At 70.4% G+C, this 48,728-nt stretch carries 49 protein-coding genes and 1 pseudogene; 26 read left to right on the top strand and 24 right to left on the bottom strand.

Going from position 1 to position 48,728, the window contains the following annotated elements:
* Positions 1-260 precede the first annotated feature (260 nt).
* Together HUX53_RS19365 and HUX53_RS19370 are read right to left on the bottom strand one after the other, a co-directional pair.
* Positions 261-1,094, bottom strand: a complete 834-nt coding sequence (locus tag HUX53_RS19365) for an STAS domain-containing protein (protein WP_176404623.1) — start codon at positions 1,092-1,094, stop codon at positions 261-263.
* A 3-nt stretch (positions 1,095-1,097) separates the two neighbouring features.
* Positions 1,098-1,418, bottom strand: a complete 321-nt coding sequence (locus HUX53_RS19370) for a hypothetical protein (RefSeq protein WP_157438585.1) — start codon at positions 1,416-1,418, stop codon at positions 1,098-1,100.
* Positions 1,419-1,793: 375 nt separating this feature from the next.
* On the opposite strand from HUX53_RS19370, the gene treS reads away from it, so the two are divergent.
* Together treS and HUX53_RS19380 are read left to right on the top strand one after the other, a co-directional pair.
* On the top strand, positions 1,794-3,635 hold the full coding sequence (treS, locus tag HUX53_RS19375) for a maltose alpha-D-glucosyltransferase (RefSeq protein ID WP_255205413.1): 1,842 nt from the start codon (positions 1,794-1,796) through the stop codon (positions 3,633-3,635).
* 2 nt (positions 3,636-3,637) lie between these two features.
* Entirely contained in the window at positions 3,638-5,065 is a 1,428-nt protein-coding gene (locus HUX53_RS19380) for an aminoglycoside phosphotransferase (protein WP_176404624.1), read from the top strand.
* Positions 5,066-5,089: 24 nt separating this feature from the next.
* Here the strand turns inward: HUX53_RS19380 and HUX53_RS19385 are convergent, their stop codons facing one another.
* Complete coding sequence (locus HUX53_RS19385) at positions 5,090-5,848, bottom strand: GntR family transcriptional regulator (protein ID WP_176404625.1); 759 nt, start codon at positions 5,846-5,848, stop codon at positions 5,090-5,092.
* Between the two features lie 202 nt (positions 5,849-6,050).
* Between HUX53_RS19385 and HUX53_RS19390 the strand changes: the two genes are divergently transcribed.
* The 3 genes from HUX53_RS19390 (at position 6,051) to HUX53_RS19400 (ending at position 9,294) form a co-directional block, all read left to right on the top strand.
* A complete protein-coding gene (locus HUX53_RS19390; RefSeq protein ID WP_176404626.1) occupies positions 6,051-6,269 on the top strand; it encodes a hypothetical protein in 219 nt (72 codons plus the stop codon).
* Positions 6,270-6,699: 430 nt separating this feature from the next.
* Positions 6,700-8,931 (top strand): 1,4-alpha-glucan branching protein GlgB, encoded by a 2,232-nt coding sequence (gene glgB, locus HUX53_RS19395; RefSeq protein WP_176404627.1) that lies wholly within the window; start codon positions 6,700-6,702, stop codon positions 8,929-8,931.
* Positions 8,932-8,940: 9 nt separating this feature from the next.
* Positions 8,941-9,294 (top strand): ACT domain-containing protein, encoded by a 354-nt coding sequence (locus HUX53_RS19400; RefSeq protein ID WP_176404628.1) that lies wholly within the window; start codon positions 8,941-8,943, stop codon positions 9,292-9,294.
* Here the strand turns inward: HUX53_RS19400 and HUX53_RS19405 are convergent.
* On the bottom strand, positions 9,291-10,148 hold the full coding sequence (locus tag HUX53_RS19405) for an NUDIX domain-containing protein (RefSeq protein WP_176404629.1): 858 nt from the start codon (positions 10,146-10,148) through the stop codon (positions 9,291-9,293). The two genes, HUX53_RS19400 and HUX53_RS19405, sit on opposite strands and share 4 nt — an antisense overlap.
* An 83-nt stretch (positions 10,149-10,231) precedes the next feature.
* On the opposite strand from HUX53_RS19405, the gene HUX53_RS19410 reads away from it, so the two are divergent.
* From HUX53_RS19410 to HUX53_RS19425, 4 genes are read left to right on the top strand one after another with little or no spacing between them, the layout of a single operon-like run.
* On the top strand, positions 10,232-10,738 hold the full coding sequence (locus tag HUX53_RS19410; RefSeq protein WP_309237317.1) for a PaaI family thioesterase: 507 nt from the start codon (positions 10,232-10,234) through the stop codon (positions 10,736-10,738).
* A 42-nt stretch (positions 10,739-10,780) separates the two neighbouring features.
* The gene (sppA, locus tag HUX53_RS19415; RefSeq protein WP_176404630.1) at positions 10,781-12,484 is read left to right on the top strand and encodes a signal peptide peptidase SppA; all 1,704 of its coding nucleotides are present in this window, start codon (positions 10,781-10,783) and stop codon (positions 12,482-12,484) included.
* On the top strand, positions 12,481-12,981 hold the full coding sequence (locus tag HUX53_RS19420; RefSeq protein ID WP_255205420.1) for a flavin reductase family protein: 501 nt from the start codon (positions 12,481-12,483) through the stop codon (positions 12,979-12,981). Before sppA ends, HUX53_RS19420 begins: the two co-directional genes overlap by 4 nt.
* Before the next feature lie 7 nt (positions 12,982-12,988).
* The gene (locus HUX53_RS19425; protein ID WP_176404631.1) at positions 12,989-13,615 is read left to right on the top strand and encodes a Uma2 family endonuclease; all 627 of its coding nucleotides are present in this window, start codon (positions 12,989-12,991) and stop codon (positions 13,613-13,615) included.
* Here HUX53_RS19425 and hutI read toward each other — a convergent pair whose 3' ends face one another.
* Genes hutI through hutH form a run of 5 tightly spaced genes read right to left on the bottom strand, consistent with a single transcriptional unit; the run spans position 13,616 to position 20,541 of the window.
* On the bottom strand, positions 13,616-14,773 hold the full coding sequence (gene hutI / locus HUX53_RS19430) for an imidazolonepropionase (RefSeq protein WP_176404632.1): 1,158 nt from the start codon (positions 14,771-14,773) through the stop codon (positions 13,616-13,618).
* Positions 14,770-16,125 (bottom strand): formimidoylglutamate deiminase, encoded by a 1,356-nt coding sequence (locus tag HUX53_RS19435; protein WP_176404633.1) that lies wholly within the window; start codon positions 16,123-16,125, stop codon positions 14,770-14,772. The genes hutI and HUX53_RS19435 overlap by 4 nt, the downstream gene beginning before the upstream one ends.
* A 9-nt stretch (positions 16,126-16,134) precedes the next feature.
* Entirely contained in the window at positions 16,135-17,334 is a 1,200-nt protein-coding gene (locus HUX53_RS19440; protein ID WP_176404634.1) for an allantoate amidohydrolase, read from the bottom strand.
* On the bottom strand, positions 17,331-18,986 hold the full coding sequence (hutU, locus tag HUX53_RS19445; RefSeq protein ID WP_176404635.1) for a urocanate hydratase: 1,656 nt from the start codon (positions 18,984-18,986) through the stop codon (positions 17,331-17,333). Before hutU ends, HUX53_RS19440 begins: the two co-directional genes overlap by 4 nt.
* A gap of 10 nt (positions 18,987-18,996) precedes the next feature.
* Entirely contained in the window at positions 18,997-20,541 is a 1,545-nt protein-coding gene (gene hutH, locus HUX53_RS19450; RefSeq protein ID WP_176404636.1) for a histidine ammonia-lyase, read from the bottom strand.
* Positions 20,542-20,621: 80 nt separating this feature from the next.
* Here hutH and HUX53_RS19455 point away from each other — a divergent pair, with 80 nt between their 5' ends.
* The 3 genes from HUX53_RS19455 to HUX53_RS19465 all read left to right on the top strand — a co-directional run bounded on the left by HUX53_RS19455 (position 20,622) and on the right by HUX53_RS19465 (position 22,714).
* A complete protein-coding gene (locus HUX53_RS19455) occupies positions 20,622-21,383 on the top strand; it encodes an IclR family transcriptional regulator (RefSeq protein ID WP_176404637.1) in 762 nt (253 codons plus the stop codon).
* A gap of 84 nt (positions 21,384-21,467) precedes the next feature.
* A complete protein-coding gene (locus tag HUX53_RS19460; RefSeq protein WP_176404638.1) occupies positions 21,468-22,097 on the top strand; it encodes a ClpP family protease in 630 nt (209 codons plus the stop codon).
* On the top strand, positions 22,094-22,714 hold the full coding sequence (locus tag HUX53_RS19465) for a ClpP family protease (RefSeq protein WP_176404639.1): 621 nt from the start codon (positions 22,094-22,096) through the stop codon (positions 22,712-22,714). The genes HUX53_RS19460 and HUX53_RS19465 overlap by 4 nt, the downstream gene beginning before the upstream one ends.
* Here the strand turns inward: HUX53_RS19465 and HUX53_RS19470 are convergent.
* Positions 22,696-23,034, bottom strand: a complete 339-nt coding sequence (locus HUX53_RS19470) for a helix-turn-helix domain-containing protein (protein ID WP_176404640.1) — start codon at positions 23,032-23,034, stop codon at positions 22,696-22,698. The two genes, HUX53_RS19465 and HUX53_RS19470, sit on opposite strands and share 19 nt — an antisense overlap.
* A 183-nt stretch (positions 23,035-23,217) precedes the next feature.
* On the opposite strand from HUX53_RS19470, the gene HUX53_RS41340 reads away from it, so the two are divergent.
* The 5 genes from HUX53_RS41340 to HUX53_RS19495 all read left to right on the top strand — a co-directional run bounded on the left by HUX53_RS41340 (position 23,218) and on the right by HUX53_RS19495 (position 28,811).
* A complete protein-coding gene (locus tag HUX53_RS41340; protein ID WP_255205414.1) occupies positions 23,218-23,373 on the top strand; it encodes a hypothetical protein in 156 nt (51 codons plus the stop codon).
* Between the two features lie 72 nt (positions 23,374-23,445).
* Complete coding sequence (locus HUX53_RS19480) at positions 23,446-24,717, top strand: acetyl-CoA carboxylase biotin carboxylase subunit family protein (RefSeq protein ID WP_176404641.1); 1,272 nt, start codon at positions 23,446-23,448, stop codon at positions 24,715-24,717.
* Positions 24,718-24,725: 8 nt separating this feature from the next.
* Complete coding sequence (locus tag HUX53_RS19485) at positions 24,726-26,750, top strand: CocE/NonD family hydrolase (RefSeq protein ID WP_176404642.1); 2,025 nt, start codon at positions 24,726-24,728, stop codon at positions 26,748-26,750.
* A gap of 191 nt (positions 26,751-26,941) precedes the next feature.
* Complete coding sequence (locus HUX53_RS19490) at positions 26,942-28,108, top strand: hypothetical protein (protein WP_176404643.1); 1,167 nt, start codon at positions 26,942-26,944, stop codon at positions 28,106-28,108.
* 76 nt (positions 28,109-28,184) lie between these two features.
* On the top strand, positions 28,185-28,811 hold the full coding sequence (locus HUX53_RS19495) for a DUF4189 domain-containing protein (protein ID WP_176404644.1): 627 nt from the start codon (positions 28,185-28,187) through the stop codon (positions 28,809-28,811).
* Here the strand turns inward: HUX53_RS19495 and HUX53_RS19500 are convergent.
* On the bottom strand, positions 28,786-29,238 hold the full coding sequence (locus HUX53_RS19500) for an ATP-binding protein (protein ID WP_176404645.1): 453 nt from the start codon (positions 29,236-29,238) through the stop codon (positions 28,786-28,788). The genes HUX53_RS19495 and HUX53_RS19500 overlap by 26 nt on opposite strands.
* Before the next feature lie 297 nt (positions 29,239-29,535).
* Here HUX53_RS19500 and HUX53_RS19505 point away from each other — a divergent pair, with 297 nt between their 5' ends.
* The 5 genes from HUX53_RS19505 to HUX53_RS19525 all read left to right on the top strand — a co-directional run bounded on the left by HUX53_RS19505 (position 29,536) and on the right by HUX53_RS19525 (position 31,599).
* Entirely contained in the window at positions 29,536-30,420 is an 885-nt protein-coding gene (locus HUX53_RS19505; RefSeq protein ID WP_176404646.1) for a helix-turn-helix transcriptional regulator, read from the top strand.
* Positions 30,417-30,608: a DUF397 domain-containing protein gene (locus HUX53_RS19510; RefSeq protein ID WP_176404647.1), complete on the top strand. Its 192-nt coding sequence runs from the start codon at positions 30,417-30,419 to the stop codon at positions 30,606-30,608. The genes HUX53_RS19505 and HUX53_RS19510 overlap by 4 nt, the downstream gene beginning before the upstream one ends.
* A 78-nt stretch (positions 30,609-30,686) precedes the next feature.
* Positions 30,687-30,815: a DUF397 domain-containing protein gene (locus tag HUX53_RS43085; RefSeq protein WP_176404648.1), complete on the top strand. Its 129-nt coding sequence runs from the start codon at positions 30,687-30,689 to the stop codon at positions 30,813-30,815.
* A 10-nt stretch (positions 30,816-30,825) separates the two neighbouring features.
* Positions 30,826-31,473 (top strand): hypothetical protein, encoded by a 648-nt coding sequence (locus tag HUX53_RS19520; protein WP_176404649.1) that lies wholly within the window; start codon positions 30,826-30,828, stop codon positions 31,471-31,473.
* Positions 31,474-31,599: a DUF397 domain-containing protein gene (locus HUX53_RS19525; RefSeq protein WP_176404650.1), complete on the top strand. Its 126-nt coding sequence runs from the start codon at positions 31,474-31,476 to the stop codon at positions 31,597-31,599.
* A gap of 41 nt (positions 31,600-31,640) precedes the next feature.
* Here HUX53_RS19525 and HUX53_RS19530 read toward each other — a convergent pair whose 3' ends face one another.
* Together HUX53_RS19530 and HUX53_RS19535 are read right to left on the bottom strand one after the other, a co-directional pair.
* Positions 31,641-32,474 (bottom strand): hypothetical protein, encoded by an 834-nt coding sequence (locus HUX53_RS19530; RefSeq protein WP_176404651.1) that lies wholly within the window; start codon positions 32,472-32,474, stop codon positions 31,641-31,643.
* 26 nt (positions 32,475-32,500) lie between these two features.
* Positions 32,501-34,150: a PQQ-binding-like beta-propeller repeat protein gene (locus HUX53_RS19535; protein WP_176404652.1), complete on the bottom strand. Its 1,650-nt coding sequence runs from the start codon at positions 34,148-34,150 to the stop codon at positions 32,501-32,503.
* 553 nt (positions 34,151-34,703) lie between these two features.
* Here HUX53_RS19535 and HUX53_RS19540 point away from each other — a divergent pair.
* Entirely contained in the window at positions 34,704-35,597 is an 894-nt protein-coding gene (locus tag HUX53_RS19540) for an endonuclease/exonuclease/phosphatase family protein (protein WP_176404653.1), read from the top strand.
* A 54-nt stretch (positions 35,598-35,651) separates the two neighbouring features.
* On the opposite strand, the gene HUX53_RS19545 is transcribed toward HUX53_RS19540, so the two are convergent.
* The 4 genes from HUX53_RS19545 to HUX53_RS19560 are packed head-to-tail and all read right to left on the bottom strand — an operon-like array spanning position 35,652 to position 39,056.
* Positions 35,652-36,575: an ABC transporter substrate-binding protein gene (locus tag HUX53_RS19545; protein WP_176404654.1), complete on the bottom strand. Its 924-nt coding sequence runs from the start codon at positions 36,573-36,575 to the stop codon at positions 35,652-35,654.
* 17 nt (positions 36,576-36,592) lie between these two features.
* Positions 36,593-37,279, bottom strand: a complete 687-nt coding sequence (locus HUX53_RS19550; RefSeq protein WP_309237319.1) for an ABC transporter permease — start codon at positions 37,277-37,279, stop codon at positions 36,593-36,595.
* Complete coding sequence (locus HUX53_RS19555; RefSeq protein WP_176404655.1) at positions 37,276-37,926, bottom strand: ABC transporter permease; 651 nt, start codon at positions 37,924-37,926, stop codon at positions 37,276-37,278. Before HUX53_RS19555 ends, HUX53_RS19550 begins: the two co-directional genes overlap by 4 nt.
* Positions 37,926-39,056, bottom strand: coding sequence for an ABC transporter ATP-binding protein (locus HUX53_RS19560; protein ID WP_176404656.1), 1,131 nt, complete (start codon positions 39,054-39,056; stop codon positions 37,926-37,928). The genes HUX53_RS19555 and HUX53_RS19560 overlap by 1 nt, the downstream gene beginning before the upstream one ends.
* A 159-nt stretch (positions 39,057-39,215) precedes the next feature.
* On the opposite strand from HUX53_RS19560, the gene HUX53_RS19565 reads away from it, so the two are divergent.
* Positions 39,216-40,679, top strand: coding sequence for an aromatic amino acid ammonia-lyase (locus HUX53_RS19565; RefSeq protein WP_176404657.1), 1,464 nt, complete (start codon positions 39,216-39,218; stop codon positions 40,677-40,679).
* A 6-nt stretch (positions 40,680-40,685) separates the two neighbouring features.
* Here the strand turns inward: HUX53_RS19565 and HUX53_RS19570 are convergent, their stop codons facing one another.
* A complete protein-coding gene (locus HUX53_RS19570) occupies positions 40,686-41,693 on the bottom strand; it encodes a LacI family DNA-binding transcriptional regulator (protein ID WP_176404658.1) in 1,008 nt (335 codons plus the stop codon).
* Between the two features lie 156 nt (positions 41,694-41,849).
* Here HUX53_RS19570 and HUX53_RS19575 point away from each other — a divergent pair, with 156 nt between their 5' ends.
* Positions 41,850-42,374 (top strand): cysteine dioxygenase family protein, encoded by a 525-nt coding sequence (locus tag HUX53_RS19575; protein ID WP_309237320.1) that lies wholly within the window; start codon positions 41,850-41,852, stop codon positions 42,372-42,374.
* Between the two features lie 110 nt (positions 42,375-42,484).
* Here the strand turns inward: HUX53_RS19575 and HUX53_RS19580 are convergent, their stop codons facing one another.
* A complete protein-coding gene (locus tag HUX53_RS19580) occupies positions 42,485-42,856 on the bottom strand; it encodes a hypothetical protein (RefSeq protein ID WP_176404660.1) in 372 nt (123 codons plus the stop codon).
* 501 nt (positions 42,857-43,357) lie between these two features.
* Entirely contained in the window at positions 43,358-44,500 is a 1,143-nt protein-coding gene (locus HUX53_RS19585; protein ID WP_176404661.1) for an acyltransferase, read from the bottom strand.
* Between the two features lie 151 nt (positions 44,501-44,651).
* On the opposite strand from HUX53_RS19585, the gene HUX53_RS19590 reads away from it, so the two are divergent.
* Complete coding sequence (locus HUX53_RS19590) at positions 44,652-45,431, top strand: SGNH/GDSL hydrolase family protein (protein WP_176404662.1); 780 nt, start codon at positions 44,652-44,654, stop codon at positions 45,429-45,431.
* Between the two features lie 3 nt (positions 45,432-45,434).
* Here HUX53_RS19590 and egtD read toward each other — a convergent pair whose 3' ends face one another.
* The 4 genes and pseudogenes from egtD to HUX53_RS19610 form a co-directional block, all read right to left on the bottom strand.
* Complete coding sequence (gene egtD / locus HUX53_RS19595; protein ID WP_176404663.1) at positions 45,435-46,388, bottom strand: L-histidine N(alpha)-methyltransferase; 954 nt, start codon at positions 46,386-46,388, stop codon at positions 45,435-45,437.
* Positions 46,389-46,399: 11 nt separating this feature from the next.
* Complete coding sequence (gene egtC, locus HUX53_RS19600) at positions 46,400-47,134, bottom strand: ergothioneine biosynthesis protein EgtC (RefSeq protein WP_176404664.1); 735 nt, start codon at positions 47,132-47,134, stop codon at positions 46,400-46,402.
* Positions 47,135-48,490 (bottom strand): ergothioneine biosynthesis protein EgtB, encoded by a 1,356-nt coding sequence (gene egtB, locus HUX53_RS19605; protein WP_255205417.1) that lies wholly within the window; start codon positions 48,488-48,490, stop codon positions 47,135-47,137.
* Positions 48,481-48,648, bottom strand: a pseudogene (locus HUX53_RS19610) (ergothioneine biosynthesis glutamate--cysteine ligase EgtA); the annotation flags it as partial. The gene egtB and the pseudogene HUX53_RS19610, both read right to left, overlap by 10 nt.
* Between the last annotated feature and the right edge of the window lie 80 nt (positions 48,649-48,728).

Below are 48,728 nucleotides of genomic sequence, written 5' to 3' on the forward strand. Positions count from 1 at the left end.
AGATATGCTCTCTTCCAGTGTGGCAGGGGATGTGCATACGTGTCCGGTCGTGCGTGGTGTCGGCACGTCGGCCCCCGCTCCCACCGGCCCGCACCCATCCTCACGTTCCAGCGGAACGGCCGACGTGTGGCCGTGCGGGTGGGAGGGGGTGCCGCCGGGCGGACGGGAGCATGGCCGGGGCGAACGGGACGACGGCGAGGTCGCGGCGGAGTTCGCCCCGGCCCGTCCGGAACCGGCGCCGGGCGGGCGGGAGCTGAGCGTCAGACGGGTTCGGCGCCGCTGAGCAGGCGGTCCTCGATGGACCGGCAGCCGGTGAACACCGAGCCGAGGCCCTCCCGGTCGATGATCTCGCGGAGCCGGGCCGGCAGCGCGGGCAGCGCCAGGCAGCCGCCCTCGGCGGCCACTCGCCAGCGGATGCCGAGCAGGATCGGCAGCGGGTCGCAGCGGATCCCGAGCCGCTCGTGCATCCGCACCATGAGGTGCCGCAGGTTGCCCTCGACCAGCGTGGTCAGCGTCTCCCCCAGCCGCGGCACCGTCACCTCGTCCAGCACCCCGGACAGGTGGACGACGGTGTGGTCGCCGTCGCCGGCCTCCGTCGTGGTGATCATCAGCTCGGACCGGGCGGGCGGCGTCGGGGTGAGCCCGGCGTCCCCCGGGTGCAGGGCGCGGATGGCGTCGAGCACGTGCGTGGTGTCGACGTCGCCCGCCGTCCCGGCCGGGACGGGCGTGCCCGTCGCCGCCGCGACGTCCGGGAAGACCGGGACGAGCTGCGCCAGGCCGGTGAGGTGCAGCGCCCGCCGCACATGCGCGGACAGCGCGGGCACCACGGCGCGCAGCGGGCAGCCGAGCAGCTGCGCCCGCGTCTCGGCGCGGGCCAGCAGGACCAGCCCGGCGGCGTCCAGCAGCACCGCGTCACCGAAGTCGACGACCACGCAAGTCCGGCGCCGCCCGCCACCGGTGGCCATGGACAGGGCCCTGCTCACCCCCTCGCGGATGCCCGCGTAGTTCTGCCAGCTGATCTGCGCGGGCAGGCTCAGCACGATGAACCCTCGCCGGGTCTCGATGCTCAGGCCGGGCACGGTCGTGTCCTTCATACGTCACATCCCGATCGGGGTTCTGGCGGCCGCGCGCGCGGGCCGGGGCGGGGCGGTCAGGGTGGAGCCTGGCGGTCTGGACACCGTCGGGCCGTCCGGATAGGGCGGCCGGCCGCCCCGCACGACGCCCGTGAGCCGGGACGCGGCGAGACGCTCGATGGTCCGTTCCTCGGGCCGCACCCCGAGATGGGTGCAGCAGCACCACAGGTCGTCGACGCAGCGGCGCACGTTCTCAGCCGGAATGTCGGCGAAGCGAACGCGCAGCCGCGCCACGAGCTCATCGCGCGTCGGTACGACCGATGGCGACTTCTCCCAGCGCTCCACTGTCCCTCCGATCGCTTTGGACGGACGCTTTCCGTCCGAACGGATCAGAACCCGCCGGTCAGGCGGGTTCTGAGCTTGGAAACGACCTACCCGAGGGGTCCGCCAGAAAAAGCGACGAACCTAAAAACACGGACATGACACAACCGTCGCGCGGCAAGTCCTCCGGAGCCGCGGCGCCAGCGAACGAGCCGTGCACAGCCGGGTTTTTGCGCGACTTTCCCGCCCCGTGCCCGCACCGCTGCCGGGCGATGACCAACGCGGCGGCGGTCACGGACCGTACGGAACTTTTTACGGAAGGTTGCCTGTCGCGAACGTCGGTCGCACCGCCTGCGGGAATTGCTGATCTAGATGTCTCCAACACACCCGGGGTGACCCATGCACGGCCAGCCGAAGAACACCACCCGCAGCACGTCCGACCAGGTCACCACACCGAAGGCGGACATCAGGCCCATCGCGGACGCGGACGGGGCGCCGGCCGCCGGGGCGGTCCCCGACCCGTTCGACGAGGAGGCGCCGCACACCCCGCACTGGTTCAAGACGGCGGTGTTCTACGAGGTGTCGGTGCGCGGATTCGCCGACTCCAACAACGACGGCTACGGCGACCTGCGCGGCCTCATCTCCCGGCTGGACCACCTGCAATGGCTCGGCATCGACTGCCTGTGGCTGCTGCCCATCTACCAGTCACCGCTCAAAGACGGCGGCTACGACATCGCCAACTACACCAGCATCCTGCCCGACTTCGGGGAACTGGGCGACTTCGTCGAACTCGTGGAACAGGCGCATGCGCGCGGTATTCGCGTGATCGCCGATCTGGTGATGAACCACACCTCCGACCAGCACCCCTGGTTCCAGGCATCGCGCACCGACCCCGACGGGCCGTTCGGCGACTTCTACATGTGGGCCGACGACGACACCGGCTACCCCGACGCCCGCATCATCTTCGTCGACACCGAATCCTCCAACTGGACCTACGACCCCGTCCGCGGCCAGTACTACTGGCACCGCTTCTTCACCCACCAACCCGACCTCAACTACGACAACCCCGACGTCCAAGACGCCATGCTCGAAAACCTCCGCTTCTGGCTCGACCTCGGAATCGACGGATTCCGCCTGGACGCCGTCCCCTACCTGTACGCCCGCGAAGGCACCAACTGCGAAAACCTCCCCGAAACCCACACCTACCTCAAACGCGTCCGCGCCGAAGTCGACCGCCTCTACCCCGACCGCGTCCTGCTCGCCGAAGCCAACCAATGGCCCGGCGACGTCGTCGAATACTTCGGCGACCCCGCCGCCGGCGGCGACGAATGCCACATGGCCTTCCACTTCCCCGTCATGCCCCGCATCTTCATGGCCGTCCGCCGCGAACAGCGCTACCCCATCTCCGAAATCATGGCCCAAACCCCCAAAATCCCCGAATCCTGCCAATGGGGCATCTTCCTGCGCAACCACGACGAACTCACCCTGGAGATGGTCACCGACGAAGAACGCGACTACATGTACACCGAATACGCCAAAGACCCCCGCATGAAAGCCAACATCGGCATCCGCCGCCGCCTCGCCCCCCTCCTGGACAACGACCGCAACCAACTCGAACTCTTCACCGCCCTCCTCCTGAGCCTCCCCGGCTCACCCGTCCTGTACTACGGCGACGAAATCGGCATGGGCGACAACATCTGGCTCGGCGACCGCGACGCCGTCCGCACCCCCATGCAATGGACCCCCGACCGCAACGCCGGCTTCTCCCACTGCGACCCCGCCCGCCTCTACCTGCCCGTCATCATGGACCCCATCTACGGCTACCAGGCCGTCAACGTCGAAGCACAAGCCAACAACCCCGGCTCCCTGCTGCACTGGACCCGCAAAATGATCGAGATCCGGCAGCGCCACCCCGTCTTCGGCGTCGGCTCCTACGTCGAACTATCCGCCTCCAACCCCTCGGTCCTGGCCTTCACCCGCGAGATCAACGGCGGGGACACCAACCAGTGGGGCGGCATGGACACCGTCCTCTGCGTGAACAACCTGTCCCGCTTCCCGCAGCCGGTCGAACTGGACCTGCGGCGCTTCCGGGGCTCCACGCCGATCGAGTGCATGGGCGGCGTCCAGTTCCCGGCCATCGGCGACCTGCCCTACCTGCTGACGCTGCCCGGCCACGGCTTCTACTGGTTCCTGCTTCCGCCGGCGCCCGAGGAGACCGAGCCGGGTGAAGGAGTGATGTAGCCGTGCCGCCGCCCGACCATTCCCTCGTTCGGCTCCTGTCCGACTGGCTGCCCAGGCAGCGGTGGTTCGGCGGCAAGGACGGCCCCATCGACGACGTCTCCATCGGCACCGCCACCGAGCTGCGCGCCGGCGACCCGTCGCTGCACCATCTCGTCCTGGACGTCCGGCAGCACGGCGGCACCGACCACTACCAGGTGCTCCTCGGCGTCCGGCACGAGCTGCCCGACCGGCTGCGGCCCTGCGCGATCGGCCGGACGACCGGCGAGCCCGCGATCACCGGGCACGTCTACGACGCCGCGCACGACCCCGAGCTGACCGGGATCCTGCTCGACCTCATGGCGGACGAGACGGCCGTCGGGCCGCTGCAGTTCCGCCGCGCCCCCGGGACCGGCATCCGCACGGACCTGGAGGGCCTGCCGACCTCCGCCGAGCAGAGCAACACCTCGCTCATCTTCGGCGACGCCTACATCTGCAAGCTGTTCCGGCACCTGTCCCCCGGCGTCAACCCCGACCTGGAGGTCAACCTCGCGCTGTCCCGCCAGGGCTGCGAGCACGTCCCGGCCGTGCACGGCTGGATCGAGCTGAATCCGGGCGCGGACGGCGACGACGAGCCGGTCACGCTGGCGCTGCTGTCGGAGTTCCTCCGCACCGGGACGGACGGCTGGCAGCTCGCGCTCACCAGCGTCCGCGACTGGTTCGCGCAGCCGTCGCCGCCGGGACCGGCCACCGAGTTCACCACCAGCGACGCGGGGGACGCCGGCGGCGACTTCGCCGCCGAGGCCGAGCGGCTCGGCGCCGCCACCGCCGAGGTGCACCGCGACCTCGCCGCCGCGTTCGGCGTGACGCAGACGCCGCCCGGGGTGCTGCGCGACATCGTCTTCGGGATGAACGAGCAGCTCGACCAGGTCACCGCCGCCGTCCCGGACCTGCGCCCGCACGCGCACGCGATCCGGGAGGTGTTCGACCGGGTCGCGGCCGAGGCGGCGTCGCTGCCGTTCCAGCGGATCCACGGCGACTACCACCTCGGCCAGGCCATGCGCACCGACGCGGGCTGGTTCCTGCTGGACTTCGAGGGCGAGCCGGCCCGCGCCGCCGCCGAGCGCCGCGCCCTCGCGCACCCGCTGCGCGACGTCGCCGGGATGCTGCGCTCCTTCGAGTACGCGGCGCGGTTCCTGCTCGTGCGGGACGGCGACCTCCCGGCCGGCGCCGCCGACACGCTGGAGCAGCGCGCCCGGACGTGGGCGGAGCGGAACCGGGCCGCGTTCTGCCGCGGCTACGCGGCCGCCGGCGGGCCCGACCCTGCCGCGCACGCGGCGCTGGTGCGGGCGTTCGAGTTCGACAAAGCGGTCTACGAGGTCCGGTACGAGGCGCGGAACCGGCCGTCCTGGCTGCCCGTCCCGCTGAAGTCCCTCGCCAGCCTCGCGAGCTGACCCGGGCCCCGGCCCGGCGTCCGGTCACAGGTCGATCGAGTAGTCGAGGACGACGCGGTCGGCGGGCAGCACGATCTCCCGGCACACCTCCATCACGCCGTCGCGCGCGAGCATCCGGCGGGTGATGCCGAGGACCGGCACGCCGCCGGTCATCCGCAGCGTGTCGGCCTCCTCGGGGGTCGGCATGCGGGACCGGACGGCCTCCTCCACCCGGACCGGCGGATGCCCGAGGTAGGCGAGCTGCGCGAGCGTCCCGCCGGGCCACGGCTCGCGCGCCGGGTCGGAGACGGGCGTCTCGCCGACGAGGTCCCACGGCAGGTAGTTGACAGAGATCTGCTGCGGCTCCCCGCGCGCGTAGAAGACGAACCGGCGGCGCAGCAGCTCGGTGCCGGCCGGCAGCTCGAACAGCGCGCCCAGCTCGCCGTCCGCCCGCACCCGGGTGAACTCCTTGTCGAGCCGGTACTCCGCCCAGGAGATCTTCTGGTCGCGGGTGAAGGTCGTCTCGGGCACGGCCATGGGCCGCGTCACCGCCCGGTACCGGTCCATCGCGACGCGGCGCGCCGGCGGGATCACCTTGACGAGCGTGCCGCCGCCGCGGCGGGTCTCGACGAGCCCCTCCCCGCGCAGCAGCGCGACCGCCTGCCGGATGACGATCTCCGAGACGCCGTGGGTCTCGCACAGCTCCGCGATGGTCGGCAGCCGCGTCCCCGGCGGCAGGGCGCCGTCCCGGATGGCCTCCCGCAGCGTGTCGGCGATGCGCAGGTAGGCGGGTCGGTCCGGCACCGGCGTCACCTCCCAACTCGGGTTGCCATCCGTTCGAGCCGCGTTCGACCTCCCGTTCGATCCTGGTTCGTCCCTCCCCGTCATCCATACCTTCCACGCGCTATCCGCGAGGGCACGGTCCGCTTACGGACAGCTTGACACCTCTTAGACCAAGTAAGACTTTTGTATACAGAAGAACGGCCTCGGGGAAGGGACGACCTTGATGGGCGACTTCGAGGACTTGAAGGCGGCCATCGAGGGGGACTTCCCGGGCTGGCAGGTGTGGCGCAGCGACGCGGGACGCTGGTACGCGACCCGCAGCGGCGACCTCACCGACGCCGAACTCCAGGCGGGATGTGCGATGACGGTGGCCGCGGACGACCCGGCGGGGCTCCGCGGACTGCTCGCCGAACAGACCCGCGGGGGGTGCGGGGACAGGTGAAAGAGCGCCATGGGGAACGGCGCGGCCCGGTCCGCGAGCGGGGGCGGACCGGGCCGGGGCGCCCCGATACGTCAGGTACCTGTGTCGCTGAGGTGACACAGGAATGGAGCCCAGGGCGGTGGGGTCGGTGTCACCCCTGGGGCCAGCTGGACATTGCCCACGGGACGGGCCCGGCGGACGGAGCCCGGTAGGCGTGGCCGCACGGGCGGCGCCAACATTCGACGCGACCCCACGACGAAGAGTCGAGCCGCCCGTGCGTCCGCAACACCGTCCTCCAGCCCCCACCCACCACCATTCAACCGACGAGCTCCGCTCGACGCCCACGGCAAGCTTCAAGCTCCTGGAAACAGAGCGCCCCGGGATGTGAGACCGCCGCTTCTCGGGGCACCTCTACTGAGGTAAAGGCTCAGTGACGGGAGGCCATGAGGTCATGGCACGGGTGACGCGCGCGGAGATCGACCGGCTCGTCGGCGGCGACCACCACGATCCGCACGGCGTCCTCGGGGCGCATCCGGGCAAGGACGGCGTGACGGTGCGGGCGCTGCGGCCGCTCGCCGAGAAGGTCGAGGTCGTCCTGCCCAACGGGGACCGGTATCCGCTCCGCCATTTCCACCAGGGCCTGTTCCGGGCCACGCTGCCGGCGGACGCGTCGCTCGCGGACGGCGACGAGAGCACGGCGCCGCTGGCCGTCCCCGACTACCGGCTCGCCGTCACCTACGGGGACGGCGTCGAGTCGGTCCAGGACGACGCCTACCGGCACCTGCCGACGCTCGGCGAACTCGACCTGCACCTGATCGGCGAGGGACGGCACGAGGAGCTGTGGCGGGCGCTCGGCGCACGGCCCCGCTCCTACGCGTCCGCGTTCGGCACCGTCCACGGGACGGGGTTCGCGGTGTGGGCGCCGACGGCGCGCGGCGTGCGCGTGGTCGGCGACTTCAACCACTGGGACGGCCGCGCCTATCCGATGCGGTCGCTCGGCTCCACCGGCATCTGGGAGCTGTTCGTCCCGGGCGTCGGCGACGGCATGTGCTACAAGTACGAGATCCTCGGCGCGGACGGCGTGTGGCGCACCAAGGCCGACCCCATGGCGCAGGCCACCGAACGTCCTCCGGCGACGGCGTCCCGCGTGTTCACCTCGTCCTACGAGTGGGCCGACGGCGAGTGGATGGACGGCCGCAAGGACCACGACTGGCTGCACGAGCCCATGAGCGCGTACGAGGTGCACCTCGGTTCGTGGCGTCCCGGGCTCGGATACAAGGAACTGGCCGAGGAACTCACCGAATACGTGCGCGACATGGGGTTCACGCACATCGAGCTGCTGCCGGTCACCGAGCATCCCTACGGCCCGTCCTGGGGCTACCAGGTGACGTCCTACTACGCGCCGACGGCACGGTTCGGCGGCCCCGACGAATTCCGTCACCTCATCGACCGCCTGCATCAGGCGGGTATCGGCGTCATCATGGACTGGGTGCCGGCCCACTTCCCCAAGGACGAGTGGGCCCTCGCCCGGTTCGACGGCACCGCCCTGTACGAGCACGACGATCCGGCGCGCGGCGAGCACCCCGACTGGGGGACGCTCGTGTTCAACTTCGGGCGCGCCGAAGTGCGCAACTTCCTCGTGGCGAACGCGTCGTTCTGGCTGGAGGAGTTCCACATCGACGGGCTGCGCGTGGACGCCGTGGCCTCGATGCTGTACCTCGACTACTCGCGCAACGAGGGCGAGTGGTCGCCGAACATCTACGGCGGCCGGGAGAACCTGGAGGCCATCTCCTTCCTTCAGGAGATGAACGCAACGGTCTACAAGCGCAACCCCGGTGTCGTGACGATCGCCGAAGAATCGACGGCGTGGCCTGGCGTGTCCCGTCCGACCCACCTCGGCGGGCTCGGGTTCGGGTTCAAGTGGAACATGGGCTGGATGCACGACACGCTCGAATACCTGCGCCACGAGCCGGTGTTCCGGCACTACCACCACAACGAGATCACGTTCTCGCTGGTGTACGCGTTCTCGGAGAACTACGTCCTGCCGCTGTCGCACGACGAGGTCGTCCACGGCAAGGGGTCGCTGCTGAGCAAGATGCCGGGCGACGCGTGGCAGCAGTTCGCGGGGCTGCGCACCCTGCTCGCCTACATGTGGTCGCATCCCGGCAAGCAGCTGCTGTTCATGGGGCAGGAGTTCGGGCAGGGCGCCGAATGGGCGGAGGAACGCCCGCTGGACTGGTGGCTCCTGGAGAACGCCGCCGAGGGCGCCAACCATCTCGGGCTGCAGCGCCTCGTCCGCGAGCTGAACCGCGCGTACCAGGCCGAGCCCGCGCTGTGGACGCGCGACAGCGACCACGAGGGTTTCCGCTGGATCGACGGCAACGACGCGGGCGGCAACACCCTCTCCTACCTGCGCTACGGGACGCCGCAGGGCGACGGCGAACCGCCGGTCGTCGCGTGCGTCATCAACTTCGCCGGAAACCCGCACGAGAACTACCGGCTCGGGCTGCCGCGCGCGGGCGGCTGGCGCGAGGTCGTCAACACCGACGCCTACGAGTACGGCGGCAGCGGCGTCGGCCACATGGGCCGCGTCGAGGCGACCACCGACCCCTGCCACGGGCTGCCCGCATCGGCTGTGCTGCGCGTCCCGCCGCTGGGCGCGGTCTGGCTCGTTCCTGAATAAGGTGGGCGCATGCAGCGCCTGCACATCGTCCCCGGCCAGTTCATGGTGGAGCACCTGCCGCACGCGACGTTCCCCGAGGACGACGAGTGGATCGCGCTCGTGCGGGCCCCGGAGGGCCTCACCATCGTGCGGGGCGCGTCACCGTTCGCCGAGGTGGAACGCTGGGTCGGCTTCTACGGCGACACGGGCCACGGGCTCGGCGTACCCGGCATGCTGGCGGCGATCGTGGGGCCGCTCGCGGACGCCGAGGTGCCCGTCTTCGTCGCGTCCACGTACCACGCCGACCTGGTCCTCGTCCCCGAGCACCGGCTGAAGGACGCGACGACCGCGCTGCGCGACGCCGGTCACCGCGTGGAGGTCTAGAGGCGTTCGAGGAGCCAGCGCGGGCCGGTGACGGCGGCGCCGGCCGCCTCGCAGCGGGCGCGCAGCTCCCGGTCGGCGGTGACCACCAGGTGCGCGGTGTCGGGCCCGGCGTCCTGGACGAGGTCTACGATCCGGTCGTCACCGCTGCCGGGCGCCGCCACGACGTTCACGCCGTCGGACGGCTCGTCCGCGACCCGCCGCGCCGCGCCCTCGACGACCATGACGACCTCGGGGAAGCAGCGGTCGAACGGGACGGAGCCGGCGGGCAGGCCCCGCACGCCGCCGCCCAGGGCCTTCAGGTCGTCGCGGGGCCGCGCGTTGGCGCCCGCGCGGTCCTTCCACCAGCCGTCGGCGCGGGAGCCCACGACGTTCGCCGCGTCCACGACGAGGACGAGGCCCTTCATCGCGTCCTGCAGGCGGGGCCACGACCGGGCGAACGGCTCGAACAGCTTGCGGTCGGTGACCTCCTCCAGGCGCACCCATTCCGCCCTGCGCGTCTCCCGCGACGCGGCATCCACCGGGACGCGCTCGGACAGCGACCCCATCACGGACGTGTACATCCATCCGCCGTGGTCTTCGACGCTGGTGCCGTGCACGTTCACCACTCCGGTGTCGAGCGTGCACTCTTCGGACGTCTCGCGGAGCGCGCCCGTCACCGCGTCCTCGTGGCTGTGCAGGGCGCCGCCGAACATGCCCCACGTCCCGCCGCCGATCCCCCACCACGCGCGCTGCTGCAGCAGGATCCACACCTGGCCGCCGGCGTCGCGGTGGTAGGCCAGCAGGCCCGCGGCACCGAACCGCCCCCAGTGCGTGTGGCCCTGCCCGCAGCCGGACCAGCCGTCGCCGTCTCCCATGCGTCCGACCATAGCGCCGGGGAACCCGTGATGAACGGCATAGTGCCGCCCCCCTGATCACCGAATACCATTCGGAGATCACCGTGACCAGGGAGAGTGAGTTGAGCGTCGACGCGAGCGCGGAGGCCCTGCAGGAGGCCGCCGACCTGTGGAACACGCTGTCGGGCGCCGGCTTCATCCAGGCGATGATCGACAAGCGGCTTCCGGAGATCTCCGACATCAGCGACTACATCGGGCAGGCCGTGACGTCGGCGGAGCCGGGCCGGGTGGACATCGCGTGGACGCCGGAGGAGAAGCTCTGCAACCCGGGCGGCGCCGTCCACGGCGGCTACATCGCGATGATCCTCGACAACGCGGTCTGCCTGGCGGCGAGCAGCACCTGCGACCGCTTCATGCCGATGCTCACGCTCAACCTCAACGTCGACTACCTGCGCGGCGTCCGGTCCGGCGAGACGTACACGGTGACGGGCACGTGCCTGCACCCCGGCGGCACCCGCATGGTCTCCAACGCGCTGATCACCGACGGGCGCGGCCGTCCCGTCGCCCAGGCGACCGCGAGCGTGATCCCGAACAAGGCGTTCGCCCGCTGACGGTCGAGGGAAGGGCCCCGGGTGAACGCATAGGCTGGTGCCATGGTGGATCCCGGCACAGTGATCGACATGTTCAAACAGGCGCGCGACCGGCGGACCGCCCCGCTGATCCTCGAACTGGATCTCACCGAGGGGCTCGTGGAGACCGCGCCGTCCGACCCGATCTCGGCGATCCTGTCGATGCGCCGGACGAACCTGCGGGACGTCCTGGACGGGCTGCGCCGCGCCCGCTCCGACAGCCGGGTGCGCGCCCTCGTCGTGAAGATCTCCGGCGGCATCGGGCTCGCGCTCGTCCAGGAGGTGCGCGAGGCCGTCCAGGCGCTGCGGGACGCCGGCAAGCTCACCGTCGCGTGGGCCGAGACGTACGGCGAGGGCGGCCGCGGCACCGTGCCGTACTACCTGGCCACCGTCTTCGACAAGGTCTACCTGCAGCCGACGGGCGAGGTCGGGCTGACCGGCATCGCGCTTGAGGAGCCGTTCTTCGCGGGCGCCCTGGAGAAGGCGGGCATCCAGCCGCGGTTCGCCAAGCGGTACGAGTACAAGACCATGGCGAACACGTTCTTGGAGAAGACCTACACGCCCGAGCACGAGGAGTCGTCCCAGCGGCTCGTCACCTCGCTCGGCGAGCAGATCACCGCCGCGATCGCCGCCGCCCGCGGCCTGCCCGAGGACAAGGTCCGCGAGCTGACCGACCGCGGCCCGTTCCTCGCCGACGAGGCCCTGGAGGAGGGGCTCGTAGACCGCCTTGCCTACCGCGACGAGGTCTACGCCGACCTCCGCGAGGAGTGCGGCGAGGAGGCCCAGCTCCGCTTCGTCTCCCGCTACAACCGCAGCCACGGCCTCGCGAGCCGCATCCCGCAGCCCGGCAAGCAGGACATGATCGCGCTGATCAACGGGCAGGGCCCGATCCGGCTCGGCCGCAGCGGCCGCGGCGGCCCGCTGCCGAACTCCGGCCCCGCGATGGGCTCCGACACGATCGGCGCCGCGTTCCGCGCCGCCGTGAAGGACGACCGCGTCAAGGCCATCGTGTTCCGGGTGAACAGCCCCGGCGGCTCCGCCGTCGCGTCCGACGCGATCTGGCGCGAGGTCGTCCTCGCCCGCCGCGCCGGCAAGCCGGTGATCGTCTCCATGGGCAACGTCGCCGCGTCCGGCGGCTACTACGTGTCGATGGCCGCCGACACGATCGTCGCACAGCCCGGCACGCTCACCGGCTCGATCGGCGTCGTCGTCGGCAAGGCCGTGGTCAGCGGTCTGCTGGACCGCGTCGGCATCGGCCTCGGCGCCGTCGCCGACGGCGACCACGCCCGCATGCTGAGCGCCACCAAGGACTTCAGCGACTCCGAGTGGGAGCGCGTCAACGCGTCCCTCGACCGGATCTACGACGACTTCACCGCGAAGGTCGCCGAGGGCCGCGACCTGTCCCGCGACCGCGTCCACGACCTGGCCCGGGGCCGCGTCTGGACGGGCGCGGACGCCAAGGAGAACGGCCTGGTCGACGAGTTGGGCGGCATCGACACGGCCTTGGACCTGGCCCGCAAGAAGTCGGGCCTACCGGCCGGCACACCCATCCGCCTCTACCCGCACACGTCCCCTCTGGAGCGGCTCCGCCCGCCGGAGTCCAGCGAGGACCGCACCGCCGCGTCCGCCCGCTTCGACGGCTGGGGCTCCCTCGGCGGCCTCGCCGCCCGCCTCGGCCTGCCCGCCGCCGGCCCGCTCACCCTGCCCGGCACCTGGGAGATCCGCTGAACACCGACTTCGCCGAGGCCGTCGCGGGCTTCGCCACGGGCGTGGTCGTGCTGACCGTCCGCGACGGCCGCGACGACCTCGGCACCACGGTGACCTCGTTCATGTCGGTCTCCCTGGACCCGCCCATGGTGCTGGCGAGCGTGACGACGTCGTCCTACCTCTCCGAGGTCCTGAACCGCCGCCCCCGCTGGGCCGCCACGATCCTCGCCGCGCCCCAGCGCGCCCTGGCCGGCCGCTTCGCCGCCGAGGGCCGCCCCAGCGCCCGCATCCTCCTAGCCGCCGAACCCCACCACCGAGGCAAGCATTCCGACGCCCTAATCCCCGAAACCGGCAGCTCCGCCTTGGAATGCGAAACCCGCCAAACCATCGAAGCGGGAGACCACACCCTCTTCGTCGCGGATGTCCTCACAACGGACTACATAATCCGCAACCAAAAACCCCTAATAAGAGTCAACCGCCGTTATCTGGAGGACAAGTCTCGTGCCGAACCACGATGATGGCGACATGACCATGAACGAGCTCGAGCGGCAACAGCAGGAACTCCTGTCCTTGGAGGGATATCTCGCGCTCGACGAGGAGGTCCGGCGCGAGTCCGAGGTGGTCGAGGGGCATCTGGTCGCTCGCGAACCACGTGACCGACCGCACCAGAAAACTGCGTTCCGCCTCGCCAACGCCTTCGAGGCGGCGGTGCTCAAGTACAGGGCCGCGCACTCCAGTGGGCGCGCGCCATGTTACGAGATCAACACCGAGGTGCCGGTCCGGCTGTGGGACGTCCCGCTGACCGTACGCAAGCCTGATGCCGTAGTGCACCGCTGCCGCGAGCAGTTCGAGACGCTCGAGGCAGTGGACGCAGTAATCGTCGCCGAGGTGATCTCGCGCTGGTCGCAGTCACGGGACCGGATCCACAAAATGGGCGAATACGCCAAAGCCCTCATACCGCATTATCTGATCGTTCAATTCGACGAACGCGGCGCGACGATCCTTGAGCATTACGCCCTGGTGGGCGCGGAGACTTCCTACTCCAGGATCGGCATCACCCATCGGGACCGGGACATCTGGGCGCTCAATCTCACAACCCCGTTCGAGATTCAGATCGGGTGGCAGGACCTCGACGTGGCGCTGCCCGCCTGATCACCGCACGCGGTGGCCGGCCTTCCACACGGCGGCGGTTTGGGGGACGCCGGGGCGGTAGGCGAGGTGGATGTGGGACGGGGCGTCCAGGACGTGGACGTCCGCGCGGGCGCCTATCCCCAGGTGGCCCACGTCGGTGCGGCGGAGGGCTCGGGCGCCGCCGGCCGTGGCGGACCAGACGGCTTCGGCCGGGGTCATTCGCATGTCGCGGACGGCCACGGCGATGCAGAACGCCATGCTGGAGCTGTAGCAGGAGCCAGGGTTGCAGTCTGTCGCCAGGGCGACGGTGGCTCCTGCCTCTAGGAGGCGGCGGGCGTTGGGGTAGGGCTGGCGGGTGGAGAACTCGACGCCGGGGAGCAGGGTCGCGACCGTCTGGGACGAGGCCAGGGCGTCGATGTCGGACTCGCTTAGGAACGTGCAGTGGTCGGCGGACGCGGCGTCCAGTTCGACGGCGAGTTGTACGGCGGGGCCCTGGGTGAGCTGGTTCGCGTGGAGGCGGGGGCCCAGGCCCACTTTCACGCCTGCTTGCAGGATTTCGCGGGTCTGGTCTGCGTCGAACGCGCCTTCCTCGCAGAAGACGTCCACCCAGCGGGCGTGGGGGGCGCAGGCCGCGAGCATGTCGGTCGCGGCCAGGTGTGCGTAGGCGGCGGCGTCCCAGCCGGTGGGGACTACGTGGGCTCCTAGATACGTCACCTCGTCGGCTAGTTCGGCGGCGATGCGGACGGCGCGTTCCTCTTGGTCGACCGTGAGGCCGTAGCCGGATTTGCATTCGACGGTTGTGGTGCCTTGGCGCGCCATCTCGGTGATTAGGCGGCGCAGGTTTGCGCGTAGGTCGTCGTCGGAGGCGGCGCGGGTGCGTTCGACGGTGGTACGGATGCCGCCTGCGGCGTATTTCTGGCCGCTCATGCGGGCGGCGAATTCCTCGGCGCGTTCGCCGGCGAAGACCAGGTGGGCGTGGGAGTCCACGAAACCGGGGAGGACGGCTCGTCCGGCGGCGTCGAACGACTCGTCGGCGGCGGGGGCCTCTGAGGCCGGGCCCGTCCAGGCGATGGTGTCGCCGTCCATCACCAGGGCCGCGTCACGGACGATGCCGAGGCCGTCGCCGACGGCGGGGTCGTTGGTGACGAGTTCCCCGATGTTCGTGATGACCGTGCTCAATCAGGCTCCTCGGCGGTGACGGCGGTGATGGCTTCGGTGAGTGCGGCTGGGACGTCGTCGATGAGCAGGTGGCGGCCGTCGTGGACGATCGGGCGGCCGGAGACGACGACGTGCCGGACGTCGGCGGCTGTTGCGGCGAAGACGGCGGCCTCGGCGGCGTAGTCGGGCGCCGCTCCCGCCGTGCGGACGGAGTCGAGGTCGACGGTGACCAGGTCGGCGTACGCGCCGGGTTCCAGGCGGCCCGCTTCGGGCCAGCCGAGCCCGTAGTGGCCGTTGGACGTGGCGGTGGCGAGCAGTTCCCCGGCCGTCCAGTGGCCGCGGGCGCGGGTGCGGAGGCGTTCGTTCAGTTCGACCGCGCGGGCCTCCTCGAACAGGTCGATCACGGCGTGCTGGTCGGAACCGAGGCAGATCGGGGAGCCGGCTTCCGCCAGAGCGCGCGCGGGGCCGATGCCGTCGGCGAGGTCGCGTTCGGTGGTCGGGCACATACACACGCCGGTCATCGTGGTGCCGAGGAGGCCGATGTCCTCGTCGGTGAGGTGCGTCGCGTGGACGGCGGTGGTGAGCGCGCCGAGCGCCCCCGACTCGGCGAGGAGGCGGGTCGGGGTCATGCCGTAGGCGTCCTGGCACGCCTCGTTCTCGGCGGGCTGCTCGGACAGGTGGACGTGCAGCGGCGCGCGGTGCTCCTTCGCCCAGGCCGCGACGGCACGGAGTTGCTCGCGCGGCACCGCGCGGACGGAGTGGATCGCGGCGCCGACGCGGGCGTGCAGCCGGCCCGCCTTGTCCGTCTGCTCGTAGAGGGTGTCGACGCGGCGCACCCAATTGCCGGCGGTGCCGTCGCCGAAGCGCAGCTGCGGGCCCTTGAGCGGACGGCCGATGCCGCCGGTGAGGTAGCAGGTGTCGAGGAGGGTGATCCGGATGCCGGCGTCGGACGCGGCGGCGATCAGCGCCTCGCCCATCGCGTTGGGGTCGGCGTACGGAGTGCCGCCGGGTTTGTGGTGCAGGTAGTGGAACTCGCCGACGCAGCTGATCCCGGCGAGGGCCATCTCGGCGAACACGGCGGTCGCGAGGGCGCGGTACGACTCGGGGTCGAGCCGGTCGGCGACCTTGTACATCTGCTCCCGCCACGTCCAGAACGTCCCGGAATGGGCTTGGACGCGGGAGCGGAGGGCGCGGTGGAAGGCGTGGGAGTGGGCGTTGGCGAGGCCCGGCAGGGTGAGGCCGGGCAGCCGCTGGGCGTGGGGCGCGGAGGGGACGCCGGGCGCGATCGCGGTGATCCGCTCGCCGTCGGCCTCGATGAGGACGTCGGCGGCCACACCGTCGCCGAGCCAGGCGAACTGGGCATGCCACTGCATACCGGATCCTTACCCGCGCGCCAGGTCGTCCAGTACCGCGGTAAGGGCCTCCACTCCGGCCAGGCAGTCCGCCGGTTCGGCGAACTCGGCGGGCGCGTGCGAGACCCCGGTCGGGTTCCGGACGAACAGCATCGCGGTCGGCAGCCGCGCCGAAAGCACGCCGGCGTCGTGGCCGGCGCCGGTCGGCAGGACGGGCACGCCGCCCAGAGCCTTGCCGACCCGGTCGCGGAGGGCGTGGTTGAAGTCGACGATCTCGGTGTAGGACTCCTCGGCGAGGTCGACGCTCACCCGGTGCGGGCGCGCGGCGACGCGGGCGGCCTCGTCGACCTCCTTCACGGTGCGGCGGACCTCGTCGTCCCGCGGTCCCCGGACGTCCAGCCAGGCGGTGACGGACGAGGCGATCGCGTTCACCCCGCCCGGCACGACGCTGACCTTCCCGACCGTCGCGACCGTGCCGTTGCGTTCGGCGGCCTCGAGGGCGGCGATGACCATCCGGGCGAACGGGAGCATCGGGTCGCGGCGGTCGTTCAGGGCGGTCGTCCCGGCGTGGTTGCCCTCGCCGGTGAAGCCGAACCGCCAGCGGCCGTGCGGGACGATCGAGCTGGCGACCCCGACCGGCTGGTCCAGGGCTCTTCCTTGTTCGACGTGGAGTTCGATGTAGCAGGCGATGCGTCCGAGGAGGTCGTCGTCCGGGCCGATCGCCTGCGGGTCGAGCCCGGCGTTGTGCATGACCTCGGCGAACGTGTGGCCGTCGCCGTCGGTCAGTGCGCGCGCCCGCGCCGGGTCGATCGCCCCGGTGAGGAGGCGCGATCCGAGGCAGGCCACGCCGAACCGGGCGCCCTCCTCCTCGGCGAACGCCCCGATCCCGATCGGTCGTGCCGGCCGGACGCCGCGTTCCCTGAGCCCGTCGATTGCCGCGAACGCGGACACGATGCCGAGCGGCCCGTCGAACGCTCCCCCGCCGGGGACGGAGTCGAGGTGGCTGCCGGTCAGGACGGCGTCGCCCCTCGTCCCGTCCTCGGGGAACCACCAGGCGAACATGTTGCCGTTGGCGTCGTGCTCCACGTCGAGGTCGCGGCGGCGCGCCTCGTCCAGGAACCAGGCCCGGCACTCCAGTTCGGGCGGTGTCCACGCGAACCGGTGGTAGCCGCCGGTCGCCTCGTCCCGCCCGACCGGCAGCAGCGCCGCCCACATCTCGGCAAAGCTCATGACTGCATCGGGATCCGGACGCCGCGCTCGGCGGCGACCTCGGCGGCGCGGTCGTAGCCGGCGTCGACGTGCCGCATGACGCCGGTGCCGGGGTCGTTGGTGAGGACGCGCCGGAGCTTCTCGCCGGCGAGGGCCGTCCCGTCCGCGACGCAGACCTGGCCCGCGTGGATGGACCGGCCGATCCCGACCCCGCCGCCGTGGTGGATGGACACCCACGTCGCGCCGGACGCGGTGTTGAGCATGGCGTTCAGCAGCGGCCAGTCGGCGATCGCGTCCGAGCCGTCCTTCATGCCCTCGGTCTCCCGGTACGGGCTGGCGACGGAGCCGCAGTCGAGGTGGTCGCGGCCGAGCACGATCGGCGCGCTGATCTCGCCGCGCGCGACCAGGTCGTTGAACGCCTCGCCGGCCTTGTCGCGCTCGCCGTAGCCGAGCCAGCAGATCCGGGACGGCAGGCCCTGGAAATGCACCTTCTCCCCCGCCATCTTGATCCAGCGGGTCAGCGGCTCGTTGTCGGGGAACAGGTCGAGAATGGCCTTGTCCGTGCGGGCGATGTCCTTCGGGTCACCGGACAGCGCCGCCCACCGGAACGGCCCCTTGCCCTCACAGAAGAGCGGCCGGATATAGGCGGGGACGAACCCAGGGAATTCGAATGCGCGCGTGTAGCCGGCGAGCTGCGCCTCACCGCGAATGGAGTTCCCGTAGTCGAAGACCTCGGCGCCCGCGTCCTGAAATCCGACCATTGCCTCGACGTGCGTGGCCATGGAGGTGCGGGCCTTGGCGATGAAGCCGTCCCGGTCCTTGTCGCGCTCGGCGGCCATGTCCTCGAACGCGACGCCGCTCGGCAGGTACATCAGCGGGTCGTGCGCGCTGGTCTGGTCGGTGACGATGTCGATCGGCGCGCCGCGCCGCAGCAGTTCGGGGACGATGTCGGCGGCGTTCCCGAGCACGGCGATCGACAGCGGGCGCCTGGCTTCCCTTGCCTCCTCGGCGAGCCGCAGCGCCTCGTCCAGCGAGTCGGCCGCGACGTCGCAGTACCGGTGCGCGACGCGCCGCTCGATCCGGGACGGGTCGCACTCGACGCAGATCGCGACGCCGCCGTTCATCGTGACGGCGAGGGGCTGCGCGCCGCCCATGCCGCCGAGCCCGGCGGTCAGCGTGACGGTCCCGTTGAGGGTGCCGCCGAACCGCTTCTCGGCGACGGCCGCGAACGTCTCGTAGGTGCCCTGCAGGATGCCCTGCGTGCCGATGTAGATCCACGACCCAGCGGTCATCTGGCCGAACATCGTCAGGCCGAGCGACTCCAGCCGGCGGAACTCCTCCCACGTCGCCCACTGCGGGACGAGGTTGGAGTTGGCGATCAGCACGCGGGGCGCCCACTCGTGCGTCCGGAAGATCCCGACGGGCTTGCCGGACTGGACGAGCAGCGTCTCGTCCCCCGCCAGGTCGGACAGCGACCGGATGATGCCGTCGAAGGCGTCCCAGTTCCGGGCCGCCTTCCCGGAACCTCCGTAGACGACCAGTTCGTCGGGGTGCTCGGCGACCTCGGGATCGAGGTTGTTCTGGATCATGCGGAGGGCGGCCTCCTGCGGCCAGCCCTTGGCGGCGGTCAGCGCGGTGCCGCGCGGCGCGCGGACGGGACGGGGTCCGGACATGTCGGGCTCCTTAGGAGAGGGGGCCGGTGACGGCTTCGGCGGCGGCGACCAGCGAGCCGTCCCGCACGAGGGCGGTGGCGGCGGCGATCTCGGGGGCGAGGTAGCGGTCCGGGCCGGGCGGCGGGACGGCCTCGCGCAGCTTGGCGACGACGGCGCCGGTCGCCGGGCCGGGGCGCAGCGGGGTGCGCAGGTCCAGGGCCCGCGCGGCGGTGAGGATCTCGATGGCGATCACCTGGGCCAGCCCGTCCACCGCCTTGCGCAGCTTCCGGGCCGCGTTCCAGCCCATCGAGACGTGGTCCTCCTGCATGGCCGAACTCGGGATCGAGTCGGCGCTCGCCGGGGCCGCGAGCCGTTTCAGCTCCGACACGATCCCGGCCTGCGTGTACTGGGCGATCATGTGCCCGGAGTCGACGCCGGGATCGTCGGCGAGAAAGGCGGGCAGCCCTCCGGAGCGTCCCTTGTCGAGCATCCGGTCGGTGCGCCGCTCGGACATGGACGCGACATCGGCCGTGGGCACCGCCAGGAAGTCGAGCACATACGCGATGGGCGCACCATGGAAATTGCCGTTGGACTCGACGCGTCCGTCCGGCAGCACCACGGGATTGTCGATGGCCGACGCCATTTCCCTTCCCCCGACCATTTCGGCGTGCTGAAGGGTGTCGCGGGCGGCGCCGTTCACCTGCGGTGCGCAGCGCAGCGAATAGGCGTCCTGCACACGGGTGCAGTCGGGCCCGCGATGCGACTCCATGATCTCGGACGCGGCGAGCAGCACCCGCAGGTTGGCGGCGCTCGCGGCCTGCCCGGGATGGGGCCTGAGCGCCTGCAGGTCGGCGGCGAAGACCCGGTCCGTGCCCAGCAGCGCCTCCACAGTCATGGCGGCGGCGACATCGGCCGCCGTGAGCAGCCCGCGCATATCCTCGATGGCCATGACGAGCATGCCGAGCATGCCGTCCGTGCCGTTCAGAAGGGCGAGGCCTTCCTTGGCGGCGAGCTTGACCGGGGCGAGCCCGGCCTCGTCCAGCGCCTCGGCCGCCGGCTTCAACTCACCGTTCGCGTCCCTGACCGACCCTTCGCCGATCAGCGCGAGCGCGACGTGGGCGAGCGGCGCGAGATCCCCGGAACAGCCGAGGCTGCCGTACTCGAAGACCTGCGGGGTGATGCCGGCGTTGAGCAGCTCGGCGAGCGTCCGGGCCGTCGTGGGCTGGACACCCGTCCGTCCCGTGGCCAGCGTCCGCAACCTCAGCAGCATGAGGGCCCGGACGACCTCCCGCTCGACCTCGGGCCCCGACCCCGCCGCATGCGATCGGACGATGTTGAGCTGCAACTGGTCCCGCAGTTCGGGGGCGATGTGCCGCGTCGCCAGCGCCCCGAACCCGGTCGAAACCCCATAAACAGGCGTCGGACGAGCCGACAGCTCCTCGATATGGGCCCGTGCCTCGCCGACCAGCTTCAACGCCTCGTCGGTCAGCCTGACCCGAGCACCGTCCCGCGCGACGGCGACGACCTGCGCGAACGTCAGCGCTTCCGGACCGACCTCAACCATAGGAACACCCATACCCACCATTGGACCCGCTCGCCGGCGCCGGCCCCACCCCGGCAGGCCGTCATGTGTCTCAGATACGAGACAATGAGCCCATGCCCCAGGTCCCCGCCGCGCGCCGCGCCCTGGCGGTGCTGCGCCTCCTCGCCGCCGCGCCCGGCCCGCTCCCCGCGTCGTCCATCGCCCGCGCCCTGGACCTCCCCCGCTCCAGCACGTACCACCTGCTCACCGCGATGTCGGAGGACGGCTTCGTCACCTACATCCCGGAGGAGCGCCGCTGGGGCCTGGGCGTGGCGGCCTTCGAGATCGGCTCCGCCTACCTGCGCCACGAACCGCTGGAACGCCTGGCCCGCCCCCTGCTCCGCCGCCTGGTCGACCAGCTCGGCGAGATAGCCCAACTCGGCGTCTTGCACGGCGCCGAGACCCTCTACCTCCTCAAGGAGCAGCCGCCCCGGCACGCCACCCTGATCACCGACGTCGGCGTCCGGATGCCCGCCCACCTCACCGCCAGCGGCCTCTCCCTCCTCGCGCACCTGCCCCCCGCCCAGGTCCGCGCCCTGTTCCCCGGCCGCTTCGTGGACCGCACGGGCAAGGGCCCCACGTCCCTGCGCGAACTGCGCCGCACTCTGGCGGACGACGCCCGCCGGGGCTGGTCGGCCGAGGACGGCCACATCACCGAGGGCTTCGCCAGCATCGCCGCCTGCGCCTTCGACCACACCGGCCACCCCACCGCCGCCCTCACGGTGACGTTCCGCCGCGAAGACCACCCGCCCGAAACCTGGCCGTCCCTGGCCGCGCGGATCCGCGCCTCGGCGGCGTCCCTGACCACCCGCCTGACCGGCCGCCCGCCGTCCTGAGCCGGCATGCCGCGCTGCTCTGGGCGGATCCGCCGTGGGCAGATACAGCCGTGGCCGGTGCGCGCGCCGCCGCAGAGTGGACGCATGAGCGATGAACAGAAGATCCCGTTGTTCAACGAAAGAGTGCGGCGCGAGCTCTACCACGAGCGCGTCCTCGTCCTCGACGGCACGCTCGACGACGACAACGGCACCCTGCTGGCGACGCAGCTGATCACGCTGGCGAGGCAGGACGCGTCGACCGACATCGCGCTGTGGATCCACTCCCACGGCGGGTCGGTCCCGTCGATGCTCGCGATCCGGGACGTCATGCGGCTCGTCCCGTGCGACGTGTCCACGCTGGTGCTCGGCGTCGCCTACAGCGCCGGCCAGTTCCTGCTGTCGTCGGGGACCCGGGGGAAGCGCCGCGCCATGCCGCACTCCCGCGTGCTGATGCACCAGGGCTCCGCCGGCATCGCGGGCGCCGCCGTCGACATCGAGCTGCAGGCCAACGACCTGCGCCACACCCGCGACACCGTCCTCGGGCTCATCGCCGAGGACACCGGCCAGCCCCTGGAACGGGTCTTCGAGGACTCGCTGCACGACCGCTGGTACACGGCCCGGGAGGCGCTCGACTACGGGTTCGTCGACTCGGTCGTCACCACGATGGACGAGATCATTCCCGCCGCCCACCGGCCCGTCGGGCTCGGTGTCCCCTCCGAAGGAGCCTCCCGATGAGCAGCTACACGATCCCGAACGTGATCGCGCAGCACCCGCGCGGTGAGCGGATCATGGACGTCTACTCGCATCTGCTCACCGAGCGGATCATCTACCTCGGCACCGCCATCGACGCGGGTGTCGCCAACGCCCTCGTCGCGCAGCTGCTGCACCTGGAGGCCGACGCCCCCGACAGCGACGTCCAGCTGTACATAAACTGCGAGGGCGGGGACCCGAGCGCGATGCTGGCCGTGTACGACACGCTGCGCTTCATCCGCCCGCAGGTGGCGACCACGTGCGTGGGCCAGGCGGTCGCCGTCGGCGCCGTGCTCCTGGCCGCCGGCGCCCCCGGCAAGCGCGCCGCGCTGCCGCACACCCGGGTGGTCCTGCACCAGCCGACGGGGCAGGGCCGCGGGACGATCCCCGACCTGATCCTGCAGGCCGACGAGGTCGTCCGCGTCCGCGCGGACATCGAGGACATCCTGTCCCGGCACACCGGGCAGGACACCGCGGCACTGCGCGCCGACACCGACCGCGACCGCGTGTTCCCCGCGAACGCGGCCCTGGAGTACGGCCTCATCGACCACGTGATCGAGGAACGACCGCTTCCGGGCGGCCGCTACGCGGCCAGCGCGTAGGCGGTCGGGCCCGCCGGGGCGACCCTGGACGGCGCACGCAGCAGACTCGTCGCGACCGCGAGCGTCAGGTCGCCCAGCGTCACGTCCAGGGCCCCGGCGACCGCGGCGATCATTTCGCTGGACGGCTCCTTGACCCCGCGCTCCATCTCGGAGAGGTACTGCGGCGAGACCCCGGCACGGCGCGCGGTCTCGACCAGGATCTCCCCGCGCTCGTTGCGCAGGCGCCGCAGGCATTCGCCGAGCGCCTCCCGCCACAACGGCTCCCGCCCGTCGCGCGGCATCTCGTCAGCGGGCATGAACGGTCGGACGATCTCAGCCATACGCCACATCGTAAGCCGGTCCCTCCCCGGCGTCCCGACCATTCCGCCCACCGCAGAACGGCGCAGCACCGGCCGACCCTGTCGAAAGGCAGGGGCGGTGGGTGGCTTTCGGGTCGTGTGGGGGCGGTCTGCGGATCTCTAGGTTCGGTCGCGGAATGGCGGACGATCGGGCGGGAGGTCCTTTTGATCACGTTGCGGGGACTGACGAAGCGGTACGGGGACAAGGTGGCGGTGGACGGGCTGTCGCTTGAGGTGGCGGCCGGCAAGGTCACCGGATTGGCGTGGACGGCGGCGGCGTTGTGGGTCGGGATCACCGTCCTGCGCCACCGCGACGCCTGAGCGACCACGGGCCGTTTAACCAGGCCGTTTGCGGAAACTTCCGACTACGAGGAGCACGCGGAGGGGGAACGCATGCCGCAGAACGTGTTCGTGCTCGGTTGGGACGAGCTGAACTTCCGGATGCTGCGAGAACTCCCCCACCCGGCGCAGTACCGGTTCCACCGCCTGCTCTCCCTGGAGGAGCTGCGGCACGGAGAGATCGACTTCGACCGGCTGCTGGACCGGGCCGGGTCGGTGCTGGACGCCTTCGACGGCCCGGTCGATGCGATCATCGGGTTCCGGGACTTTCCGATCACGACGATGGTCCCCGTCCTCTGCGCGCGATACGGGCTGCGCAGCGCCACCCTCGAATCCGTCGTGAAGTGCGAGCACAAGTACTGGAGCCGGCTCGTGCAGCGCGAGGTGATCGATGAAAAGCCGGCGTTCGGCCTGGTGGATCTGGAAGCCGACGAAGCGCGTCCTCCGCCGGGAGTCCGCTTCCCGATGTGGCTGAAGCCGGTGAAGTCGATGGCCTCCGTACTGGCGTTCCACGTCCGGGACCGGGACGAGTTCGCCCGCGCGGCCGCCGTGATCCGCGAGGAGATCGGATTCACCGGCAGGCCGTTCGAGTCCGTCCTGTCCCGGCTCGACCTGCCACCGGAGATCGCCGAGGCCGGCGGCAGCGCATGCCTGGCCGAGGAGTCGGTCGACGGAGCCCAGCTCACCCTTGAGGGCTGGGCCTCCGGCGGGAAGGTGCACGTCTACGGCGCCGTCGACTCCCTCCTCTGCCCCGACCGGCCGAGCTTCCTGCGCTACCAGTACCCGTCGTCCCTGCCCGGCGAGGTCATCGAGCGCATGACCGACATCAGCGCCCGCGTGATCAAGCACATAGGGCTCGACTCGACGACGTTCAACATCGAGTTCTTCTGGGACCGCGGCACCGGCGCGATCAACCTGCTGGAGGTGAATCCACGACACTCCCAGTCGCACGCTCCGCTGTTCCTGTACGTGGACGGCGCGCCCAACCACCAGTACATGGTGCGGCTCGCGCTCGGACTCGATCCGGAGTTCCGGCCGGGCGGCGGCGATCACAACGTGGCGGCCAAATGGTTCATCCGCCGCTTCACCGACGGCGTCGTCCGCCGCGTCCCCTCGGCAGAGGAGATCGCGGCGGTCGAGTGGGAGTTTCCCGGAACGATCGTGCAGATCTCCGTCGAACCCGGCGTCCGCCTGTCCGACCTTGCCCTGCAGGACAGCTACAGCTACGAACTGGGACACATCTACATGGGCGCCGAGAACGAGCGGGAACTGGAGGCACGATACGCGCGGTGCCTGGAGCGCCTGACGTTCCAGTTCGACGAGTAGGGGACGCGATGCGCGAGGTGACGTCGCTGCCGCACGCGATACGGGAGGATGAGCACGTCTGGATCCCGATGTCGGACGGCGTGCGGCTGTCGGCGCGGATCTGGCGCCCGGTGGCGTCCGACGAGAACCCGGTGCCCGCGATACTGGAGTTCATTCCCTACCGCAAGCGGGACCTCACCGCGGTCCGCGACTCCATCCACCATCCGTACATGGCCGGTCACGGCTACGCGTGCGTACGGGTCGATCTGCGCGGTACGGGCGACTCCGAGGGCGTCCTCACCGACGAGTACCTGGAGAGCGAGCTGCTGGACGCCGAGGAGATCCTCGCCTGGCTCGCCGACCGCACCTGGTCGAGCGGGCGCGCGGGCATGATGGGCATCTCCTGGGGGGGCTTCAACGCCCTGCAGGTCGCGGCCCGCCGCCCGCCGAGCCTGGGCGCGATCGCCGCGCTCTCCTTCAGCGACGACCGCTACGCCGACGACGTCCACTACATGGGCGGCTGCCTGCTGACCGACAACCTGTCCTGGGCGTCCACGATGTTCGCCTACACCTCGTGCCCGCCGGATCCGATGATCGTCGGCGAGCGGTGGCGCGACATGTGGCACGACCGCCTGGACTACAGCGGGCTGTGGCTGGAGCAGTGGCTCCGGCACCAGCGCCGCGACGCCTACTGGCGGCACGGCTCGGTCGCAGAGGACTACTCCGACGTCCAGTGCCCGGTGCTGGCGGTGAGCGGCTGGGCGGACGGCTACTCCAACGCGGTCTTCCGCGCCCTCGCCAACCTCGAGGCGCCCGTGCGGGGGCTCATCGGCCCCTGGTCCCACAAGTACCCCCACCTCGGCGAGCCCGGTCCGGCGATCGGCTTCCTCCAGGAGCTGGTGCGGTGGTGGGACCACTGGCTGAAGGGCGTGGACAACGGGATCATGGACGAGCCGAGCCTGCGCATCTGGATGCAGGAGACCGTGCCGCCCTCCACCACGTACGTGGAGCGGCCGGGCCGCTGGGTCGGCGAGCCCGGCTGGCCGTCCCCCCGCATCCGGGTTCACCGCCATCCGCTGGGACGCAACCGCATCGCCCCCGAGGGCGAACGTGTGCAGCGCGAGGAGCTGACCATCGAGTCCCCGCTCTCGGTGGGGCAGTTCGCCGGCAAGTGGTGCTCCTACAACGCGCCCCCGGATCTGCCGTACGACCAGCGCGAGGAGGACGGCGGCTCGCTCGTCTTCGACAGCGAGATCCTCGACGAACGCTGCGAGCTCCTGGGCGCGCCCGTCGTGCGCCTGGTGCTCGCCGTCAGCCGCCCGCAGGCCATGGTCGCCGTACGCCTGTCGGACGTGGCGCCGGACGGCCGTGCCACCCGCGTCACCTACGGCCTGCTCAACCTCACCCACCGCACCGGACACGAACTTCCCCGGCCGCTCGTCCCCGGACGGCGCTACCAGATACGCGTCACGCTGAACGGCATGGCGCACGCCTTCCCGCCCGGGCATCGCATCCGCCTTTCGATCTCCACCTCCTACTGGCCGCTGGCCTGGCCCCCGCCCCGCCCGGTACAGCTGTCCTTGTTCACCGGGGCGTGCCTTCTCGACCTGCCGGTCCGCCCGGTCGGGGCTCCCGGCGAACCGGACGTCGGCGCGTTCGGCGAGCCGGAGGGGACGCCGCCCGTCGCAACCACCCAGATCCGGCCGCACAAGGAGAGATGGACGGTCTCCCGCGACATGGTCGGTTACGAGTCCGCCCTCGAGGTGATCAAGGACCTCGGGGTGTCGCGGCTGGAGGACATCGATCTGGACATCGCCCGTCGCGCTGAGGAAGTCTACGGATGGACCGGAGACGACTTCACCTCGGTATTCGGGGACGTCGAGTGGACAATGCGGTTCGTCCGGGGCGGCTGGGATGTCAGCACGGTCAGCCGGACCAAATTGACCTCGACGGAAACGGACTTCCTCCTCCATGCCGAACTCGACGCATACGAAGGGGACCTCCGCGTCCATTCCCGCAATTGGACCATCACCATCCCGCGTGACCAGCTCTGATCCGTGGCGGAGGCTCCAGACGCAATGCCCGCCGACGGCCGTCTCCGCCGCCCGGACCGATCATGTGTTCGATGAGCACTCCATGGAGATCTTGTTGAACGACCGCTCCGCTCCTTTGGGATTAGGGGCCCCACTCCGGTGGGTACGGTGGGCGATGCCTGTTGACCGCGGCGACCTGGGGGAGGGTCGGCATGGATCTCGTGACGCGAGCCGATCTGGTGGAGTTGACGCAGCGAGAGCCAAAGGACGCGCATGTCTCGCTCTTCATCCCGACAGACCGTTCCAGCACGCCCATGAGCGTGCAGGCCGACCGGATCGCTTGGCGCAATCTGCTGACCGGAACGGAGTCCGTGCTCTCCCAGCAGGGCATGCGTGCACCGGATATCGCGGAGTTGCTCGCCCCGGCGTGGGACTTGCACAAGGACGAAGTCGCGTGGCGGTATATGAGCGACGGACTCGCGCTCTTCCTGCGACCGGGCTGGCATCGAAGCTTCCGGGTACCCGTCGGGCTGCCGGAGGTCGGGGCCGTCGGGGACCGATTCATCATCGGCCCGCTGCTGCGCATCATCGCCTCTGACCGGCATTTCCTGCTGCTGGCGCTGAGCCAGCAGCAGATACGGGTGCTGGACGCCAGCATGCAGCGGGTCGATGAACTGGAGCTGCGCGACGTCCCCACCAGCCTGCGGGAAGTGATCGAACCGCCGGAGGCGCGCTCGGACACCATGGCGCGGCTGACGTCCGGCGGTGCGGGCGGGCCGGGGAGACGCGCCGTGTTCTACGGGCATGCCGCCGCCGAGAAGCACCATCAGAAGGAAGAGGCGCGGCAGTTCCTGCTTCGGGTCAACGAAGGGCTGCGGGAATATCTCGGTGACCAGGACCTGCCCATGGTGCCCATGGGCCTGGACTACCTGGTGGCGATGTACCGGGAGGTCAACACCTATCCGCACCTGACGGAGGAGTCGGTCCTGCACAACCCGGACCGGCTCTCCCCCGAGGAGCTGCACGCCGCGGCATGGCCCGTCATCGAGAGCATCGCCGACCGGCAGGCTGGCGAGGCGCTGGATCGATTCGCGGATCTGCACGGTACCGGGTACGCCTCCGCCGACCCGGGAAAGATCGAACAGGCCGCCGAGCAGGGGCGGGTGGACACGCTCCTCCTCGGTGATCAGGCATGGTGCTGGGAAGGGCTGCCGAGCACCGTCCCGGTGGTCCGGCTCGGCGCCGGCGGACCCACCGCCCGCTGCGAGCAGCTCGACCGGACGGCCGGCGACACCCTGGCCCGGGGAGGCCGGCTCTTCGTCTCCACGGCGCCGGAGATCCTCGACGGCAGCGACGCCGTCGCCATCTTCCGCTACTGAGGGACCCACGTCCCGGACCCGGACAGGCGGATGGACCCGGTCTGGGTCCGCCTGTCCGTCCGAGGTGGGAATCGCTATGATCTTCCGGATATCGACGAGTTCGGGGGACTCAGCGTGCACCCACCACCACGACCGCCGTACGGCGGCGGCCCACCCGCGTTCGGGCCGCCCCCCCGGCCCCCGGCCGCGGGGCGGCGGCAACGCCATGGTCATCGTCATCGTGGCCGTCACGGCATTCATGGTGCTGATCGGCGGCGGCGTCTTCCTGTTGTCGGGGGACGACTCGGACGACGACCCGCAGATCAGGCCATTGGCGGCGACGCCCACGGACTCGGACCGGCCGACCCGGCCCACCTACAGCCCGCCGTCCCTGCCCACCTCGGAGCCGACCACCCGGGAACCCACGTACTCGCCGCCGCCGAGGAACTACGGAGCCATCGCCGTGGGACGCAACGGCGCCATCGGCAAGGCTTGGGACTACAAGTCCGTGGCCACTGCCAGGCGGCGGGCGCTGAACGAGTGCAAGACCTCCGGCTGCAAGGTCCTCACGACCTTCGTCAACGGTTGCGGCGCAGTGGCGTACAACTCCAGGACCAACAGGTACTGGGACGGCCATGGCGACACGCGGGCCGCGGCCCAGAGAAACGCGATCTCCAACGCGGGCGGCGGCCGCACAGTCACCTGGGTCTGCACCACGCGGTAGAGGGCTCGTCGTCCGTACGGGGGAAGGTGGCGCGGATCGTCCGGCCCTCGGGGGTGCCGGTCCACGACCAGCTGGCGGCAAGGGCGTCCACGGTGAGCAGGCCGCGCCCGCCCTCCGCCAACTCGGCCAGGTTCCGCAGCTTGGGCTCGCCCGAACCGCCCTGGTCGGTGACGTAGACGATGATGCCGGCGACGTCCATGCTGATGTCGATGGTGAACCGGCCGCCGCCTTCGCCCGCCCGGGTGTGCCGGATCGCAATGACCGCCAGCTCGTCCAGGACGAGGAGGACGTCGTCCAGGGCCGGGAAGTCGACCAGCAGATGTGCGGCGAATGCCCGAACGAGCCTGACTTGTTCCGGCTTGCCCGGAAACTCGCGCCGCCAATACATCGGAGCCTCGCGTTCGGCGGGGACGGTAACGGCCAGCATTGATCACCTCTCGGGACGTTGTGTCATCGGCCGTTCCGTCTTCAGTAACCGCCCGAATCCGGTGTGGAAAAGGACGAGGTCAGCACCCCGCCCGGCACCCCGGCACGCCGCACCCCCGAACGTTCGCCCTCGTTTACGTAAACGAACGGAACACCGCACCGGATGAGCGTTCATCTCACTTCGCGTGTTCGAACCGCGCGGCCATCGAAGACACGCTCGGAGATCGCGTGATAACACAGAGTTGAAACGCTGACTCCCCCGGTCAGCGCCGCCCCCGGCCGCCCCAGGAGGTTCCCGGTGACCAGCCCGTTCGTCCGCCGACGCCGCCTCGCCACCGAACTCCGGACCCTCCGCGAAGAGCGCGGCATGACCGCCGACGAACTGGCGGGCCGCATCTACCGCTCCCGCATGACGATCTCCAAGCTGGAGAACGCCCGCTGCCGCCCCGACGTGGGAGACATCATCAAGATCCTCCAAGTCCTTGACGTCACCGGTGACAAGTGGCATGAGACGATCAAGATCGCCGGCGAGGCTGCCGAACGCGGGTGGTGGGACACCTACGGCGACGCCATGGGCGTCCGCCAGCGCATGTACGCGAACATCGAGTCGGGGGCCGCCACCATCCGCGGCTACAACCAGTTCACGCTTCCTGGCCTCCTCCAGTGCCCGGAGTTCACTAATGCGCTGATCGAGATCGACAGGTTGGAGGGGGCGCAGATCGAATACGATCCAGGCCGCAGCCTGGCCGCTCGTCAGCGCAGGCAAGAAGTGGTCTTCAGGTCGGGCGGCCCCTATTTCGAGAACATACTGGACGAGTTCGTCCTGAGGCGGCTCGCCGTCCCGGCCCGCGTCCTGGCAGCCCAACTCCGCCACATGGTCGACGTGCTCACTCGCGAGCCGCACTTCACTGTTCTCGTACTACCGACGGACGCCCGGCTCTCTCCAGGGCGCTTGCCGGAGTCGGGATATATGATCTACACGTTCACCGACCCGGAGGACCCTACGATCGCCGTTGCCGAGAGCGTGAGTTCATGCACCGTCCACGCTTCGCCAGAGGAAGTGGCAAAGTATGAGCGTCTCCACAATCGGCTCCGGGAGGCCACCCTTCCAGCCTTGGAGAGCATGTCGCTCCTGGCGGAAACGGCCGACCGGCTAAGTGAACAGGTGAGCCACGGGCAATGAAAACCCAGTACAGCGGCTGGCGCAAGTCCAGTCACAGCACTCCAGACTCCGAATGCGTCGAAGTCGCCCGCTCCCCCCGGGGCACCATCGGCGTACGCGACACCAAGCAGGACGGCACGGGCCCCATCCTCGACTTCACCCACCGAGAGTGGGCAGCCTTCATACGCACCCTCCGCACCCACGACTGACCACAGACGACCCACACCTGGCCGGACGGCTCTGCGCGGACACCTGGACAGAACCCACCTGGCTGACAAGATCGAACCATGAGCACCTCTTTCAGCCACTGGCGCAAGTCCAGCCACAGTGCTCCCGATGGCGAGTGCGTCGAAGTCGCCCGCTCCCCCAAGACTCGGGCGACAAGCGGTCGGCGTTCCCCAAGGTCCGGGTGGTGACGGTCAGCGAGTGCGGCTCGCACGCGGTCGTGGACGCCGCCATCGGCGGGCAGGCCGACGGGGAGCAGACCCCGGCCCGGCGTCTTTTTATCCGCGGCTGGACTCACGCTGGCTGCTGATCGCCGACCGCAACTTCTACAACTGGGCCGACTGGACGCGTGCCGCCGACACCGGCGCGGCGCTGCTGTGGCGGGTCAAGTCAACCCTGTTGCTGCCGGTGCTGACCACCCTGCCCCACGGCTCCCACACCGCGCTGCTGGTCAACCCCGCCATCAAGGGCAAGGCCCGCACCGCGCTCATCGAGACCGCCCGCGCCGGCGAACCCGTCGACCACGAGCAGGCCCGGATCGTGCGGGTGATCGAGTATCAGGTGCCCGACCGGGAAGGCGACGAAACCGGCGAGCTGATCTGCTTGATCACCACCATCCTCGAACACGGCGTCGTCCCGGCGATGACGAACTCGCCGCCGACATCACCGCCAAGCGCAACCTCAATCCCGAGCGCCGGCACCGCTCCTACCCCGGCGTGGTCAAACGCGCCCGCCACAACTCCTACCGGGTCAAACGCCCGGGCGACACCGGCACCCGCCACGACGGGCCCTCCACCATCGAACTCGTCAACGCCCCCTGACCCTCGCAGCATGATCACCTTACGCTAAGTGGCATCGCCCCAAGGCGCCATCGGCGTGCGCGACAGCAAGCAGGATGGCGCCGGCCACATCCTCGGCCTCTCGCCCCGCGAGTGGGCCATGCTCCTGCGGGCCGTCCGTTCTGCCAAGGTGTAGCAAGCGAGACCGTCCTTTGGTCCGTGTGCTCGCAAGAGCGCTCATTGCGGATCGGTCGACGTCGAGCCCGGTAGCACGGCCTTGTAGGTGTGCAGGTAGCGCTTGGCCTTTCCGGTCAGCGCGAACGGCGTTCCCGGGCGCTCGTCCACGACCTTGGTTCGGACGTTGGATGATTCCTGATAATCGATCATGAGATGCCATCGGCAGTAGTGGCGAACGGCCTTGAAGTCGAAGGACAGGGTCTGCCGCTCGTCCTTCTTGAGGTCCACGTTGAAGCCGGGGAACTGGTCGCCGTCGGTGCGGACGACCTTGGGAGCCGGGCTGTCCAGATCGACGGTCATCTTGGCCACCTGATCCCGGCCTCCTTGGTGGGCGATCTCAAGGTATGTGCCATCCAGCGGAGGGCCACAGCGGTCTACGAGCCCGATATGCGGCTTGAGTATCGTCACCGGCTTCTGACTGAGCCCCGTGAGGGCCACGTCGACGTGGAGGCTCTCGACCGCGGCGCCGTGCTGGCGTGCGAGCAGCGCGGAGGTATCGAATTCCTCACCCTTGATCAGCATGGCCAGGTCCGGTCCGTCGGCCAGCAAGGTCGGTAGGGCCAGGCCGGGAGGGCTGGCGTAGTCCACCGAGACCGTCGCGGTGAAAGGAGTCGCGGGCTCGGCGATGTGATTGATCACTCTGCTGGTGGCGTCGGTGGTGAGCGCGGACAGTCCCGCGCCGAGACCCGCTATCACCACGGCGGTCAGAACGGCTCCCGTCCAGGCCAACTGGCTCTTGTACCACGGGCGTTTCTGCTCCGGCGCGGCTGGACGGGACCTGCCGTTCCTCGCGCGATTGTTCCGCCGGTTTCTCTTCTTCTTGTTCGATCCCATGATCTCTCCGTCGTCCGTGAGGCCGATCACGCCGCGCAGCTGTGCACATGAGAGGCGATCTTGCGCGCCAGTTCCGGAAGGATCTGCGGAGGCCCCGTCGAGCCGACTCTGAGGATCGTGCAGCCGACACGCATATAGAGGGTCTGCTTGTCCGGTGATCCGTAGCCGCCTGACGTCTTCTCGGCGAAGGCCTCGTCACCTGCACCGGAGATATCACCCACGATGGTGTACGCCTGCCGGTGAAGGTCGGCGAAGAGCTTCTCTGCCTCGGCGGCGGTGGCACCTACCCAGCCCACTTCGATGGATACGACCACGGGATCAGTGCCGGAAAGCAGGTAGTCGCAGCCCACCGTGTGGACGAGTTTCGGAGCAGTCGCACCGTAGCGCTGCGGCTGGACGGAGTATGCGGAGCCAAGGACAGCGGGCAGTTCACCGGCGGGGAGGATGGAACAGGCGTCCGGCCAGCCTCGCGGTACTGCGCCGCCGGAGAACGGTGAGGCGTCTTCCGTGCGATAGGCGATGATCGCCGTCTTCTCGCCCTGTCTGAGCGCCAGATAGAGCAACCCGTGGCCGGCGGCCGCGGCGTTGACACCCTGCGCCGTGACCGGAAGTGCGGTGAAGCCCACGGTCCCCTTGCGCAGGTCAATGGTGACGAGCGCCAGCGGCAGGAGAGGACGCGGAAGCTGCACTACCGCGTACATGCGTTCCCCGGAAACCGACATGAACTGTGGTGCGGCGGGCAGCGACCGCCTCCAGAGCCGTTTATGGGAGCGGAGATCGATGCCCTCCAGCGCGGTAGCGCCGTCCTGGGTGGAACGGGCGGTCATGACCGTCGTCTTCGAGGCGACGTAGCCACATAGGCAGTTCGGAGGGATGTTCGCCACGTCGGCACCGGACTTGCCGTCGTAGAGAGACAGCCCTCCGTCCACGGATGAGGCGACCAACCCGTCATGGGAGGTGACGTCCACGCCGGATTCACCGAGCGGTTCCCCTGGCAATGTGCGTTGCCAGCGGACACGTCCTGTCGCATCGTCCAGCGTGATGATCCTCATCTGCCCTCCTGCGCATTCCAGGAGCAAGGGGACGACATCCGGATCGCCGTACCGGTCTTCTCCGGCCGGCGCCCGGAGTTCACAGCCGGAAGGGACCTGAAAGTGCCACTCAGGCCATCCGGTACGGCGGGAGATCCCTGTGACCTCTTGTCCTTCGGACAGGACGAGGTGGGCACCGGCGATGCTGACGATGTCCCTGCCGGGCGGCAATACGCTCGTCCAGAGTTGCCCGCCGCCTTTCGCTCTGCCGGCCGTGAGTAGGTTCTGGCCGGTCCGGCTCAGGGTGGCCACCACGATGCCATCGTTGCCGGTGACCGTGCCGGCCGTGTAGTAGGAGGGCCAGTCCTGCCAGCGCAGAGCACCGTCCAAGGGATTGAGGACGATGACTCTCCCCGGACTCCCGTCATCAGTGGTCGTCGCGAGCAGGGAGTCGGACTGCGGGTCGTACCGCAGTCCGGAGAAGTCGATCTCGCCGTGCTTCCAGACCTGCACAAGACGGCCGGCCGCCGGTCCCTGATCCGTGCTCGCAGAGCGATGAGTCGAGCCAAGAACGATCAGCGTCGCCCCTCCGATGATCAGAAGGGCCGTCAGTGCCACCGAACACGCGGTCTTCCATTTATTCACCGTCGGCTCCCCCAACTGGCGAACGACCTCAAAGGGTCGCCTTCTGGCGCGCGGGCAACGAACGGCAAATATGCACGAGACTCGTTCGATAGGCCCGGCCACCGAAGTCCGCTGTGATGTTATTCGACTGGAATATTAAAAGGCAGGCCGTTGCGCCGACTACGCACTGAATGGCCGAGTGTGGCCGCGCGGGCGTCCAGGACCTGGGCGGCAAAATTGGTCGCAAGCCGTCCCTATCAACCACAAACCCCTCCCCGTTTCTGGGGCGGCGGCTCACCCTGCAAACTTGACGCTCCTCCTTGCTCTGTCTTCTGGCTACCCGGTGCTGCGGCGCGGGACCGGGCGCCTCGATGATCAGGGCATCCCTCCTGCTCGGCGACGGCGTCGACGATGGTGAGGCGCCGGTCGGCGGCGGCATGGGCACGGAGCCAGGTCCGCAGTTCGGCGGCGCGGGCGGCCCCTCCGCAGACGGTCACGGCGACCCGCCGTCCCATTTGTCCATCGAGTTCGGCTCGACACCTCGATCTATTCTTGGAGTGGCGGGAGGGGACCCATGCTCGGATGTGTCCTGCGGCGGCGGTGGTTCTTGCCGGGGGTCGCGGCCGGGGTGGCGTTGCTCGTCTCCGGGTTCGTGCTGGCCGAGCCCAGGGCGGACGACGACGGGACGGTCCGCGTCATGACGTACAACCTGCGTGGCGTGAACGACCCGCCGCCCAGGGATTGGAAGACCCGGCTCCCGCTCGTCGAGCACCTGCTGCACGAGCATGAGCCTGACCTGCTGGGCGTCCAGGAGGCGCGGTGGTATCAGATGCGCGACCTGGCCCGGGCGCTGCCCGAGTACGGCTGGGTCGGGCTGGGGACGCAGGGCGGCACCCGCGACCAGTTCCTGTCGATCTTCTATCGGAAGCAGCGGTTCGAGGTCCTCGACTTCGACCATTTCTGGCTCTCCGACACCCCGTCCGTCATCGGCTCGGCCACCTGGGGGAACGGATACGTCCGGATGGTCACGTGGGCCAAGTTCCGCGACCGGCGCACCGGCACGGTGATGTACCAGGCCAACACGCATCTCGACAACATGTCGGCTGATTCGCGGGTGAAGAGCGCCCGGCTGATCCTCGATCGGGTGCGCAAATTCCAGGCGGGCGTTCCCGTTGTGCTGACCGGTGACTTCAACTCCGCCGCCGGGACGTCACCGGTGTACTCGATCCTCACCGGGGCCGACGCCTTCCAGGACACATGGACAACCGCCGCCAAGCGCGGCCCGCTGTACCGCACCGAGAACCACTGGCTCCCGCCGGAAAAGGACGGCAAGCGGATCGACTGGATTCTTGCGCGCGGCGCCGTCCGCACCGTCTGGACCGAGATCGACCCCTACCGGGACGGCGAGGTCTACCCCTCCGACCACGATCCCGTCATCGTTCACCTCAAGATCGGCCAAGGAGAGTAGGCACGCGAAAGCCCGCCGCCCCGTGAAGGACCGCGGGCTTCCCGGTTACGCGTGTCAGACCAGGCCGGACTTCTGCAGCCAGTCCTTGGCGACCTTTTCCTGGTCGTCCTTGTCGATGGCGATGCGCTGCATCATGTCCAGGAGGTCCTGGGTGGTGAGCTTGGCGGAGACGGCGTTCAGCGCCGCCTTCGCCTGGTCGTTCACGGCCGACTTGTTGACCAGCGGCGTGACGTTCTGGGCGCTGAAGACGTTCTCCGGGTCTTCGAGGACGACCAGCTTGTTCTGCTGAATGGTCGGGTCGGTGGTGAACAGGTCGGCGGCCTGGATCTTGTTCTCGGTGAGCAGCTTCACCAGGGTGGCCTGCGCGCCGGCGTCGAACGGCTGGAACTTCTTGAATTCCAGGCCGTAGGCCTCCTTCAGGCCGACGAGGCCCTGCTGCCGGGTCTTGAATTCGGACGGGCCGGCGATGACGAGGTCCTTGGCGACCGGCTTCAGGTCGGCGATGGACTTCAGGTCGTACTTGGCGGCCGTCTGCGGGTTGACGGTGACGGAGTCCTTGTCCTCGGCCTCGGCCGAGTTGAGGATCTCGACCGACGGCGGCAGTTTCGCCTTCAGTTCGGCGTTGATCTCCTCGGTGGTGGCGGCCTTGCTCTTCTCGTCGACCGACGTGGTCAGCAGGGCGCCGTTGTATTCGGGCATCACGCTGATGCCGCCCTTGACGACCTGGTCGTAGTAGATCTCCCGGGCGCCGATGTTGAACTTGCGGGTGACCTTGATGTCCTTGGCCTCAAGGGCCTGCGCGTAGATCTCGGCGAGCAGGTTGCTCTCCGGGAAGTTGGCGCCGCCGACGGTGACGGTGCCGCTCTTGCCGCCGCCGGCGAGCGGGTTGTCGCTGTCGCCGGAGTCCCCGCCGCCGCAGGCGGACAGCGCCAGGGCGGCCACGAGGCCGATCGCCGCGCCACGGATGAGTTTCTTCATTGTTCTTGGTCCTTCGGTCAGGAGGAACGGGCGGAGCCGAGCAGACCCGGCGAGATCACGACGCGGCGCAGCGCCGCGAAGACGAGCTGGACGATCAGGGCGAGCAGGACGACGAGCACGGTCCCCCCGATGACGAGCTGGTAGTCGTTGCGGGCCAGCCCGTCGATGATGTAGCGGCCGAGGCCGCCGAAGCCGGGATAGGCGGCGATGGTGGCGGTGGCGACGACCTGGATCGCGGACGTGCGGAGCCCCAGCAGGATCAGCGGCAGCGCCATCGGCAGCTCCGCCCGCCACAGCACGCCCCAGCCGGTCATGCCCATGCCGCGCGCCGCGTCCTTCGCGTCGGCGTCGACCCCGCGGATGCCCTCGTAGGTGTTCACCAGGATCGGCGGGACGGCCAGCGCCACCAGCGCGATCAGCACCGGCGTGATGCTGTACTCGATCACGACGATGAACAGGATGAGGCCGAAGGTCGGGATCGCGCGGGCGAAGTTCGCGAGCGTGATCGCCAGGAAGCCGCCGCGGCCGGTGTGGCCGATGAGGAGGCCGAGCGCCAGGCCGATCACGGCGGCGAACGCCAGCGACACGCCGCTGTAGTAGATGTGCTGGAGCAGGCGGTGCGGGATGCCGTCGGCGCCGTGCCACTGGGACGAGGCGGTCAGCCACGTCCAGAACAGGTCGAACTGGCTCCACAGGTCGTTCACGCGGACGCTCCCCGGGCTCGGGCCCACGGGGTGAGCACGCGTTGGACGATCACCAGGATCGCGTCCGTGACCAGGGCCAGCAGGATGATCAGGACGGTCGCGGCGACGATCTGCGTCTGGAACTGGAGCTGGTAGCCGCGGATGATGTCGGCGCCGAGCCCGCCCTGCCCGATCAGCTGGCCGACGGCGACGAGGCTGATGGACGAGACGGCGGCGACCCGCGTCCCGGCGATGACGATCGGCACCGCGATCGGCAGCTCGACCTGCAGGAGCCGGCGCAGCGGCCCGAAGCCCATCGCGGTCGCGGCCTGCCGGACGGGGTCGGACACCGACGCCAGCCCGTCCACCACGTTCGGGACGAGCACCGACAGGCTGTAGAGGGTCAGCGGGATCATCACCGTGGCCGGGTTGAGCCCGGTGTAGTCGATGAACAGCATGAACAGCGCGAGCGACGGGATCGCGTACAGCACGTTCGCCAGCGTCAGCGCGGGCGGATAGAGCCAGCCCCAACGGCGGCACAGCACCCCGACCGGCAGCGAGATGAGCAGCCCGAACAGCACCGGTAGCAACGCGAGCCGCAGGTGCAGGACGGCGTGCTCGCCGAGTGAGTCGGTGTGCTCGCCGATCCAGCCCCAGTCGATGTCCATCAGCCGCCCTCCTTCGCGAGGGACGGCGCCTCCGGCTCGACGTCCGTGCCGGAGCGGGCGATGGCGGCGCTCAGGTCGTGCTGGTCGGCGACGCCCACCAGCCGCCCGTCGCCGTCCACGCTCACGGCGCGGCCGGACGGGGACAGGATCGCGGCGTCGAGCGCGGCGCGGACGGAGTCGGTCTCGACGTCGAACGTGTGCCCGATCGGCGCGAGCCGCGCGTCCCCGAGCACGCCGGAGGACGGCAGGACGTCCGCTGAGGCCCAGCCCAGGGGACGCCGGTCGCCGTCCACGACCAGGACCCAGCCGTCCGACGGCGCCTCCGACACCGGCGCATCGGCCGAAACGACATCCCGCTCGTTCAGCGGCACCGCAGAGGACGGGACGAACGACAGCCGCCGGATGCCGCGGTCGTGCCCGATGAAGCCGGCGACGAAGTCGTTCGCGGGCCGGGCGAGGAGGTCCTCGGGGCTGTCGATCTGAACGAGCTTGCCGCCGGTCTCGAACACCGCGATCCGGTCGCCGAGCTTGATGGCCTCGTCGATGTCGTGGGTGACGAACACGATCGTCTTGTGCAGCTCGTCCTGGAGGCGGAGGAACTCGTCCTGCAGTTCGGCCCGGACGACCGGGTCGACGGCGCTGAACGGCTCGTCCATCAGCATGATCGGCGGGTCGGCGGCGAGCGCCCGCGCGACGCCGACGCGCTGCTGCTGGCCGCCGGACAGCTGGAACGGGTAGCGCCGGGCCATCGACGGTTCGAGCCCGACCCGCTCCATCAGTTCCAGCGCCCGCGCCCGCGCCTTCTTCTTGTTCCAGCCGACCAGGTACGGGACGGTGGCGATGTTGTCCTGCACGGTGCGGTGCGGGAACAGCCCGGCGTGCTGGATGACGTAGCCGATGCCGCGGCGCAGCTCGGCGGGCTTGCGCTCGCGGACGTCCCGCCCGTCGATGAGGACCCGGCCGGACGTCGGGTCCACCATGCGGTTGATGGTGCGCAGCGCCGTGGTCTTGCCGCCGCCGGACGTGCCGACGAACACGGTGATGCGGCCCGTGGGGCAGTCGAGGCTGACATCGTCCAGGGCGACGGTGCCGCCCGGGTAGCGCTTGGTGACGCCCTCAAAGGTGATCAACGATTCACGTCCTCGTTGGGCGCCCGCGACGCCGATGATCGATTTCGGCCTTCTACCCAACCGTAACCAATGGGTACGGTCACCTCGGTGTCCCAGCTTGTCCGGAACGTCGGTTCCTGAGCATAACTACCGGTAAACCGGGGAAAGTAGCGCTGCCGCGTGGAGAACAGCCGAATCGTTATCGACGGAACCGCGCTCACCTGCGCGCAGGTCGTCCGCGCGGCCCGCGGAGATGTGACAGTTGCCATAGGCGCGGACGGTGCCGGCCGGGCGCGCGCCGCCTGGCGGGCCGCCCGCGAGATCGCCGCCGCGCAGCCGGTGTACGGGCGGACGACCGGCGTCGGCGCCAACCGCGTCGTGGACGTGGAGTGGGAGGACTCCGACGCGCACGGCCTGCGCCTGCTGCGCAGCCACGCGGCCGGGGCCGGGCCGCTGGTCGCGCCGGAGATCGTCCGGGCGATGCTGACGGTCCGGCTGAACCAGATCGCGGCGGGCGGGTCGGGGGTGGAACCGGGCGTGCTGCAGGCCCTCGCGGACGTCCTCAACCTGGGCCTCCTTCCTCCGGTGCCGGTGTACGGGGCGATCGGCACCGGCGACCTGACCGCGCTGGCGTCGACCGCGCTGTGCCTGCTCGGCGAGCGGGCCTGGCTGGCGGGGCCGGACGGCGTCCAGGAGCGCGGCCCCGGCTACCGGCTGCACTCCGCCGACGCGCTCGCGTTCATCAGCTCCAACGCGGCCACGCTCGGGGAGGCGGCGCTCGCGGTCGCCGACCTGCGGGAGATGCTGCGCGCGTCCACGGTCGTCGCGGCGCTGTCGCACTTCGCCGTCCGGGGCTCGGGCGAGCCGTACGCGCAGCCGGTGCAGGACGCGTGCCCGCACCCCGGCCAGCAGGACGCGGCGGCGGCGATGCGGGCGCTGCTCGCCTTCGACCAGCCCGCGCCGATGCGCATCCAGGACCCGTACGGCTACCGGGCGTTCCCGCAGGTCCACGGGCCGGCGCTGGAGGCGGCCGGGTACGCCGAGGCGGTCGTCACCCGGGAGATCAACGCCGCCGCCGAGAACCCGCTGGTGGACGCCCCAGGCCGGACGGTCTGGCACAACGGCAACTTCCACACCGCCTACGTCGGCCTCGCGCTCGACTCGGCCCGCGCCGCGCTGTTCCAGACGATGGCGCTCGCCGCCGCCCGCCTCGGGACGCTCGCCGAGCCGTCGTTCACGGGCCTCTACCCCTTCCAGGGCGCCACCGAGGCGTCGTCCGGGATCATGATCCTGGAGTACGTGGCGCACTCGTGCCTCGCGGACGTCCGGCGCCTCGCGACCCCGGCGGCGCTCGGCAGCGCGGTGCTGTCGCGCGGCGTCGAGGAGCACGCGGGCTTCTCCACCCAGTCGGCGCGCGCGACGACCGACGCCGTCGCCGCCTACCGGCTCGGGCTCGGCTGCGAGCTGGTCGCCGCCGTCCGCGCGCTGCGGATGCAGGGCCGGTCGCCGTCCGGCGGGCCGCTCCGGGCGGCGACCGACCTGGCCGGGACCGTCCTCGACCCGCGCGTCGAGGACCGCCCGCTCGACACCGACATCGCCGCCGCGGCGGACCTCCTCCCCCGGCTGGCCCGGCTCCACCCGTAACGCCCCTTACTCCGGCGCGCCGCACGTGGACGCGCGGACGCGCAGCGCCGGTTCGCGCACCACCCGGCGCTTGCGCGGCTTGCCGTCGATGACGTCCACGACGAGCCGGACGGCGGAGTGGACGATGCCGTCGATGTCCCAGTCGACGGTGGTGAGCGGCGGGGTGAGCAGCGCCGACATCGGATGGTTGTCGTACCCGCAGACCGCCACGTCGCCGGGCACGTCCAGCCCCAGCTCGCGCGTGGCGGCGTACACCCCGTAGGCGATCGAGTCGGCGAAGCAGAACACCGCCGACGGGCGGTCGGGCCCGCCGAGCACGCGCAGCGCGACCTCGGTGGCCTCGGCGAGCGCCTGCGGGACGACCACCACGTCCACCCGCAGGCCCAGCCGCTCGGCCTCGGCGTTGACGTGCACGTCGGCGGGACGGTCCGGAGTGCTCGCGCGCGTCGGCGTGAACACGGTGACGCGCTGGTGGCCGAGGCCGCGCAAGTGCTCCAGCGCGAGCGTGACGCCGCGCCGGTTGTCGAACACGACCTCGCCCTGCGCCTGCCCGCCGTGCAGCGCGTCGCCGATGGACACGACCGGGATCGCCGCGGCCAGCTCCGACCACAGCGCGGCGGACGGGTCGAGCGGCTGGACGATCAGGCCGTCCACCCGCTGGTCGCGGAGCCGCCGCGCGAGGGCCAGCTCCCGCTCGGGGTCGCCGCCCGCGTCCACGATCAGGGCGTAGCGGTCGCGGGCGAGCAGCGCCCGGCCGATGCCGACCGCGAGGGACTGCTGCCAGTAGTCCTCCAGCGATCCGCACAGCAGCCCGACCTGGTCGGTGCGGCCGCTGGCCAGGGCGCGCGCGATGGGATGCGCCTCGTAGCCGAGCTCGTCCGCCGCCGCGCGGACCCGCTCCTGCGTCTCCTCCGACGTCTGGATGCCGCGCAGCGCGTACGACACGGCCGCAGGCGACAAACCGGTCGCCTGCGCCACTTCCCGGATGGTCGCGCGCTTGCGCTTCTCCGACATCCCTCCAACCCTAGAGGCCGCCGCCGACAGAGCAATGGACCCGCACTTGACGGCATGGCCCCTGAAGCGGTTCACTGAAACGGTTAACTGATGCGGTTCAGTAGCCGTGTTCAGGGGCTACGCCGCGCCCGACGACAGAATGGAAAGGAGCGAACCGTGTCCTCCGAGGTCCTGCCCCGCGCCGCCGGCTTCGAGAACCTGCCCGGCCGTCCCCTCGACAAGCGCGAACTGCGGGAGCTGGTCGACGACCTGGCGGAGCGGCCCGGCCTGTGGCGCCAGCACGTCGCGTTCCCCGCGGGCCGCCGCCACTACGCGTCCCTCCACCGCGACGAGCACGTCGACGTCTGGCTCCTCTGCTGGACGCCGGAGAACGACACCGGGTGGCACGACCACGACATCTCGTCCGGCGCCGTCCGCGTCGTCGCCGGCGCCATCGAGGAGAACAACCCGCGCATCGGCGGCGACCCCCTGCGCACCGTGGTCAAGGAGGGCGGGTCCTTCTCCTTCGGCCCCGACCACATCCACCGGCTCACCGGCGTCGAGGAAGCGAGCGTCTCGATCCACGCCTACTCGCCGCCGCTGGACCGCCTGGGCCAGTACTCCATCGACGAGTCGGGCGTGATGCGCCGCCTGTCGGTCACCTACACCGACGAACTGCGCCCGCCGGACGCCCCGGCCTGACGGGACCGTTCCAGAACTGGAGCCCTCCGGCGGGCCCGACCGGGGGAACGCGGGCCCGCCGGAGGAACGCGCCCGGCCGAAGCCCGCTCACACCGGCCGGACGCTCACATTCAGTTCAGCGCCCGCCCTCCCCGAAGTGTCACACCCCCGAGCCAATGGTCGGTGAGGGCGCATACGGCGACGATTACGGCGAAGCAGACGCTCACGCCTCTGAGGAGGCCCGCTTCGTAGTACTGGTCCGTCATCATGCGGACGGCCGCGTAACCGGCCGCGCCGCCGACGAGCAGGGCGACCGCAGCCTGGACGGCCCAGAGGGCGAGGCGGCTCCTTCGCAGGTCGGCGAGTGCCTCGCGGAGTGCGCATCCGGCAGCGGCGAGGAAGACGACCAGGGCCGCCGCCACCGCGATGAGCGGGGTGCCGAAGTTGACGCCGTAGCGGACGGCCAGAGCCGGGACGAAGAAGAGCAGCAGCGCCCATCGCAAGCCGGCGGCCCGTCCTCCTCCTGCCTGGCCAGCCACTGAAGGAGGAACGGCGTCAGCACTGCCGAGCAGGCGCGGATCACGATGTCGTCGACCGTGTAGGGGTTGCGCAGATCCCACTCGACCACGCAGAAGACGAACGTGTAGGAGAACGACGCCGCCCACACCAGCCACGAACTCGCCAGACGCCGATACAGGCCGCGATCCAGCCACCGAAGGACCGTTACGTAGGCGAGTAGACCGAACGGTAGTTCAAGGAACGCCTGCACCCGCAGGAGGGACGGCGCAAGCAGTTCGGGCTTCGGGAAATGCTCTGCCAGGCCGCGCATGGCCGAACCGTCCGCGAGCGCGAAATAGCCCTCCGGCAGGTACTTCCCGATGAACGTCGTATCCCCACCGTGGACGCGCAGCACGTACACGGTGAAGAGCACCTGGTTCAGGTAGACGAGCGCGACCACCAGGGCGAGGAACGTCTCTGGACGTGCCCAGCGGCGTCCCCCCGGTTCAGTTCTGCGTCGCGTCAACCGGGGTGCGGCCACGAGGCTCAGCAGCGTCGAGACCAGCACCGCTCCATTCACCACGACCGACAAACCTAGACGGTTCCGCCGAACGACGCAGGGGCTCCAGCGACGCGCGCAGACGAGCACGCATCCATGCCGCACCCGGACATTCGACCAAGCGATGAACGGCGTACGCGCTCAGCAGAGACGCCGCCAACACCACGCCGAGGGCTGCCCACTTGTCCAACCTCGGGTAGAACGCGTCCAACAGGGGCAGCGCCAGTTGCGAGTGGACGAGATACAGCGGATACGTAAGCGCCCCAAGGACGGTCAGCCGAGACCATCGCAGACGCCGCAAACGACCGGTCGCCACCAGGATCATCACGGCGAAGATGCCGGTGATGACGGCACTGACCGCGATCTCGTCAGCACCCCGGAAGACGTGTTCCCCGCGCCACGCCCCCCAGTGCAGGGCCAGCAGGTAGGACGCGGCAACGTACCCCCAGAGCAGCAGCGTGGGCCCGAACCTGTGAATCATGTAGAGCGCCATGCCGGCGATGAAGTAGCAACTCCAGGTGGGGACCAGCATCACCTGCAGGAACTCGTTGCCCGCCTCGTCGGCGAAGACGCCCCCGAGCATCCACGCCGCCATGAAGACCAGGCACGAGCGGTAGGTGATCCCGATGCTCGCAAGGACGGCGACGAGCACATAGAAGTGCAGCTCCACCCAAAGCGTCCAGTAGACGGCGTCCACGTTCTTCAGGCCCAGCCCGCCCTGCAGCATCGTGAGGTTCGGCAGGACGAGCCCCGGCACACCGTGCCCCTGCCTGAACACCGCGTACACGACCGCACCCAGCAGCACGCTCACCCAGTACGCAGGCATCAGCCTGACCAGCCGCGACACACCGAACGCGCCCGGCCCGCGCCCCCACGCGCTCATCAGGATCACGAACCCGCTGATCACGAAGAACAGGTCCACACCGAGATACCCGAACCGGGTGACCGCCGCGACCTCGGGAAACACGTCGCGCGCGGGCGATGGCCACGGCCCGGCACCGCCGAACCCGGTGAAGTGGTACAGCACCACCGCCAACGCCGCCGCGAAACGCAGCAGGTCCAGTTCGCTCAGCCGCTCCCGTCCACTCACCGCCGAACCGTCCCGCCCCACGATGGCCCGCGCCGATCCCCAAGGTGAGCCCACGGTGAACGGACGGTGTAAACCGCGTCGTGCCCCCGCCACGGGCGGCGGATCAGTAATATGCGGGAGGCATCCCCTTGGAACGTATGGGTGGTCTTCCATGACATCTCGCCGCGGCCGACGCGGCGCGGCGATTCTGGTGCTGTGCCTGAGCCTGGTGGCGGTCTTGTCGGCCACCGGCTGTTCCGTGCTCGCTGGTTCGGTGCACAAGCCGGCCGCGGCGGACGGGCCCGGGAAGGGCGCGCCGGAGGACGGTGAGGCCCGCGAGGCGCCGTCCGTGGTGATGTTCCTCGGCGACAGCTACACGGTCGGCGACCGGGGCGTCCAGCCGGAGACGACGTACGCGTCCGCGACGGCGCGGCTGCTCGGCTGGCAGGTGATCGTCGGCGGGCGCGCCGGGACCGGGTTCGTCGCGAAGGGGCGGGGGACGGAGGCGTTCCTCGGCCTGTTCGAGAGCCAGCTCGGCTGGCGGCCCGCGCCCGACATGCTGATCGTGTCCGGCGGCCACAACGACTGGCGGTACCCGGCGCCGCAGGTCGCGGCGGCGGCGCACCTGCTGATCGAACGCGCCCGGCAGCGCTGGCCCGGCACGCACATCGTGCTGATCGGGCCGCTGTGGGGCACGGGGGCTCCGGTGCCGGGCGCGGTCGCCGTCCGGGACGCGCTGAAGGGCCTCGCCCAGCAGCTCGGCGTCCCGTTCGTCGACCCGATCGGCGAGAAGTGGATCACCGGTGACCTGCTGACGGGCACCGGCAACGCGGCGCGGCTCATCAAGAAGGACCGCACCCATCCGAACCCGGCGGGCCACCGGTACGTGGCGACCCGCCTGGCCGCGGACGTCGAGCGGATGGGCCTCGCCCACCCGGTCCGGAAGGGCTGAGCGTCAGGCGGCGGGCCTGGCGAGGGTGAGGGAGAAGTCGCCGCCGGGGTCCGTCCAGAACTCGGCGATCTCCATGCCGGCGGCGCCCAGCTCGGCCTCCAGGCGGTCCCGCCGGAACTTGGCGGAGATCTCGGTGCGCATCTCCTCCCCGGCCGCGAACGACAGGTCGAGGTCGAGGCCTCCGATGCGGACGTGCTGGTCGCGGACGGAGCGGAGCCGCATCTCGATCCACTCCTCCGCGTCGTTCCAGGCGGCGACGTGCTCGAACGCGTCCGGGTCGAAGTCGGCGTCCAGTTCGCGGTTGATGACGTAGAGGACGTTCCGGTTGAACTCGGCGGTGATCCCGGCCGCGTCGTCGTAGGCGCGGACGAGGCGTCCGGCGTCCTTGACGAGGTCGGCGCCGAGGAGGAGGAAGTCACCGTCGTCCATGGTGGCGCGGACGCCGCCGAGGAACCCGATCCGCTCGGCGGGCGGCATGTTGCCGATCGTCCCGCCGAGGAAGGCGATGAGGCGCCGCTCGCCGCCGGGCAGGAGGGGCAGGTGCTGCTCGTAGTCGGCGACGACGGCCCGGACGGTCAGGTCCGGATGGTCGGCGGCGATCCCGGCGGCGGCCTCTTCGAGGAACTCGCCGCTCACGTCGACCGGTACGTAGGAGCGGAGGGTGCCGGAGAGGGCGTCGAGCAGGAGGCGGGTCTTCTCCCCCGATCCGGCGCCGAGTTCGAGGAGGGTCTTGGCGCCGGTGGCGGTGGCGATGTCGGGTGCGTGCACGACGAGGATCTCCCGTTCGCGGCGGGTCGGGTAGTACTCCTCCAGTTTGGTGATCTCCTCGAAGAGCGCGCTGCCGCGCTCGTCATAGAACCACTTGGGCGGCAGGGTCTTGGGCGTGCCGGTGAGCCCCTCCCGGACGTCCTGGCGGAGCGTCTTGGCGAGGTCGTCGGCGGTCAGGAACCGATCCACGTGGTTCTCCTTCAGAGGGAATCGATGCGGACGCCGGTGGCGGGCCCGGCGGTGACGAGCGAGCCGTCGGGGACGTGCCGCCAGCCGGGGACGTCGTCGAGCGGCTCGGACGCGATCCGGACCGCGTCGGCGTCCTCCCGGACGAACAGGGAGTCGCCCCACGTCGTGGCGGCCAGCGATGTGCCGTCGGAGGCGAGCAGGTTGTAGCGGCCGGGGGCGAGCGCGGTGATCGCGGTGATGACGGCGGCGAGGCCGTCGCCGAGCGGCAGGCCGTCCCGCCAGTGCCGGACGGCGAGCGCGAACAGCGGCGCCGAGTCGACGGGCGCGCGGGCGTCCGGCATTTCGGCGACGTCGCCGGCCAGTTCGCGGAGCTTCGACTCGATGCCGCCGTAGCCTTCGATCTTGCCGTTGTGGCTGAACAGCCAGCGTCCGGCGCGGAACGGCTGGGCGCACGACTCGTCCACGGGGAACCCGATCGTCGCCGACCGGATCGCCGCGACCGCGCATGATGCATGTACGGCACCGGCGACCTCGCGGAACGACTGGTCGGTCCAGAGGGGCTGGGCGCGGCGGAACCGGACGGGCTCGCCGTCCTGGTACCAGCCGACGCCGAACCCGTCGGCGTTCAGCAGGTTGCCTTGCGTCATGCGCGGCGCGTACGCCTGGGTCTCCAGCGAGTACTCGCCGTCGTAGATGAGCGAGTGCAGGGTCTGTGGCGGGCCCAGGTAGCCGAGATGGCGGCACATTCAGCGCCCCTCCCCTGGCGTCCGGGCACAACGGAAACCGGAGAAGATCTGCCGTCGGATGGGGTAGTCCCAGTTGCGGAAGGACCCGCGTATGGCGAGCGGGTGCGTCGCCCAGGAGCCGCCGCGCAGAACCTTGTATTCGGGGCCGAAGAAGACTTCCGAGTACTCCTTGTAGGGGAACGACCGGAAGCCGGGGTAGCCGTGGAAGTCGGACGACGTCCACTCCCACACGTCCCCTAGGAGACGCCGCACTCCGTAGGCCGAGGCGCCCGACGTGTAGGAGCCGCTCTCGGACGGGTGCAGCGTGCGCTGCCCGAGGTTGGCGCGGCCCTCCTCGTACACCTCGCCCCATGGGTAGCGCCTTGAGTGCTGCGTGGCCGGATCCCAGCGCGCGGCCTTCTCCCACTCCGATTCGGTCGGCAGACGCTTGCCTGCCCACCGCGCGTAGGCGTCGGCCTCGTACCAGCACACGTGTTGGACGGATTCGCCGGGCGGGACGGGTTCCGTCCGTCCGAACCGGCGTCGCACCCACTGTCCTCCTTCCCGGTCCCAGAAGGCGGGGGCGCGCTTGCCGCTGCTGTTGCGCCACTCCCATCCGGTGGGGTCCCACCAGCGCGGGTCGTCGTAGCCACCGGCTTCCATGAAGGCGATGTAGGCGGCGTTCGTCACCGGCTCGACATCGATGTAGTACGCGGGCAGGTCGACGAGGTGCACGGGACGTTCGTTGTCGTACGCCCATGGGTCGTCCGAAGTACCCATCTGGAACGGGCCAGCCTCGATCAATACCTCGTCTGCCACGGAACCTTCGGCAGGCTTCTGCAGCGCCTCGGCCACCGGATCGAGTAGCGCGGGAGCGCCCTTCCGTAGCTGATGGGTGGCGAGCATGGTCTCGTCGTGCATGTGCTCGTGCTGCACGACCATCCCGTACACGAACCCACCCGAAGTCAGCGGATTCGCCGTGTCGAACCGTGCGGACGAGAGCGAGTCGAGAACCTTGGCGCGGACCGTCCCGATGTAGGAGCGGGCCTCGTCCGGTGGCAGGAGCGGCAGTGTCGGCCGTTCGGAGCGCGGATGCTCGAACGCGTCGTACAGGTCGTCGATCTCCGGGCGCATGGCCTCCTGGCCCGCCGCCGCGCGCAGCAGCCACAGTTCCTCGTAGTTGCCGACGTGGGCGAGGTCCCACACGAGCGGCGACATCAGCGGCGACACCTGCGTGGTGAGGTCGTCCTTGGCGAGGACGTCGGTGGTGAGGCCGAAGCTGCGGTCCCGCACAGCGCCCAGCTCATCGGCGATCAGTTCTTTGAGCGCGGCCTCGTCGTGCATGTCGATCGGGCCCGGGGAGCTTGTCAGGGCCATATCTCGTCCTCCTCGGACAGGGGTGTTGGGGCGTCGTCGTCGGCGGGGCTGCGTCCCTGTTCGACGTACCGGCGGGCGTACTCCTCGACCAGCGGGACGAGCCCGGACGCGCCGAGCCGCGGCAGCGCGTCGAGGGCGGCCGTGAAGCAGGTCCGCGCGGCGTGGTGGCCCTGGACACATCTGTCCCCCGCCACAACAGTGCGCAGTGAGCACGTCTGGATCGCCCACCATTTTCACA

The organism is Actinomadura sp. BRA 177 (assembly GCF_013372625.1).
Lineage (GTDB): Bacteria > Actinomycetota > Actinomycetes > Streptosporangiales > Streptosporangiaceae > Spirillospora.

Coding starts and splice junctions, on each gene's coding strand:
- HUX53_RS19440 (WP_176404634.1), bottom strand. CDS start 17,334: ATGAGCTTTGCCGAGATGTGGGCGGCGCTGCTGCCGGTCGGGCGGGAC.
- HUX53_RS19510 (WP_176404647.1), top strand. CDS start 30,417: ATGAAAACCCAGTACAGCGGCTGGCGCAAGTCCAGTCACAGCACTCCA.
- HUX53_RS19470 (WP_176404640.1), bottom strand. CDS start 23,034: ATGGCTGAGATCGTCCGACCGTTCATGCCCGCTGACGAGATGCCGCGC.
- HUX53_RS19435 (WP_176404633.1), bottom strand. CDS start 16,125: ATGCAGTGGCATGCCCAGTTCGCCTGGCTCGGCGACGGTGTGGCCGCC.
- HUX53_RS19455 (WP_176404637.1), top strand. CDS start 20,622: ATGCCCCAGGTCCCCGCCGCGCGCCGCGCCCTGGCGGTGCTGCGCCTC.
- HUX53_RS43085 (WP_176404648.1), top strand. CDS start 30,687: ATGAGCACCTCTTTCAGCCACTGGCGCAAGTCCAGCCACAGTGCTCCC.
- HUX53_RS19390 (WP_176404626.1), top strand. CDS start 6,051: ATGGGCGACTTCGAGGACTTGAAGGCGGCCATCGAGGGGGACTTCCCG.
- HUX53_RS19540 (WP_176404653.1), top strand. CDS start 34,704: ATGCTCGGATGTGTCCTGCGGCGGCGGTGGTTCTTGCCGGGGGTCGCG.
- HUX53_RS19495 (WP_176404644.1), top strand. CDS start 28,185: ATGATCTTCCGGATATCGACGAGTTCGGGGGACTCAGCGTGCACCCAC.
- HUX53_RS19530 (WP_176404651.1), bottom strand. CDS start 32,474: ATGGGATCGAACAAGAAGAAGAGAAACCGGCGGAACAATCGCGCGAGG.
- HUX53_RS19460 (WP_176404638.1), top strand. CDS start 21,468: ATGAGCGATGAACAGAAGATCCCGTTGTTCAACGAAAGAGTGCGGCGC.
- sppA (WP_176404630.1), top strand. CDS start 10,781: ATGGTGGATCCCGGCACAGTGATCGACATGTTCAAACAGGCGCGCGAC.
- glgB (WP_176404627.1), top strand. CDS start 6,700: ATGGCACGGGTGACGCGCGCGGAGATCGACCGGCTCGTCGGCGGCGAC.
- treS (WP_255205413.1), top strand. CDS start 1,794: ATGCACGGCCAGCCGAAGAACACCACCCGCAGCACGTCCGACCAGGTC.
- HUX53_RS19485 (WP_176404642.1), top strand. CDS start 24,726: ATGCGCGAGGTGACGTCGCTGCCGCACGCGATACGGGAGGATGAGCAC.
- egtC (WP_176404664.1), bottom strand. CDS start 47,134: ATGTGCCGCCATCTCGGCTACCTGGGCCCGCCACAGACCCTGCACTCG.
- HUX53_RS19365 (WP_176404623.1), bottom strand. CDS start 1,094: ATGAAGGACACGACCGTGCCCGGCCTGAGCATCGAGACCCGGCGAGGG.
- HUX53_RS19555 (WP_176404655.1), bottom strand. CDS start 37,926: ATGGACATCGACTGGGGCTGGATCGGCGAGCACACCGACTCACTCGGC.
- HUX53_RS19590 (WP_176404662.1), top strand. CDS start 44,652: ATGACATCTCGCCGCGGCCGACGCGGCGCGGCGATTCTGGTGCTGTGC.
- HUX53_RS19425 (WP_176404631.1), top strand. CDS start 12,989: ATGACCATGAACGAGCTCGAGCGGCAACAGCAGGAACTCCTGTCCTTG.
- HUX53_RS19480 (WP_176404641.1), top strand. CDS start 23,446: ATGCCGCAGAACGTGTTCGTGCTCGGTTGGGACGAGCTGAACTTCCGG.
- egtB (WP_255205417.1), bottom strand. CDS start 48,490: ATGGCCCTGACAAGCTCCCCGGGCCCGATCGACATGCACGACGAGGCC.
- HUX53_RS19400 (WP_176404628.1), top strand. CDS start 8,941: ATGCAGCGCCTGCACATCGTCCCCGGCCAGTTCATGGTGGAGCACCTG.
- HUX53_RS19465 (WP_176404639.1), top strand. CDS start 22,094: ATGAGCAGCTACACGATCCCGAACGTGATCGCGCAGCACCCGCGCGGT.
- HUX53_RS19570 (WP_176404658.1), bottom strand. CDS start 41,693: ATGTCGGAGAAGCGCAAGCGCGCGACCATCCGGGAAGTGGCGCAGGCG.
- hutU (WP_176404635.1), bottom strand. CDS start 18,986: ATGTCCGGACCCCGTCCCGTCCGCGCGCCGCGCGGCACCGCGCTGACC.
- HUX53_RS19405 (WP_176404629.1), bottom strand. CDS start 10,148: ATGGGAGACGGCGACGGCTGGTCCGGCTGCGGGCAGGGCCACACGCAC.
- HUX53_RS19490 (WP_176404643.1), top strand. CDS start 26,942: ATGGATCTCGTGACGCGAGCCGATCTGGTGGAGTTGACGCAGCGAGAG.
- hutH (WP_176404636.1), bottom strand. CDS start 20,541: ATGGGTGTTCCTATGGTTGAGGTCGGTCCGGAAGCGCTGACGTTCGCG.
- HUX53_RS19500 (WP_176404645.1), bottom strand. CDS start 29,238: ATGCTGGCCGTTACCGTCCCCGCCGAACGCGAGGCTCCGATGTATTGG.
- HUX53_RS19545 (WP_176404654.1), bottom strand. CDS start 36,575: ATGAAGAAACTCATCCGTGGCGCGGCGATCGGCCTCGTGGCCGCCCTG.